We start from the raw sequence: 44,667 nt of genomic DNA, 5'->3' as shown, positions 1-44,667 counted from the left end.
GGAGCAGACGGAGCAACAGGCCCAAGTGTAACTTCAACTGGATTCTCAGCATTCATTCCAAGTGTGAATACTGCTGCTACAGCTCAATTAACTAACTGGAGTGTTGCTAGTCCACATTTCAGTTCACCGGCTTTTGATCCAACACTTGGTAATTTTACAGTACCTGCTACAGGAAGATATACTTTTGAAGCAACAATTAACTATTCAACATCTGCAACATTAACAGCTGATATTGGAGCAGGAATAAATCCTTCTTTTGTAATACGTAGAACTGCTCCTACTACTGCTGACTTAATAAGTGGTTTAGTACCAATTTTAGATGTAAATATACTTGCAGTACTGAACTTAAGAGCAATTCTAGGAGATGGAGCTGTCACGATTACTGGAGATTTAGAATTAACTGCCGGAGATGTGATCGGTCTCTTCTATGAAGCAGACGGATTGACGGTTCAGCTTACTTTAGGTGGAAACAATACAGCTGGTATCACTTGGTCAGTTCACCGTATTTCTTAACGATCACTCTTAGAGATTAGTAGTCCAATATTTAGGTGATGACAGTCCTCATTAATTATTCAATAGTAATCTATTCGAATAAATTAATGAGGATTTTTTTATTAAAAAATTAGTGCTGACCAAATATTTCCATACTGAATACATTAATTATTGCATGGGTATTTAGATAAATGAAAGTAAAAGAAATCATACTTGCTAATGAAGTGAGATACTAAGAAGGTGTTAAATGAATGAAAACTAGCATTATTATTTTAACTTATAATCAGCTAGAGGTATCGAAAAAATGCTTTGAAAGTCTTGCAAAATATACAAAGAAAGATGAAGTAGAAATCATTGTTATTGATAATGGATCGACTGATGGCACACGAGAATATTTAAGAAATAATCCTTCATTTATTACAATCTTTAATGAGAGCAATATGGGGTTTGCGAAAGGTTGTAATCAAGGAATTGAAGTCGCTACAGGTGATAACCTATTATTTTTAAATAATGATACAATCGTTACAGAAAATTGGTTAGATGCAATGCTTACTCTTTTATATAGTAATGATAAAATTGGCATGGTTGGGCCTGTAAGTAATTATGTAAGTGGATTGCAGCGAATTAATGTTGATTATCAAAATGACCAAGAAATCAATGATTTTTCATTAAGATATTGTGCAAGTGTTAAAGGAATGTCTAAGCAAGTATTAAGATTAGTAGGATTTTGTTTATTAGTAAGACGTGAATTAATTGATCGATTAGTAGGATTTGATGAAAGGTTTAAACTAGGTTCATTTGAAGATGATGATATTTGTTTAAGAACTATTTTAGAAGGCTATGAATTGCATATTGCATTAGATTCATTTGTTCATCATTACGGGCACATGACATTCAATGGAAATAGTGATATTAATATAAATCATCTATATGTTGAAAATAGAATGAAATATATCGAAAAGTGGGGAAATAATTTAATCGATATTGGGTATCCAAAGACGGAAATTATTGAAATGGTACCAGGTAATATAAATAATGTTTTAGAAATTGGTTGCTTAGCCGGAGCAACTGGTTTAGAAATTAAAAATCTATACAATTGTGAATTATATGGAACAGAAAGCGATTCAGAATTATCTTCAATTGCATCACAATTTTATAAGAGGGTTGATACAATTAGTATTGATGAAGTTCCCCACAGTTACCCAGAGGCGTATTTTGATTTAATCATAATTGATAATATTGTAAACCAACTTGTTGATCCTTGGAGTTTTATAAAAAAAATAACTAATCTTTTAAAACCATCTGGCTCAATTATTTGTAGAGTTCCAAATGTTTCCCACGGAGAAGTTCTCTTTCAATTATTACAAGGTCAATGGAATTATATACACGCTGGTATTTTGAAAAAAGAAAATATAAGATTTTTCACATCTGCAACAATTAATACACTATTTCCCACTGACCAATTTGAAGTGACGAGGAAAAAGAATGAAAATATAAATGTAGATTTAAATATTATGTTGTTTTTTGAAGAAGTAGTTCATTTAGCTCATAGCTTTGGAATAAATCTTGAACAACTAACTTCAAATCTTGAAATATATGATATGCTCTTGTTAGTAAAGAAAAAATGATGAAAAGGCAGTTGAGAGATCCTCAGCTGCCTTCGTTATTTAATCTATTTGAAAAGTACTCTCTATTTGAAAGAATACTTGGGTGTGTTGGATAAAATTGATAGGCAAATTCATTATGCTCATTTGCAAGGCGTAATTCACCTATTCTGTCATAGCAAACTGCCAGTTGTAAATGTGGCAGCCAAGTGGTACATGATGGGTTGTGATGAATTAAACGATCGTTAACCTTATTTAATGTTGCTTCTTTATACCAATAAATGGCTGAATCAAAATTATTTTTTTCAAAAAATGTATAAGCCAATCTACAACATGTTTCTGGATGAGTATTGCCATATTTAAGCGATTTTAATAACCAAGTAGTTTCTAAGTCTTTTAGATTAAACTCGTGATAACAATTAGCAATATAATGACAAGCAAGGATATTAAGTTCTTCAAATGGCTGATTTAATCTCAAAAATTTTAAAAAATACTTTATTGATTGTTCATGTTGACGATTTGTACTTAACTCTTTTGCATAATAAAATAAATCCATCGTAGAAAGATTAATGTGATTACTTAACATTTGTTCATAAATTTGAATATTTTCTTTTGCATTTTGTGTAAAAGGAAGATCAGTAATAAGGAGATTAGTAGAAAATGATTCTGTATTTGGAGAACTACTATTTGAACTTAATCTTTTAAATAATCTACTAGTTTTTTGCTTGCTTTCTACATTCCAACCGATTTGATAATCAAAATCTACATTATAAACTTCATTGTTTAATGACTGTTTTAGCTTAGAAAAATTTAAACGATCATGATCTAGTAAAACTTCACTATGGTTTAGTAAAAGTATAAAGTCTTTTGTTGCCAAAGATTTTGAAACATTTAATGCTTCTAGTTCATCCACACCATCAAAGGCATGTATATTGTCTGTAAACTGTCTTGCTAGCTCAATCGTTCGATCGTGGGAATTCATATCAACGATGATAATTTCATCAACTATGCTACTAACTGAACGAAGGCATCTTTCAATTGTGGCTTCATTATTTTGTACAACCATGCATAAACTGACTGTGATCAAGCTATCACCCTTTCTTATTATTTTGTATTAAATGATTGATGATCTATTTATGTTGATTTACTAAATAAGTAGTATCCAATTCACTTATTGTGACTTTTAAACAGTAGAGTTTAAGAAATAATGATTAGAGGATGATTTATTGTTCTTTAAAATATGAGCGGAAATACGCTTGGTTGTGTAGAACAGAAGGATTATTCGGAACAAAACTTGCTGCCACATCATTATATTTTCTAGCAGTTAATTGATCTCCTAATCGACTATAACAAAGACATAGCTGTAGATTAGGTAACCAAGTGTAACAAGCCATATTTATAAAAGGGCTATTTTTAGGTACTTCAACTAGCGTAGCAAGTTTATACCATGAAATTGCTCGTGTGTAATCTCCTTGTTGAAGATAAATAAATCCTAATCGACAGCAGTTTTCTCCTCGTGGTCCATCATAAGAAAATGAGCGTAGACAACTGCTAATAGCTTTTTCTAATTCGTTTGTATTTAAATAGCAGTCTGCCAATTTTCCACAGGCTTGAATATTATCCTCATACCAGCCTTTGCCTTCATCAAGAAACAATTCATACCATTTAATTGCCTTTTCGAATAACTGATGATCAACGCATTCATTTGCATAATAGTATTTGTCGCGAGGACTTAATTCTTTTCCGGAAGAAATTGCGTTTTCATAAATTTTTAAATTTCGATCTGAATATTCTTTGTCTTTTTGATGAATAATTGCGGCATCTGATTGGATAATCTCGCCGTAGACCTCTAAATATTCATGAACGAAACCAATCCATTTAAAGTTTCTTTCGCGCTTAACGATTCGACTCCTTACTGAACTAAAGCTAGGATTACCATTTTCATCGAACGCTAGATGATATTTCATTTTGACAGCGTCGACATTTTTAGTTAATGACTTTTTTAATTTAAGTAACTTCTTCGCATTTTCATCAGTGATAATATCATCCGCATCTAGCCACATAATATAATCCTTCGTTGCCTTAGAAAATGCAAAATTTCTTGCAGCTGAGAAATCATTGATCCAAGTAAAATCATATATTGAATTTGTAAATTTTTTAGCAATTTCCTTCGTTTTATCTGTTGAACCAGTATCAATAATGACAATTTCGTCTACTATATTAGATACAGATGATAAACATCTGGAAAGTACAGCTTCTTCGTTTTTAACAATCATACAAAGACTTAAAGTTATTGGTTTTTTTTTCATGAATTCCACCTCAATTTCTATGTTATTAAGGTTGTCAACAATTGGTGCATTTCATAGAGTTTAAAAAAATTCTTGCTTGAATTTCTACATTAGATATGATTAAATAGAAAAAATGAATATTGAAAATTTTTAGATGAAGAGAGTAATCTTATGTTGATCTTATAGAGAGTTGGGGATGGTGGAAGCCTAACAGAGCGAATAAGATGAAGCGCACTTCGGAGAAGCTAGTCTGAATTTATAGTAGGACTTTGCCGGGGAAGACCTCGTTAACAAATTTTAAGCTGGTTCAATATATTTGAACAATTAGAGTGGTACCGCGGATTAGTTAGACCCGTCTCTTATAATAGAGACGGGTTTTTTATATTTTGGAGAGGATTGATCATTATGAATTATGTAAATATGTATAGTGAACAAATTGAAAAAGCTTTAAATGGATCTTTATCTTTAACAGAAATTAATTCACTTATTGAAAAACCGCATTATGCAGATCAAGGTGATTTAGCATTTCCGTGTTTCCAATTAGCAAAAGCATTAAAAAAATCTCCAGTTCTGATTGCAAAAGAAATTGCACTACAGATTAATCATGATTTAATTGAAAAAGTAGAAGCGAACGGCCCGTATGTAAACTGCTTTTTGAATAAAAAGCTAGTTAGTAAGCAAGTAATTGAATTAGTTCTCGGTCAAGGGAAGGATTATGGAAACCAAGTAGTTGGAAAAGACAAAACGGTTGCGATTGATTGTTCCTCACCAAATATTGCAAAGCCATTTTCGATGGGGCACTTGCGTTCAACAATGATTGGTAATTCAATTGCTAAAATAGCTGAAAAAAATGGGTATAAATCAATAAAAATTAATCACCTTGGAGACTGGGGAACACAGTTTGGGAAATTAATTGTTGCTTATAAACTTTGGGGTAATCAAGATGCAGTAAAAGAAAATCCGATCAAGGAACTTCTAAAATTATATGTTAAATTTCATGAAGAAGTTGAAAAAGAGCCCCAACTTGAAGAAGAAGCTAGAAGTTGGTTTAAGCAATTAGAGGAAAAAAATGAAGAAGCCCTACATTTATGGAAGTGGTTTCGTGATGAGTCTCTTAAAGAATTCATGTTAGTTTATGATTTATTAGGAGTTAACTTTGACAGCTTCAACGGAGAAGCATTTTACAATGATAAAATGGAGCGAATTATTGAACTTCTAGAGCAAAAAAACCTTTTAGTGGAATCAGAAGGTGCCGATGTTGTTGAATTAACGGAAAAGGAATTACCGCCGTGCTTAATTAGAAAATCTGATGGAGCTACACTGTATGCAACAAGAGATTTAGCAGCTGCACTTTATCGTAAAGAAACATATGATTTTGATAAAGCGGTGTATGTTGTAGGTGGAGAACAAGCATTGCATTTTGACCAAGTATTTACAGTTTTGAAGAAAATGGGTTACGAATGGGCAAATGAAATGGTACATGTGCCATTCGGTTTAATTCTACAAAATGGTAAAAAAATGTCTACACGAAAAGGGAAAATTGTTCTATTAGAAGAGGTAATTGAGGAAGCGATTAGTTTAGCTAGTCAAAATATTGCAGAAAAAAATCCAACATTAAAAAATAAAGAAGAAGTTGCAAAAATGGTTGGAGTCGGTGCAATCATTTTCCAAGATTTAAAAAATGATCGTATGAATAATATCGAATTTTCATTAGATCAGATGCTAAAATTTGAAGGTGAAACAGGGCCATATGTACAATACTCAATTGCGAGAACAAATTCAATTTTAGAGAAAGCTTCATCACAGGATTTAAATAAACAAGATGGACTAGATGATTCATATAGTTGGGACATCATAAAACAAATCCTTGAGTTCCCTAATAAAGTTACACGTAGTTTTGAACAATTTGAACCATCTGTAATTGCTAAATATACAATAGATTTGGCACAAAGCTTCAATAAATATTATGGAAATACGCATATTTTAACAAATGATGACCAATTAGAGAGTAGATTAGCATTAATTAAAGTTGTTTCGATTGTTTTAGAAGAAGGACTAAGATTATTAGGAATTCGTGCTCCAAAAGAAATGTAAAATAACAGGTATTGAAGAAAAATTGATCTTCAATACCTGTTTTCTTTTTGGATTGATTGCAGAACTAAAAACACAGTCTTTCTAATTTTAATTACATATACATAGTTATGGAATGATTTTGTGTAGTGAAAAAGGATTAAGTCGTCTAAGAAAGTAATCAAAATTTCAAAGTTAGGTTGAAAATGATTATCATTTACATTTATAATGAATTTAAGATAAGAGAATAAGGGGAAAACGTTCAATGTCGATATTAAATTTTATTAAAAATAGAAGAACGATTAGAGATACAAAAAAGGATCCAATTAATATGGAAGAATTTATGGAGCTACTTGGGGCAGCATCTTATGCTCCTTTCCACAGTAAAGAAGAGCCTTGGCAATTTATTATGGTTTCAGAAGAGAAAGAAAAAGAATATTATGCTTCAAAAATTGTAGAAAGTTACGAAAGAATGGAATTAACTGAAACATATACAGTTGAGAAAATAAAAAAATCAACAGAATTCTTTAAAACGTATATCGTTGACACACCTTTGCACTTAATTATAACGACAGATCACTCAGTAAATGAAAAGAAAAATTTAGAAGCGATCGGAGCAACCTGTGCATTTGTACAAAATTTACAATTAGCAGCTTGGGAAAAAAATATTGGAATGGTTTGGCGTACAAACCCTTATATTTTTGATAAACAATTTTACAAAGAGATGGGCATACCAGAAAATCGAAAAATTTTAGGAGCTCTTCATATCGGTTATATCAATTCAATCCCAAAAGGAACAAAGAAAAGAAAACACCCAAGTGAATGGACTTCAAAGCTAAGTCAAAATATTTCACTTTAAAAACAAAAAAAGAGAGATCGAAACAATTTTTTCGTCTCTCTTTTTTGTATTAAATTAAAACACCTTAGTAGTCCAGTTTTCGCCATTCCATACGTCTGTTACTAAACCTTGGTAGAATTCAGGTTCGTGACAGATAATTAAAAGACTTCCTTTGTACTCTTTTAGTGCACGTTTTAGCTCTTCTTTAGCATCTACATCTAAATGGTTAGTAGGCTCATCGAGTACAAGTAAGTTTGTTTCTTGATTAATTAACTTACATAAACGAACTTTCGCCTTTTCTCCACCACTTAAAACTGCAACTTTACTCTCAATATGCTTTGTCGTTAAACCACATTTTGCAAGTGCTGAACGAACTTCATATTGTGTAAATGATGGAAATTCATCCCAAACTTCATCAATACATGTTTTATTATTATCACTTTTTACTTCTTGTTCGAAGTATCCAATGTGAAGGAATTCACCGCGTTCTACTTCACCAGAAATTGGTTTAATATCACCAAGTAAACTACGCATTAACGTCGTTTTACCGATACCGTTCGCACCAACTAAAGCAATTTTCTGTCCACGTTCCATACGTAGATTTAAAGGTTTAGATAGAGGCTCGTCATAACCAATTACTAAATCTTTTGCTTCAAATATTAATTTACCTGAAGTACGAGCTGGTTTGAAGTTGAATTCTGGTTTTGGCTTTTCACGTGCAAGCTCAATTACATCCATTTTATCAAGTTTCTTTTGGCGAGACATAGCCATATTACGTGTAGAAACACGCGCTTTATTACGTGCAACGAAATCTTTTAGTTCAGAGATTTCTTGTTGTTGACGTTTATATGCTGATTCTAATTGTGATTTTTTCATTTCATAAATTCCTTTGAAATTATCATAATCACCAACATAACGATTTAATTCTTGGTTTTCCATATGGTAAATCAAGTTAATAACACTATTTAAAAACGGAATATCATGTGAAATTAAAATAAAAGCATTTTCATACTCTTGTAAATAACGCTTTAACCATTCAATATGCTGCTCATCTAAATAGTTAGTAGGCTCATCGAGTAATAAGATATCTGGTTTTTCTAAAAGAAGTTTTGATAGAAGAACCTTTGAACGTTGACCACCAGAAAGTTCAGTTACATCTCGATCTAGTCCGATCTCATCTAAACCTAAACCACGACCAATTTCCTCAACTTTAGCATCAATGATATAGAAATCATTATTTGTTAAAGTATCTTGAAGAACACCAACATCTTCAAGCATTTTTTCCATTTCTTCTGGAGTTGCATCAGCCATTTTTACATATAATTCATTAATTTCATTTTCCATATCAAACATATATTGGAAAGCACTTTTTAATACGTCACGAATTGTCATACCTGGCTGCAATACAGCATGCTGATCTAAATAACCTACACGTACTTTTTTAGACCATTCAACCTTACCTTCATCAGGCTGTAATTTTCCAGTAACGATATTCATGAAAGTTGATTTACCTTCACCATTTGCACCAATAAGACCGATATGTTCACCTTTTAATAGACGGAAAGATACATCATTAAAAATTGCACGATCACCGAATCCATGGCTTAAGTTTTTAACAGTTAAAATACTCATAGATCGACACCTTTTCTTTATTTTTCATATAATAATGTTCTTATTGAAAGAACGGAATTTAAACAGTCACCATCTAATTATAGTCTGCAACCGGGGATGTGTTCAACATTAAATTAAGGGGGGAAGGGTTAGACCCGAATTAAAATAGTAGACCTTATAAAAAAAAGGAAAAAAAAACATATCCCCCTACTATGCCTATCCCCATATTTTTGTATTTACTGTATAATTCAGAAGTGTAACAGTTAAAAATTGGGTTTTGAAGGCGTATAAATACTTAAATAGCCGTACCCTACTATTTTAGAGGAGGAAATTAAATGTTTGGTAAAGTTGCTGCAGATATGCTTGGTTTAAGTGATGTAGGTAGTGTTATTGAACCGAAAAATTATGACAAAGTTGATTCTGACGATTATGTAATGCATGAAGATAATGAAAAAATTTATTTCTTAATTAAATCAAAATCAGATGAGTATTGCTTTACGAATAAGGCTTTAATTCATTTAGACGGTACAAGTGCAATCAGTAAGAAACGTACACTTCATCGTTATAATTATCACACTCATAAAATCACACATGTTTTACTTGAAACAGCTGGTACAATTGATTTAGATGTTGAAATTAAGTTCAATATGGGTGGTAGAGAGTTTTCGATTGATGTTCATAAAAAACATATTGAACAAGTTAAGGACCTTTATAAAGCATTACTAATGATTGCTGAAATTAGTCATGAAAATGAAAAATCACTTGGATATGCTAAAGAAAGCATCGAAATTGCTTCTACTACATTAGGTCGCGTAACGTCAAATGAAAATAATGTAGTGAACAGTTTTAAAGAAATTAATGAAGCTGCTTTTGAATGGTTAATGAAATCTAGAGAGCAATACAAAGTGAAAGATTTCGGATCAGTTTTTGAGAAATATATTAATAATTAATTATGTAAGAGGTCTCATAAGTTAAATTGCTTATGAGGCTTTTTTTTATATCGGTTAACTTCTTTAGATTAAGGATTTATGAGTAAGGGAAAAAGGAAAAGGACTCATGAGGGGTTCTGACAAAAAATCAATCATAAACAAAGAAAACTCGCAAGGGATAGTATGATCTTGTGAGTTTTCTTTGTTTAAAGATTATATTTAATTAAAACTTCTTCTTTTTGACGATTTAATATAGTGGCATCTGGACAGCGTTTTTTTATTTCTTGTAAAAAACTGTCTTCATCTTTTGGAAGAGATAGTAAAGCATATCCGTATTTTTTATATTCAATTTTTAAACGTTTGAAGGTCCATGCAGGTGATGAAATTGGATTATTGGAGAAATTAATTGTTTTGATTTCACTATATGGAATTGTAATTGTTATGAATCCGAATTTTGATTTGAATTCATTGTCGGTTAATTCATGGTATGTTTTGAATAAAGCGTATACTAGGGTAATTAATATTGGAAATAAAAAGACAAAGGCTACTAAGCTTATGATGATTCCTGTGCGATCGGCTTCAATAAAGCTAACGATGGGAACTGAAAAAATAATGGGTATTAAGCTCAGAATTAGGGCGACTAAAAGAGGATTTTTCTTCACCTTAAATTTCATGGCGATACCTTTACCTATCCTAATATTTGATTTAAATGGTGCTTCATATGGTCAATATAGTCAGTAAATAACCAACTTAGTGTAACAGCCTCTTCATTTTGACTAATATATTGTAGTTTCCATTGGTCTTCTGACATGTTTGATAGCACATTTATGAAACGAGAATTTAAAGCAGTCCATAATGAAAGTATTTCTTCAATGGTATAGCTATTTTGATAATCATTTAGCTCTACCCATGAATTTTGTTTATAAAGCTCAAGAACGAGTTCATCATTAGAAGACAATCGATCTATAAATCTTTTATGATTCATAGTTGCAGAATCGCAAAGATGTCCAAGTATTTCTTTTTTAGACCATTTTGTAAGACTTGGTTTAAAGTCTGTATTTGATAAGGCTCTAATGATTTTTGGTACTGATTGGATTAGACTACTAAATTCGTTTATTAAATTATTCATCTAAGTATTCCTCCTTCGTTTCTACATATTATGGATATGTTTAAACATTTTTCTTTATGAGTCTTTAGACAAGCCATAGGTGAATAGGTTATTAGTAGGACAATCTTGGAGGTGGCTTGATGTTAATCTTTTTACTTTATGTCGGATTGTTAGTTGGTGTGTTAGCAGTTTATAAAGATGCCATTTTGCGGGATGTTAGTAATCTTGGGTTTCAAATGATCGGTTATTATGTACTAGCATCTTTACCTTTTAGGTTATTTTGGTTACCGATCCCTTTTGGATTTTTGATCTGTTTATTTTTATTATCTAAACCGATGCTTCGCTATAAAAAACAAAAACAAGTTGCTAGCTTATTAGGATTCATTGTATTTATAGTAGATGCTGTATTCTAAATGAATGTTTAGAATACAGCTTTTTTGATGTTTTCGTAACTTTTCGTAGGAAGCGAGATGATATCAAGCCTCCGTAACTCTCATTTTTTAGCAATCTTTAATGCTTTCTCAGTATTAGCAAAATGTAATTTCGTTAAATTTCGTAAAGCTTCAAAACCTTTGGATTTAATTAGTTTTGCAGCAGCTTGATCAACTTTTGCTCCAGCGCCTTTTGGTAAAGACATTCCAGCTTGTTCGCTTAATTGATCCATTTGCTGTAGGAAAGCATAGCGGGCTAAAATCGAAGAAACTGCAACTGAGAGATGCAAACCTTCTGCTTTAGTAGCAAATTGAACTTTATCACGAATAACTTCTTTAGTCCCTTTTAAATAGTTGTAATACAGATTTGGAGGAGTAAATTGATCAATTAAGATGGCGTCATATTTTTTATCTCCCAATTTTGAAATCGTATTTCGAATTGCTTGATTATGTAGTAACGCCTTTAGTTTATTCATATTATAGCCTTTTTCTTGCATTGAATTGTATTTCTCATTGTTGAGTACTAATAGGCTGTAAGTTACGACATGAACAATTTTTTTTGCTATGCTGCATATGGCATCGTCAGTTAATTCTTTGGAATCTTTTACGCCTAATTCTTTTAATAATTCGAATTGACTTGGTTCTACAAAAGAAGCTACTACAGTCATTGGACCAAAGTAGTCGCCTGTACCAACTTCATCACTACCGATCACTGCAAGACTTGAAAAGTTTTTTGGTAAAGTTGAATTCGTATTGGTAGGGTTTGCTTTTTTAGTAGTTTGGCTAGCCGATTTTCCTTGCCATTTACTTACTTCGGCATCACTATTGGAGCCTTGAAACATTACTTTACCTGATTTATATGCTGTGATTGTACAGCCATTTGGTTTGGCCATAAATACTCCACCTTGTGGTACTTTTGATTGAAGGCTACTTTGGTAGTGTTCTTTCATCTTTAAGAGAGTATCCTCAGAAACTGTTATTACAGTGTTTGACATAAATTTCTCCTTTAAATGGATATTTTCCAATACTTTTGTTTGTATTGAATTTCATGTTATAGTTAAGGTTAGAATGTTTAAGAGCTGAATGGAGGTATGAAGTTGTCCAATTCTTCATCGAAACAAAAACTAAATGTAACTATTTATGGGCAACATTATGCAATTACTGGTGACGAGTCAACAGATCATATTCGCCATGTTGCCTCAATTGTAGATGATAAAATGAAAGAAATAAATAAAAAAAATCCATTATTAGATACTAATAAATTAGCTGTATTGACAGCATTAAATATTGTAAGTGATTATGTGAAATTAAAAGAAAGAGCTAATATGCTCGAAAAATTATTAGAAAAACAAACGAAAAGTGAGCAGGAAAAGAATGATTGATTTAATTATACTTATTATTTTTATTTTAGGAATTTTTACAGGTTGGAAAAGAGGATTTATTAGCAGCCTTGTTCGATTACTAGGTTTTTTACTATCCTTATACTTAGCTTATCATTATTATGAGCAGACCGCTACTTCGCTAAAGAAAATATTGCCAATTCATATAAGCGGTGGTCAGGTCGTAAATCCAGAGCAGTTTGTCTATGAAATAATCGCTTTTGCTTTGTTATTTATTGGGACAAGACTAGTCATTTCATTTATTGGTTCGTTATTAAATGGAGTTTTCCAATTACCTGTTCTAAAGCAGATGAACTCCTTATTAGGTGGGATTTTTGGTTTTATAGAAGTCTATTTATTTTCGGTTTTGGCTCTTTTTATCGCTTTAATCATACCAATCGATTCACTTCATGTTTTATTACATAAATCAAATATTGCGTATCTTATGGTCCAACATACACCATTTATATCAAATCAACTAATGGAATTATGGAACGGATTTTCTAGTTCTGAAATACTATAATCGAGTTTAGTGAAAAACAATTTTTATGTTAAGTAGGTGACTTAAAATGCACAAAAAAGAGTTAATTAAACTGTTAGAACAAATTGCTACTTATTTAGAACTAAAAGGTGAAAATGCTTTTAAAATATCAGCATTTCGTAAAGCGGCAAATGCATTAGAAACAGATGAAAGAAGTCTTGAACAAATCGACGACTTTACTGCCATAAAAGGAATCGGAAAAGGGACTTCTGCAGTAATTTTAGAATATATTGAAACTGGTAAAAGTACGGTATTGGAGGAACTTCAAGAGTCATTACCTAAAACTTTACTTCCTTTACTTAGACTACCAGGATTAGGTGGAAAAAAAGTAGCTAAGCTATATCAATTATTACAAATTGAGAGCATGGAGCAGTTAAAAGAAGCATGCTTAAATGGTAAGTTACAAGGATTAGCTGGATTCGGTAAAAAGACAGAGAAAAATATTTTAGAATCAATCGAGGAGTTTGGTAAGCAGCCTGAACGCTTGCCATTAGCAGATGTACTACCGATTGCTGATAAAATTGAAGCTTATTTAGCAGAAATGAAGTATGTCGAGAAGTATTCAAGAGCTGGAAGCTTACGACGAGTACGTGAAACGGTTAAAGATTTAGACTTCATTGTTGCGTCTACTAATCCGGAAAGTATTAAAGAACAATTACTTTCGATGCCAGAAATTGTTCGAATAATTGCACAGGGAGATACTAAAGTTTCTCTTGTTTTAAAAGGTGTTGAGTATGAGATTTCAGTTGATTTCCGAATTATTCAACCAAAGGAGTTTGCTACAACTTTGCATCATTTTACTGGTTCAAAGGATCATAATGTAGCTATGCGCCAATTGGCTAAAGAGCGTGATGAAAAAATTAGTGAGTACGGTGTTGAAAATGTTAATACTGGAGAAGTTTTAACTTTTGAAAATGAAGAAGATTTTTATGCCCATTTTAATTTACCTTGTTTTCCACCTGAAATTCGAGAGGATGGGAAGGAAGTTTCAACTTTTACAAACGATTATCCATTAATTCGTTTAGAAGATATGAAATCTGATTTGCATATGCACTCTACTTGGAGTGATGGTGGGTATTCAATCGAAGAAATGGCAGATGCATGTCGTGCTAAAGGATATAAATATATTGTCATCACAGATCATTCTCAATATTTAAAGGTTGCGAATGGTTTAACTCCTGAGCGCTTATGGAAACAAAAAGAAGAAATTCAACGTGTAAACGAAAAATACACTGATTTTACAATTCTACATGGGGTAGAAATGGATATTTTACCTGATGGTTCCCTAGATTATGAAGATGATGTTTTACGTTCACTTGATTTTGTTATCGCATCAATTCATTCCAGCTTTAGTCAAGATGAAGAGACAATCATGATGCGTTTAAAAAATGCAATGAGAAATCCATATGTTAGCATGATTGGACATCCAACAGGGCGAAAAATTGGCAGAAGAGCTGGGTATAAAGTAAATGCTGAAGAATTAATTTCTGTAGCAAAAGAAACAGGTACAATTTTAGAATTAAATGCAAATCCAAATCGGTTAGATTTAAATAAAGAAATGTTAATGATGGCACAGGAAGCTGGTGTCATGCTATCAATTAATACTGATGCACATAATATTGATATGCTAGAGCATATGACGGTTGGGGTTAGTGCGGCCAAGAAGGCTTGGTTAAAAAGAGAAAATATTGTAAATACATTTGAATTACACGAACTTTTAAGTTTGATTGAAAGGAAACGTAATCGAGTGTAAGGAGGTTACGGGGTATGCAACGTACATTAAGAGTTTTAGAGTACGATAAAATAAAAGAACAATTACTTAAACACGCTTCATCTTCACTAGGTAAGGAACGTATTAAAAACCTTTTACCGAGTACTAGTTATGATGAAGTTGTCGAACTACATGAATCAACTGACGAAGCAGTAAAAGTTATTCGACTACGAGGAAATGTACCTCTTGGTGGATTATCAGATATCAGAATGCAAGTAAAAAGGGCAGATATCGGTGGAATGCTATCTCCTTCTGAGCTAATTGCGATTTCAGGTGTTACATATGCTGGTCGTCAAATGATTCGTTTTATTGAAGGCTTAATTGAGAGTGAAGTAGAAATTCCATATTTAGAATCATTAAGTGAACAAATCATCCCTTTACTAGAATTAGATAAAAATATAAAGGCAGCAATTGGTGATAACGGAGAAGTATTAGATGACGCTAGTGTGACGCTTCGAACGATCCGTGGACAAGTTCGAACAGCTGAAGCTCGAATTCGTGAAAAATTAGAGAGTTTAACTAGAGGTGCTAATGCACAAAAAATGTTATCAGATTCAATTGTAACGATTCGTAATGATCGCTTCGTTATTCCAGTAAAACAAGAATATCGACATGTTTATGGTGGGATTGTTCATGATCAATCTTCTTCTGGGCAAACATTATTTATTGAGCCACAAGCTGTTGTTACATTAAACAATAGTTTACAAGAAGCAAAAGTAAAAGAGGAGCAAGAGATCGAGAAAATTTTAATGGCTTTAACAGGTTTAGTAGCGGAAGCTTCAGCGGATTTATTGCAGAATGTTGAAATTTTAGCTGAAATGGATTTCTTATTTGCAAAAGCTAATTACTCACATTCAATTAAGGCAAGTAAACCAATTTTAAATAATGATCGATATTTTAAATTAAAAAAAGCACGTCATCCTCTAATTCCAAGAGATATAGTAGTAGCTAATGATATTGAATTAGGTAAGGATTTTACGACGATTGTCATTACTGGTCCAAATACGGGTGGTAAGACGGTTACTTTAAAAACGATTGGTATTTGTGTTTTAATGGCACAATCTGGTTTACAAATTCCTGCTTTAGACGGTTCAGAAATTTGTGTGTTCGACCAAATTTTCGCCGATATTGGGGATGAGCAATCAATCGAACAGAGCTTAAGTACATTCTCTTCTCATATGGTGAATATTGTAGATATACTAAAACACGTTAATCATAGTAGTCTTGTATTATTTGATGAATTAGGAGCTGGAACTGACCCACAGGAAGGTGCGGCTTTAGCAATCTCAATTTTAGACGAGGTAAGTGAATACGGTGCAAGAGTAGTAGCAACAACGCATTATCCTGAATTAAAAGCATATAGTTACAATCGAGAGCACGTTATGAATGCTAGTGTTGAATTTGATGTAGAAACATTAAGTCCTACTTATCGACTTTTAATTGGTGTTCCAGGTAGAAGTAATGCATTTGAGATTTCTAGAAGACTAGGACTTTCAAATCGTGTAATCGAAAAAGCAAGAAATCATGTAAGTGAAGAAAGTAATGAAGTTGAAAATATGATTGCATCTTTAGAAACGAGTAGAAAAGGTGCCGAAACAGAGTGGAAAGAAGCAGAAGATTTCCGTAAAGAATCGGAGCGTGTTTTCAAAGATTTACAAAAGCAAATGATGGAATTTTATGAGCACCGTGATGAATTATATCGTGGAGCACAGGAAGAAGCGAAAAAGCGTGTCAGAGTAGCACAACAAGAAGCTGAGGAAATTATTAAAGAGCTTAGAGAGTTAAAGAATAGTCAATTAGCTTCGATTAAAGATCATGAATTAATTGAAGCAAGAACCCGTTTGGAAGGGGCAATACCTTATGCTCCAAAGAAAACAATTCCACAGCCAGCTCAAAAGAAACAAAGAAAGCTTCGTGAAGGTGACGAAGTAAAAGTGATTAGCTTTAATCAAAAAGGTACATTACTTGAACAAGTTAGTGAAGGTGAATGGCAAGTTCAGCTCGGGATTATTAAAATGAAAGTTAAAGAAAAAGATATCGAATATGTAAGTTCACCTAAAGAAGTAAAAGAACGAACGGTTACATCTGTAAAAGGTAAGGATTTTCATGTGAATCTTGAACTGGATCTTAGAGGTGAAAGATATGAAGATGCCCTAATTCGTGTTGAAAAATATATCGATGATGCATTATTAGCCGGCTATCCTCGAATTAATATTATTCATGGAAAAGGAACTGGTGCATTAAGACAAGGGGTACAGGAATACTTAAAAAAACATAGAGCAGTTAAATCCTATCGATACGGTGCAGCGTCCGAGGGTGGAATAGGTGTTACTGTTGTCGATTTAAAATAAGGTTATAGGGGTTCTAAGATGGAAAAGTTGGCAAAAATATTATTTGCGGTTTGTGCAGTATTTTTAATTTGGGGCATTTTGTATGTAACAGTTATTAAATAAAGTAAATGAGACTAGCATCATTAGTGTATTTCTATTAATTTATGTAGACGTTAAAGGTCTTACATAACAATAATACTAGAAAACATAACTTGAGTTAGTCTCTTTTTAATTAGAAAGGTGAATTGGCTTGAAGAAAATCATTTTAGCATTAGTCATCTTTGTTATTGTCTTTGTTGGATTTAATGGTTTTCAACATAAACACCAAAAGAAGATAAATGATGTAAGTAAAGATATTATTGTACAAAGAGATGTACGTTACACAAATCTTGCCCAAGTTCCACAAACCTTTGATATATACCGATCTAAAAATTCACACGGTCCATCACCTACGTTAATATTTGTTCATGGTGGATCTTGGAGATATGGAAGTAAAGCGTTAAATAAACGTTGGAGCACGATTTTTAATGAAGTAGTAAAAGATGGATATATAGCAATTAGTATAGACTATACACTGTATTCGAAAGAAAATTACTCGTATAATATACCAGTTAGTGACGTGAAAACAGCAATCGAATTTATTTACAAAAATTCAACTGAATTAGGAATTGATCGTACTAAAATCGGGCTCGCTGGTGCTTCTGCTGGTGGACATTTAGCTTTATTAACTGGTTTGCAGCCCGATATACAAAGCAAAATAAAATATATTATTGCTTGGTATCCAATTACAGACTTAACGACTATGAATCAATCTACTTCTTCAAGAAGTTCAGAAATCGTCGATAAATATATGAATAGTTCTGTTGATCAAATGACAGATGAGTATAATCGGATGAGTCCTATTCAATATGTAGAAAAGACAAAAGTGCCAATCTTTATCGTACATGGCACAGGAGATCAGCTTGTTCCGTTCAGTCAATCTGAGCGATTTGCTAAAAAAAATCCAAAAATGGTTACGTTGATTGCACTTAAAAATGGAAACCATGGATTTACAAATCTTTCGATACAAAAATCCACCAATGATACGATAAATTATTTAAAGGCAAGATTAAAAAAGTAGGGAGGATCAATGAATCAAATTAATAAAATTCAATTTCTAGCTAAAGAGCATTGGAATCTATTGTTACTAGCTGACCCATCAAAAGAAATGGTAGATAAATATATTCAAAAGAGTAATCTATATGAAGTACTAGATGATAATATAATCGTCGGTATATTAGTATTAATGGAGCATTCAAGTGAAGAGATTGAAATTAAAAATATTGCAATTGATCCTGCTTTCCAAGGAAAAGGATTTGGAAAAAATTTAATCCACTTTGGTATGAAAGAAGCTAAAAAACTTGGCTATTCAAAAATTTCGATCTGTACCGGTAACTCAAGTACGCATCAATTAGCCTTATATAAAAATTGCGGATTTCAAATCAGTACTGTTTTTTATGACTTTTTTATTGATCATTATGATGAAGAAATTTGGGAAAATGGCATACAGTGTAAGGATTTAATCAAGCTAGAACAATATTTATAAAACAAGCTACCTAGGAAGTCTTAGGTAGCTTTTTGTTATTTATTATACGGTTTAACATACATCACGTAAGTATTGCGGTCTTGATCAACTTCATTTGAAGTTTGCTCATATATTTGATGATTTATTGTAATATAAGTTGATTGGAGCCAAGAAAGTAGATCTAATTCATCTCCACTCTCATAGAAATGAATTTCATCAAAAGAATCGACATCTCTAATTTCAATGCCTAACGGTCTGTTTAAATGGTAAAAAGGAGTATTTTCCATATCTGATTCAATTACTTCAATTACATATCGATCTTCCTCGATATAAGAGCCTCTATTCTCGTATACGAAACCATTTAAAATAAAGTAATCACAATATCTTCTTGTAAAGATTTGGACCTTTGATAAAAATGGAAAATGATAGATAGGTCGTGTAAATTCCCCATCAATTAATCGATATTCAAGAACAAAAATAGTATCTGTATTAAACATTGTTCAAACTCCTTTAGTCATACTGTATACATTAGTATATAACACAGTTTTGGATAGAAATGTATTTATTTCTAAATTCACTTAGGTGAATTAAAAACATAAAAAATTAATTGGAAAAAGAACAAATTCCTCAGCTGAAAAAAGGGGTACTGGTAGTGGAGATTCGGGAAGTTAGTTTTTAAGATAACGGGAATAAGAGGGATAGCTAATGCTGATTTGTATATACATTAAGAGAGGGATTAGTTTAGTATAGAATAGAATAATACAATACTCGAAAGGAGATCCCAATGTCAAAAACATCATTATTAATGAAAAAAGTTAGTATCGCACTAACGAGTGGATTGGCAGTGAGTACATTAGCTGGCTGTGGTACTCAAAATGCTGATCGACCAGATAAGCCGAACAATGACGATTGTCGTGATTGGGAGTTTGATGATGACGAAGGTGTTTGGGTTTGTGATGATGATACTAGTCATTACTATCATAGCTATTATCATGGCGGAATATTTTATCCAACAAGAAATGCACTTCATCGTAGTAGTTCTTATAAGAGCTATAAATCTTCTAGAAAATATGCAGGGCATACTTCGTCCTCAAGTAAAAGTGGTTTTGGAAAAGGTTCATCTGGAGGATTTGGTGGTTAATAATGGATATTGTGAATTTACAGAATCATAGACGAAAACGAAAAGAAGTATATCAAAAACTTCCGGATTTTTGGGCGGATTTACAAGATTCATATTATGCTTTATTAGACTTTTATCCATTGACTGAAAGTGAAGTTGATGAAGTTCATTCTATTACTGAACAAATTGGAAAAATCTATGATAAGACTGCTCGATTAATGAGACAGTTACCTGATGATATTCTATATATGCTTGGTTATTCAAAGGAAATCGTGCCTTTTTTACGTCATAAAACGATTGAAAGTGAAGGAATCATTAGAAGAATTGACCTTGTTTGTACAGCGGATGGTTGGAAACATTATGAATGCAATAGTGACACGCCAACTTTTATTATGGAAACCCATCATGTTAATGGTTACATTACGGATTATTTTAATTTAAAGAATCCTAATGCTGATAGTGAAATGAAACTTTCTCACGTCATAAATGATGTTGTTAATAAAAGCATAAAAGGATTGGATGAACCAATTATTGTTTTTACAGCACATGGAGATCATGAAGAGGATTGGAAAACAGTTAAATATATTCAATCTCTATATAAGGGGAAGAGTCAATTAATTTCGTTAGAGGATTTACAGATTATTGAAAACGATGGACTTTACACTCCTAAAGGGGAGAAAATACACATTCTTTATCGTCAAACCTATCCAATTGAACACCTAGAGCTTGATCAGTCCACAGATGGAACAAAAATTGGCCTGGCCCTTTTAGAACTTGTTAAAGACGGTAAATTGATTATTTTCAATCCATTATCAGCATTCTTACTACAGTCCAAAGCTGTTCAAGCATTAATTTGGAATTTACATATCGAAAAGTCAGATGTTTTTACTATCGAAGAACATGATGTAATTAAGCAACATTTTCTACCTACATTTTTAGAGCCAGATTTCTTTATTGAACACAATATTCCATATGTAGTAAAACCTGCATTTGGCCGTGAAGGAGATTCAATTAAGATTATTAACGGGGAGCAAAGTCAAACTAGCAAACAAAATAACTATCATGATCAAGTGATGGTATTTCAACAATATTCACCTTTACCTATTAGAAAAGTTATGACTCCTGATGGAATGTTAGATTTGCATGTATTAATTGGTAGTTTTTTAATTAAAGAAGAATACGGTGCAATTGGTGTACGTGCCGGTAATATTATTACTGGAAACGAAAGTTGTTTTTTACCAGTAGGAATCGTTGAAGAACATAATTAATTAGTAAGGAGATGAGAATAAATGGAAAGTATTGTTAGTACGTTGATGTATTTAGGATCGGGACTTATTCTTTTATTTATTGGATTTTTAGCTTTCACTTTTACGACAAAGATGAGTGAACAAAAATTAATTTTAGATGATGGCAATATTGCCGTTGCATTGAAATTAGCGGGAAAATTAGTAGGATTAGCAATTGTTATTATGTCATCTGCAAAGTATTCAGTTAACTATGGTGATTTCATTATATGGAGCTTAATTGGTATTATAGCTCAAATGGTTACTTATTGGATTGCAGAATTTGTATTATTTCCGAAAATATCGTTCGCGAAAAAAGTTGAAGAAGGAAATATTGCAGTAGCTGCTTTATTGTTTACTTTAAGTGTAACAGTAGGTTTATTAATTTCAGGTAGTATTTCATATTAATAAAAAAATGAGAATGCTAGATCAGTATTCTCATTTTTTCATTGTGATCTATAATTGTAAAATAAATTGACAAACAAATTACGATTTTTACCTTTCATTAAAATTCTATTAAATGTATGCTTAATGTATAGGAAAATTTAGGTATTTTTTTACTTAAAACTTCGAAAAGGAGGAAGAGCGTTGACTTTAGAAATAAAACAGCTATCTAAAAATTTTGGAGAAACGATTGCCGTTAACGAATTGTCATTGACTTTGCCTACAGGAAGAGTACTAGGTTTATTAGGTAGAAATGGAGCAGGCAAAACGACCACTATTAAAATGTTATTAGGTCTTCTTACACCTACAAAAGGAGAAATAACCTGGAAAGGGAGCCCTTTTGATTCAGATAAAGTTAAGATAGGGTATTTACCTGAAGAAAGAGGATTATTTACGAAAAGCAAGGTTGTTGATCAGCTTAAATATTTCGGTAAATTAGAAGGTATGTCTAATAAAGAGGTTGATGTTGCTATAACATATTGGCTAGACCGATTAGAAATACCGCATTATCGAAATAAAAAAGCAGGAGAACTTTCAAAAGGTAACCAACAAAAAATTCAACTTATCGTAACTTTATTACATAACCCTGAGTTGATTATTCTAGATGAGCCATTCAGTGGTCTAGATCCAGTTAATGCGGAGTTAATGGCTTCAATTATTACCGAACAAATTCAGAAAGGGAAAACGGTTATATTATCAAGCCACCGTATGGATCAAGTGGAAGCTTTTTGTGAGCATGTTTGTATACTTAAGAACGGTAACGTAGTCGCAGAAGGTAGTTTAAATAGATTAAAAGAGGATTATGGGTATAGAAATTTAATCTTAGAAGATCTAACATCGATTAAACAAATACTCGATTCAAATCATGTCAGTTATGAACAAAAGCAATTAGGAATTTACGTAAAGGTAAAAAGTGATGAGGAAGCTTTTTCGATTTTAAATCGTATTAAGTCAGACTTGGGTTCTATAAAGAAGTTCCAATTATTAGAGCCTACACTAAATGATATCTTTATAGAGAGGGCGAAATAAATGAAGAAGTTTAGTACTGTCTTTTTCTTTCATTTACGTGAAGGTCTTTTGGCAAAAGCAACGTTGATTATGAGTGTTATTTTATTTTTATTAGTCGTTGGAGTATTTGGAGTACAAAAATATTTTGCAGGTACAGAAAAGAGTAATAAGGATGATAAAGATAAAATTGTTTTAATCAATCATTCGAAAAATTATTCGGTAGATATTGCTAGTTTAAACAAAACAATTAAATCCGCAAAAATTGAGCAGAGCGATGGATCAAAAGAAAAAGAATTTAAAAATCAGGTTGAAGATGGATCAAAAGATGGACTGATTATTCTATCAGAAAAGAACAATGTCCCGTCAATTCAATATACATATAAAAAGTTTTCAAATAGTGAAGTGCTCTCAGTAATGAATATGACTTTACAGCAAGATTACTTAAATAAAACTGCCCAAGATTTAAAGCTATCGCCTGAATCAGCAACAAAGTTATTACAAAAAGTAGAAGTAAATGAAAATGTTCTAGAAGATCCGATGGCTACATTTGGAATAGCTTACTTTTTTGGTTTTTTACTATATATGTTTCTATTAATTTATGGAAATTCAATCGCAACTGGAATTGTTGCCGAAAAGTCTTCTAGAGTAATGGAAGTATTACTACCTAAAGTAAGTCCTGTTGTGACTTTATATGGAAGGGTTATTGCAGTATTTTTTGTAGCATGTGCACAACTTGTTGTATTAGGATTAGGTTTTCTATTTGCCAATTTATTAGGCTGGGTGAACTCTGATGCAATATCATTTTTTGGAATGAAAATCGATTTAGAGGCATTAGATACTACAACAATCATTGCATTTGTAGTTTATTTCTTATTAGGTTATTTACTTTATGGATTACTATACGCTGCAATTGGATCAGTAGTTTCAAGAACAGAAGAGCTCCAAATGGTTCTAATGCCAATTACTATTTTAGTTATAGCGGCATTCTTTATTAGTATTAATGCATTAGTAAATCCTGATGGTACATTTGTCCAAATTAGCTCATATATTCCGTTTTTTGCGCCACTTGTAGCATTTTCTAGATTTGTAAGTGGGGAAATGAATTTGGTAGAAATAAGTGCTAGTATATTAATTTTAATCGTTTCAATAATGATTTTAACTCGTGTTGCTAGCCGTATTTATGTTAATGGAGTAATGTATTACAGTGAAAAGGTAAAATGGAAAGATGTAGCTAGATTATTAAAAAGACAATAAAAAAGTAGATCTCAAAAGTCAAATTGCTGACTTTTTGAGATCTATTTTTTTGTTTGTGTTAAGGTATTGGAATAACACTTAAATAGGCAACTAAAGTTATTGATAACTATTTGTATTGGCACTATTTTTCATGAAAATCCCTATTATTAACAGAATGAGTCCAATAACAAATATGATTGGGTACAATACCCACATCAACATCGCTGCCCAGCCATTTCCTTCGATAATAGCGTACGTTATTCCAATGGCAAATGACAAAAATGGCCCAATGGCTACCATATTTGCGATACCCCATATGATGTATTTTCTTTTTTTAGATTGTCCTTTCGTAAAAATGTGAGCAAGAGCTGCACCAATTATGGCGATCAAGATTGCTATAACAATTGCCAAATGAAGTCACTCCCCTATATGCAGTCTAGTTTGTTGACTGATCTTGTGGAATTTTATCAATTAAACAAGTGTATGCATCTTGAATTCTCTTTGTTAATTCTCCGCGCTTTCCTAAACCAATTGAATAAGTTTTTTCATCAATTATAACGGAAGTAACAGGTAAGATATCAGAAACTGATGCTGTTGTAAAAGCTTCATCTGCATTTAAAAGTTCGTCAATTGAGAATGGAATCTCTTTTACTTCGATTCTTTCTTTTTTTGCAATTTCAAGTACTACTTTTCGGGTAATGCCATTTAGAATTAAGTGATTGGCAGGGTGGGTGAATAAAGTAGAGTTTTTTACGATAAATACGTTTGTTGCTGACCCTTCTGTTATGATCCCATCTCTATGCAAAATTGCTTCTTTCGCTCCTTTAGCATATGCCTCGTTTTTTACTAAAACACTACCTAATAGGTTTAAACTTTTTATATCACAGCGGAGCCATCGAATATCATTCGTTAAATAAGCAGTGATTCCTTTTTCCATTTGCTTTAATGGTCGATGATCTTCTCTTACTGTATAAGCAATAAGTTGTGGCTTTAAATTAGCTTCGTCTTGGTAAATATGATTGCGGTTCATTACACCTCTACTAATTTGGATATAAACATATCCATTATCATAATCACAAGTATTCATTAAATAAACTAAATCACTTTCAAGTTTTTTTAAGTGCATTTTAAATGGTATTAATATTTTTTCACAGCTTTCCTTTAAGCGAATTAAATGTGCATCAAGTTCAAAATATGACTTATTGAAAAAACGAATAACCTCATAAACGCCATCTCCAAATTGATAACCTCGATCTAAAATATTTACATTTGCAGATTTTAAATCGACAATACGATTGTTTAAAAGAACTTTTGTTTTCATATAATCCCCACCTTCTGTTATCTTTTTTAGTCTGCTCGATTAAAAGTTTCATCTAGTCTGGACTTTAAAATTATGAACTTTGTAAACATTGCTAATTATGATACATTCAATATATCACAAATTTATTAAATATTTTGTAAAAAGGAGAGAGACAATGAATTTATTAATTTTAGGAGCTAGCGGACTAGTTGGGAAGGCTTTAATAAAAGAATTTTCACCTGATTATGACGTTTATGGGACGTTTAATCAAACAAAATTGAATTTGAAAAATGATCATCAATTACAATGGGATATTAATGATATTGAGAAAATTTTGGTCTGGATTGATCGTATATGCCCAGATGTAATTGTTTCTTGTTTACGTGGTGATTTTAATGTTCAATTTGAGGCACATGCTAGAATAATAGAAAAAATAAAATCAACTTCAATGAAATTTTTATTTTGTTCTACAACAAATGTTTTTGATGGAGAAGTTTCAAAGCATCATGCTGAAAATGATCTACCTGCTGCTGAATCAGATTATGGACAATTTAAAATAAAATGTGAAGAATTAATTATGAATGAGATTGGCGATAACGGGATCGTTTTAAGGTTACCGATGGTTTGGGGAAAACAATCACCAAGATTAAATGAATTAAAGGAGAAAATAGAAAAAGATCAAGAAATTGAAGCATATGACAATATTTTTTTAAATCATGCAATTGACACAGGAATTGCAAAGCAAGTAAGAACAATTATTGAAAATGATTTAAAAGGGATATTCCATCTTGCAACAAACGATATAGACACACAATATTCATTTATTTTTAAACTTGTAAAAAGATTATCAAATAAGGGGAAAGTTAAATCTCTTACGTTAGAAAACTTTGAAGAATACAATTTTGGATTACTGACTAGCCGTACCGATTTATCACCTAATTTTTACTATGATAGCGATGAAGTAATTGACCAATTAGTTCGATAAATACCAATAAAATTAAAAAAACACTAATGATTAAATATTCTTAATATTTTGATTGTATAGCTGAAATTTGTAACATATACTAATTTTAGTACGAACATACTTTTAAAATACTGGTGGTGAATGGTATGGAGGAACCAAGATTAAGGCCTTGGGTGAGTCAGTATCCAAAGCAAATACCAGCTACAATAGACGCACAGTTTGATTTATTACCAACATATTTAAAGCAAACAGCTTCAAAATATCCAGCAAAGAAAGCGCTTAATTTCCTTGGGAAATCGATGACCTTTAATGAAATTTATATTCAGTCATTAAGGTTTGCCAATTTTTTAAGGAATTTAGGAATTAAAAAAGGTGATCGGGTTGCAATTATGCTTCCTAATTGTCCTCAAGCGGTGATCGCTTATTATGGGATACTTTTTGCTGAAGCAATTATCGTCCAAACAAATCCGCTATATACTGAGCGTGAACTTGAATATCAAATGAATGATAGTGGTGCAACCGCTATTATTTGTTTAGATTTATTAATTAATAGAGTATACGAAGTAAAAAAATCTACTAATCTTCAACATATTTTTGTTACTTCCATTAAGGACTATTTACCGTTTTTTAAAAAGCTTTTATATCCTTATTCAAAACAGCCAAAGGCACCTGAAATTCCTAATGATCATTCGATTCATCAATTTAGTTTTATTATGCAAATATCTGCACCAATCGAACAAGATCTTTCAAGTAGCAGTGTAGAAGATGTAGCCATACTTCAATATACAGGAGGAACTACAGGATTTCCTAAAGGTGTAATGCTTACACATAAAAATTTAGCATCGAATACGTTAATGGCGGAAAAATGGTTATATAAAAGTAAGAAGGGTCAAGAAAAGATTTTGACTGTATTACCATTTTTTCACGTATATGGCATGACAACATGTATGAACTTATCAATCATGTGTGCGTATGAAATGATTATTGTTCCAAGATTTGATGCAACCCAAATGCTTAAAGCGATAAATAAATATCGACCTACATTGTTCCCAGGTGCACCAACGATGTATATTGCATTATTAAATCATCCGGAATTAAAGAATTACGATATTTCAAGTATTCATGCTTGCTTAAGTGGTTCTGCAGCATTACCTGTCGAAGTGCAAGAACAATTTGAAAAGGTGACAGGTGGAAAATTAGTAGAGGGATATGGTTTATCAGAAGCTTCTCCAGTTACACATAGTAATTTCTTATGGGATAAGCGAGTAACGGGTAGCATTGGAGTCCCTTGGCCAAGTACAGATGCTAAAATTGTATCACTAGAAACTGACGAGGAATTACCTTATCGTGAAATTGGTGAAGTAATCGTTTCTGGACCACAAGTAATGAAGGGGTATTGGAATCGTCCAGAAGAAACTGCAGGGACATTAAAGGATGGCTGGTTATATACAGGTGATTTAGGTTATATGGATGAAGAAGGTTTCTTTTATATCGTTGACCGTAAGAAAGATATGATCAATGCAGGAGGGTTTAACGTTTACCCTAGAGATATTGAGGAAGTATTATATGAACATGAGGCTATTAAAGAAGCAGTGGTAGTTGGAATTCCTGATTCATATCGTGGAGAAACAGTTAAAGCTTACATTGTATTAAAAGAAGGAAAATCAGTGACTGAGACTGAACTAGATGACTTTTGTCGGAAATATTTAGCAGCTTATAAAGTTCCGAGATTTTATGAATTTAGAAGTGAATTGCCAAAGACAATGATTGGTAAAATTTTAAGAAGAACATTACTTGAAGAAGAAAAACTAAAAAGTATGAAACCGAATGATTCTGATGAAAATTTGATCTAGTAATAGATGGGGGATGATGACATAAGCATCCCTCTTTCTACTTCGAAGTGATATAAAAACTATGTTAAAATAAATTTTAAGATTGATTAGAAAAGAAACCTAATAAAATAGTATGAAAGTACAAAGGTTAAAAATAGTCGGGTTATAAAATCTTTTACAAAGAGATTATCTACATAAAAAAATATTACAGGACAATTGACAATTTTCTGATAAATCTGTATTATAAGAATATGAATGATTATTCATTCACTGTTAGAAGGAGTAAATAAAAATGAAAAGAGATAAACCAAAATATAAACAAATAATTGATGCTGCAGTTGTTGTCATTGCTGAAAATGGTTATCATCAGGCGCAGGTTTCTAAAATTGCAAAACAGGCTGGTGTAGCTGACGGAACAATTTATTTGTATTTTAAAAATAAAGAATCCATCTTAATTTCACTGTTTGAAGAGAAGATGGGAAATTTTACTGAAAAAATTCGTGAAAAAATAGAAGGTAAACCGGACGCGATATCGAAATTATTAATGTTGGTAAAAACTCACTTTTATGAAATGTCTAAAGATTCACATTTAGCAATCGTTATGCAATTAGAAGTAAGACAAACAAATATTGACCTTAGATTAAGAATAAATGAGGTACTGAAAGAGTATTTACATATCATTGATTCCATTTTAAATGAAGGGATCAATAGTGGTTTGTTCGACAAACAATTGGATATTCGAACAGCTAGACAAATGATCTTCGGCACGATTGATGAAGTGATGACACATTGGGTAATGACAGGTCAAAAACAGGACTTAGAGTCAAAAGCCGATAAAGTTCACCAACTATTAATAAGAGGATGCGGGTACCAAAATTAACGTTCTAGTACATTTTGAAAAATAGGGAGGAATAGATGTGAGTTTAATTCAATGTAAAATATCCGATGGTATTGCATTATTAACAATTCAAAATCCACCAGCAAATGCAATGTCTTCGGTTGTTTTTGCTGATTTAGTTAAGCGTTTAGATGAATTGGAAACTAACAATGATGTAAGCGTTTTAGTTGTTCATGGTGAAGGCAGATTTTTCTCTGCAGGTGCAGATATTAAAGAATTTACTTCTTTCAAAAATGCTGAAGATGCAGCAGCTGTTGCAAGAAGAGGTCAATTAGTATTTGATCGCGTTGAAAATTATTCTAAGCCAATCATCGCAGCAATTCACGGAGCTGCACTAGGTGGCGGATTAGAATTTGCAATGAGCTGTCATATTCGAGTAGTTGCAGATAACGCAAAACTTGGTTTACCTGAATTAAACTTAGGAATTATTCCTGGTTTTGCTGGCACACAACGATTACCACGTTATGTAGGTAAAGATAAAGCTTTAGTTATGCTTGCCACTTCTGAACCAATTTCTGGTGTTGAAGCTGGGAAAATTGGATTAGCTACAATTGTAGTGCCAGAAGAAACATTATTAGACGAAGCAAATGCATTAGCAGCTAAAATTGCGAATAAAAGTATGCAATCAATTCAATATATTCTACAACTACTATCTTCTACTAGAACGCCTTCATATCATGAAGCGGTAGAAGAAGAGTCAAAATTATTTGGCGAGATTTTTACAACTGAAAATGCAAAAGAGGGTATTTCAGCATTTTTAGAAAAAAGAAAACCAGTGTTTAATAAATAAGTAGTTTAATATTTTAAAAAAATAGATGTAGTTACATTTCCTGGGAGGGTATAACAATGAACATTTATGTACTATTAAAAAGAACATTTGACACTGAAGAGAAAATTACAATTTCAAATGGTGCAATCCAAGAGGATGGCGCTGAATTTATTATAAATCCATACGATGAGTATGCAGTTGAAGAAGCGATTCAAATTCGTGACGCTCATGGTGGCGAAGTAACTGTTATAACAATTGGTAATGAAGATAGTGAAAAAGAACTTCGTACAGCACTAGCTATGGGTGCTGATAAAGCTGTATTAATTAATGTTGAAGATGATGTTACAAATGCTGACCAATACACTACTTCAAAACTTATTGCTAAATACTTAGAAGATAAAGATCCTTCAATTATTTTAGCAGGTAATGTGGCAATTGATGGAGGTACTGGTCAAGTAGGCCCTCGCGTTGCTGAATTATTAAATATTCCTTACGTGACAACAATTACTAAAATTGACATTAATGGTACGACAGCTACAATCGAACGTGATGTAGAGGGTGATACAGAAATCATCGAAACATCTTTACCATTACTAATCACTGCTCAACAAGGCTTAAATGAACCTAGATATCCATCTTTACCTGGTATTATGAAAGCTAAGAAAAAGCCTTTAGATGAATTAGAATTAGATGATTTAGATTTAGACGAAGATGAAGTTCAAGCGAAAACGAAAACAATTGAAATTTACCTACCTGCGAAGAAAGAAGCGGGCAAAGTATTATCAGGTGAATTAAAAGACCAAGTAAAAGAATTAGTTTCGTTACTACGTTCTGAAGCAAAAGTAATCTAATTTTATTGAATAGTAGAACTTAAATAATAGATTAATATCGTAATAGAAAATTTTGGAGGGAAATAACATGTCACGTAAAGTATTAGTATTAGGCGAAGTTCGTGAAGGATCACTACGTAATGTTTCATTTGAAGCAGTAAGTGCGGCTAAAACAGTTGCTGAGGGCGGAGAAGTAGTTGCTGTATTAGTAGGTAAATCAGTAAGTGCATTAGCTACTGAAATGATTCAATACGGTGCAGACCGTGCAATCGTAGTTGAAGATGAAAAATTAGCTTCATATACTTCAGATGGATATTCTCAAGCACTTTTAGCAGTTATTGACCAAGAAAAACCAGAAGGTCTAGTATTCGGTCATACAGCTTTAGGAAAGGATTTATCTCCGAAACTTGCTGCTCGTATGCAAAGTGGTCTTATTTCAGATGTTACAGCAATCGAAGTAGCTGGTGGAAATATTGTTTTCACTCGTCCGATTTACTCAGGTAAAGCATTCGAGAAAAAAGTAATGGTAGATCCATTTATTTTTGCGACAATCCGTCCAAATAACATTGCATCATTAGAAAAAGACGCTACTCGCACTGGTGATGTAGCAACTGTTTCAGTTGAAATTAAAGACTTACGTTCAATCGTCAAAGATGTTGTGCGTAAAGCAAGTGAAGGTGTAGACCTTTCAGAAGCGAAAGTAGTCGTTGCTGGTGGCCGTGGAGTTAAGAGTGAAGAAGGCTTTAATCCACTAAAAGAATTAGCTTCAGTATTAGGTGCTGCTGTAGGTGCATCTCGTGGTGCATGTGATGCTAATTACTGTGATTACTCATTACAAATTGGTCAAACTGGTAAAGTTGTAACACCTGACTTATATATTGCATGTGGTATTTCCGGAGCGATTCAACATTTAGCTGGTATGTCAAACTCTAAAGTAATCGTTGCAATTAACAAAGATCCAGAAGCTAATATTTTCAAAGTAGCTGACTATGGAATCGTTGGTGACTTATTCGAAGTATTACCTTTATTAACAGAAGAATTTAAAGCTGTATTAGTTAACTCTTAATATAGAAACTATAAATAATCCCACAAGAGCGTAGTATCTTGTGGGTTTTTTGTGTATTTTCAAGTGCACACCACCTAAATGACCTTAAAAAAAATAATGTAAATAAAAAAGAGGGGCTAAAAATATTTAACCACCTCCTTTATGGTTCTTCTATTCGTTTACAAGCCATTGTCATTACATCCTAACAATGACTGATCCACCGCCACTTGTTACAACTTGATTTTGTTTTTGTTCAAGTTGTCTAAGTAATTCATTATTTGCTTCGATTGCTTTTACAAGGTTTGTAATTTGATTTTCAAGATTGATGAACATCTGCATGATTGATTGATGATCGTTTTGTATATGCCCCCCTGCACCGTTTCTAATAGGATGTTGGGGATGATGCGGATGTGAATTCCAAAATGGATGATGCATATTTTTACCTCCAATTTCTAGACCAATGTACTATATAGTACGTCTATATTTTGTAAGAGTTCGCCTATTTTAGTTGACTCAGGAATTTTTGCTACATATATATACGAGAGAGAATCCTTTACGTTTTAATGAATTTTTGTGGAGAATATGGATGCATATATAAGAAGGAATTTGGTTTATGGGATCCATTGAACATTAACAAATAGGTAAATCTTTTTTGAACAACAAAAAAGTAATCCCGCTACAGGATTACTTAAAATTTAAGAAATAGCTTTGTTTAGTTTGCTTTTTTTTGATAATAATTCGTGGCGCATTTCAATTTTTCTTTCGATTTTTTCGATTTCCTCTTTGTTTCGTAATAAAGATTGTCTATTCTCATTAACTAGTTGATTAAACGTTTTACGTAAAGGTTTCCTCATAAATGCCACTCCTATCATGTTAAGTTTTTTGAATATTATTATTATATTCAATAATATATTAACATAAAAATCTGACAATTATCCGAGTGAGATATTACGAATTTGTGACAAAAGTAGCGAATGGAATTGTTACCCATGGACTAGATCAATAATTTATTGAGGTTCAGTCAAGTAATAATTTACCGTTTAAATAGTATTATGAATAAATTTTTTCATATACTTCTACTTCAATACCATCAGCATTCGTTTTATTTTCTACATATATAAACCCTTGTGATTTCCAAAAAGATTTTGCTTGTTGGTTATTAATTAACACACCTAATCGCAAACCGTGGATATTTCTTTTTATGAGTAGCTCTTCAAATAACACAAATGCGTTTGTTCCAAACCCATATCCATGGTAATCATGATGGATCATTAAAAGACCTAGCCAAGGAAAACCATCTTTTGGATTTAGCGCTAAAAAATCAATCAATCCTATATAAGTATCATCTAATTTAATAAAATAAGTTTCTGTTTGGTGTGAGGAAGCAAAATATTCCTTCATTAGTTCTTCTTTTGTCCGTGTTAAACAACCATTCTCCATTAAATTGTAATTTTGATTCGAATTTGTAATTTCTTCAATTACTTCAATTAAGTCTGATGTAATTCTTTCAAATGTTATCATGATTTTAATCCTTTCATTAGTATATCAACCTTTTGTTTGGAAATAGTAAGTTTGAGCAAATAAATAGAAAATGCTAATTCTCATGTGGTATACTTTCTTTAAAATTATAACAAATTATGTCAATCTACATATTTTACTTATGTAGCTTGCGCAGGTAGGAGGAAAAATAAATGGCAATTGTTAATGCAACAAACGCAACGTTCGCAGAAGAAACAAAAGAAGGTGTAGTATTAGTTGATTTTTGGGCAACTTGGTGTGGTCCTTGTAAAATGATTGCTCCTGTATTAGAAGAATTAGCTTCTGAATATGGAGAAAAAGTTAAAATTGTTAAAGTTGATGTTGATGAAAACCAAGAAACAGCAGCTAAATTTGAAGTTATGAGCATTCCATCATTATTCGTTCTTAAAGACGGCGAAGTAGTTGAAAAAACTTTAGGTTTCAAACCTAAAGAAGCTTTAGAAGAATTAATTACTCCACATATTGGTTAATCATAATTTGTAAGAAATGCACTCATAATATGAGTGCATTTTTTTTTTTGCATTTTTAATAAATAGCTAGCGAGAACTCTTATGATAAAACCATCTCCTAAAGCCAAAGAAAGTGTTTTCATTATCATTAGTAAAATAAACAATTAAAGTAATGTTAAAAATTTCTAATATAAATTTGATTGACTATTTTTCTGTCACGTTTTATATTTAATAAGCATTATTATTTAACATACATTAAATATTTACTTGAATTAATTTTTAAAGGGGGTTAAATTTATTGGGTAACAAAAATGAGTACATTGAACGGATTCAGATTGCACTTCAAAATACTATTCATAAAATGCAACCAAAGGTGACAGAAAGTATGAATAGTCATGGTGTAACAGCTACTCAATTTTTTGTTTTAATGTACTTACGAAAAAAAGAAAGCTGCAAAATATCTGAAATAGCAGAGATGATGGGTGTAAAACCAAGTGCGGTATCATTTATGATTGATCGACTAGAACATAATGATTTTGTATATAGAGAACATGATAAAAAGGACCGTAGAGTTGTAAATATTATGTTAACTGAGGAAGGTATAAAAAAATTAGAAACAGTGATACAGGATCGAAAAGCAATTTTTGAAAGTTTCTTGTTTAACCTTTCTGACGACGAGTTATTACAATTTGCAAAGATTACTGAAAAGCTTGCAAATGCTGCAGCAGAGTTATAGAAATTTTTACAAAATACTTTTTTGTATTTCTAATTATAAAAAGAAAAAAGATATGAAAGTGAAGGGAGAAATCTATTTTGACTACAGATACAGTTGTTCAAAAAGATGGCAGTCGTAAACTATTGCTTATTGGTCTAATAATAGCAATGTTTTTCTCTGCATTAGATGGTACGATTGTTGGTACTGCAATGCCTAAAATAGTTGGAGACCTTGGTGGTTTAAGTATGATGACTTGGCTTACAACAGCATACTTATTAACCTCAACTACTGTAGTACCAATCGCAGGTAAATTAGCTGACCTTTTAGGTCGTAGAAGTGTTTATATTGCTGGTTTAGTTATATTTATGGCAGCTTCAGCATTATGTGGTATTGCCCATAACATGACTGAATTAATCATTTACCGTGCTATTCAAGGTATCGGTGGCGGTGTAATGATGCCAATGGCGATGATTGTAATCGGGGATATATTTACAGGTAAAGAACGTGCGAAATTCCAAGGGGTTTTCGGTGGTATTTACGGTTTAGCATCAGTAATTGGTCCACAAATCGGTGGTTGGATTGTTGACTCATTAAACTGGAAATGGGTATTCTACATTAACCTTCCAGTAGGGATTGTCGCAACTATATTTATTGCATTAGGTTTAAAAGGAAGAAAAAATACTGGACCAATCAATTTTGATATCGCTGGTATGGTGACGATGATTGTCGGTGTTGTAAGCTTACTCCTTGCTTTAAGTTTAGGTGGAGTTGAATATGATTGGAACTCTTGGCAAATCATTAGTCTTTTTGTTTTAGCAATAGTGGGGATCGTTAGCTTCGTTATTGTGGAAAATAAAGCGAAAGAGCCAATTCTACCAATGCATTTATTCAAAAATAGAACTTTCGTTACATTAAACTTAGTTGGATTCTTTATGACAATCGCGATGTTTGGTGCAATCATGTTTGTACCATTCTTTATGCAAGGTATTGTAGGTACTAGTGCCACAGAATCAGGTACAATCATGACTCCAATGATGATTACAATGATTATTGCAAGTATTATTGGGGGGCAAGTTGTATTTAAAGTTGGTATTAAACCTCAAATTATGACAGGGATGTTCGTCATCGCATTAGGTCTATATTTATTAACAACTTTAGATATGGATTCAAGTAAAACAATTGCAACAATTTTTATGGGAGTTATGGGTCTAGGTATTGGTTTAGTCATGCCGACAATTACATTAGCTCTTCAAGAAGTTTTTGATAAGAAAGAATTAGGAATTGTTACATCTTCTAGTCAATTCTTCCGTTCAATCGGTGGTACTTTTGGGGCAACTGTTTTAGGTGCTGTTATGAATAGTAAATCGGGAACACTTTTAAATCATGATTTAGTTCCTTATTTAAATAAATTACCAGCACAAGCTGCAACATTAGTAGACAAATTTAAAGATATGATTAATACAAATCCTCAATCAGTCTTTACAATGTTATTTAATGAAGATGCTAAAAAGTTAATTCCTAAACCAATTTTAGAAGGTATGTTACCAATAATAAAAACATCATTAATGGATTCATTACATCAAGTATTCTTCGTCGGATTAGGATTCATAATTGTTGGTGCAATCGTAACATTATTCCTTAAGCCAATTAAATTAACAAATAGAAAAGCTGGAGATAAAGAAGGTAATGAGCAAGTAGAAGTGGAAACTGCGACTTCTTAATTTCTCAAGCTGTAATAATAAAAGTGAAAACCATCCAGAGAATTTTGGATGGTTTTTAGCTTAAAAAGAAGGTTCCCATGAAAAATCTGTGGGACAATCTATTTATTTTTTTAAATAGCGGTTGCGGTTGATACTTTTTCTTTTCTTTTTTTTATTTTACGTTTATTACTCCACAAAATCCAAGATAGGGCTAACCCTGTTCCGGTAAGTATAAAAAGACCGATGCCACTAATTAGACCAATTATGCCGGTATGTAAGCTTTTAGCTGAAAATGCAGAATGCTCAGGTCTTTTTCCAAAATTTTGGAATGGAGTTTGAAAATTAGCATCACTTTGTCCATTTTGAAGAGGATTGTTTTGAACGCTATTTTGAGAGTGTTCTTCTCCATTAAACTGACTACCGGATGGTAACTGATTTTGCATAGGAAATCGTCCCTTTTCTTCTTCACCTTTATTGAAATACAGGATAATTCCTGTAGCCGATTCGATTAATAAGAAAACCGATACAATAACACCAATCCAAAAATGAACTACTCTTACTTTTTTCATCTTATCATTACTCCCTTTTTTTAGATGAAATAAAAGTTACATTAGAAAACTTAATTTTTACTTAATATGATTAAAGTATTTTCAGTTTTCAAATGTGGAGATTATAATATTAAGTGTACAATTGCACGAAAGAGGTGAGAGGAAATGGACAATCACTTAAAAGAAAAATTAGCGCTTCTACCGGATCAGCCTGGTTGCTATTTGATGAAAGATATTCAAGGGACGATCATATACGTAGGAAAAGCTAAAGTCTTAAAAAATAGAGTTAGATCTTATTTCACTGGATCACATGATGGTAAGACCTATCGATTAGTTCAAGAGATAACTGATTTTGAATATATTGTTACGTCTTCAAATATGGAAGCTTTAATTCTTGAGATGAATTTAATTAAGAAATATGATCCGAAATATAACATTATGTTGAAGGATGATAAATCATACCCCTTTATTAAAATAACTGCTGAAAAACATCCTCGCTTATTGATTACGCGAAATGTAAAAAAAGATAAAGGAAAATATTTTGGCCCATTCCCTAATGCTACTGCCGCAAATGAAACAAAAAAATTATTAGACCGTCTATATCCATTACGAAAATGTTCTTCATTACCAGATAAAGTTTGTTTATATTATCATATTGGTCAGTGTCTTGCGCCTTGTGTAAAGGAAGTAACTGATGAGCAAAATCAGGACATAGTAAATGAAATTGCCCGTTTTCTAAACGGTGGTGAAGATCAAATACGAAAAGAGTTAGAGGCAAAAATGCTTGCTGCATCTGAACAATTAGATTTCGAGCGGGCAAAAGAGTATCGAGATCAAATTGTATCAATTGAAACGACTATGGAAAAGCAGAAAATGATGAGTAGTGATTTAATTGATCGAGATGTATTTGGATACGCGGTTGACAAGGGTTGGATGTGTGTTCAAGTATTCTTTGTTCGAAGTGGAAAATTAATTGAAAGAGATGTATCTTATTTTCCTATTTACGATGAACCTGAGGAAGAGTTCTTATCATTTATTGGGCAATTTTATGAAAAACCACATAATATAAAACCAAAAGAAATTTTTGTACCAGATAAAGTGGATACTGAAATTTTAAAAGGTTTATTAAAAATTCCTGTATTCCAACCAAAAAGAGGTCAAAAAAAGGAACTAGTTGTATTAGCAAATAAAAATGCCAAAATTGGACTCGGTGAGAAATTTAAATTAATTGAACGTGATGAGGAAAGAACCGTAAAAGCAATCGAAAAATTAGGAGAGATTTTAAATATTGAAACACCATATCGAATAGAAGCATTTGATAATTCAAATATACAAGGAACAAATCCTGTTTCAGCAATGGTTGTCTTTATAGATGGAAAACCTTCAAAAAAGGATTATCGCAAATATAAAATCAAAACGGTTGTAGGACCAGATGATTATGATTCAATGCGTGAGGTAGTTCGTAGAAGATATTCAAGAGCTCTAAAAGAAAATTTACCTTTACCTAACTTAATAATTGTGGATGGTGGGAAAGGACATCTAGCTGCAGTTGAAGATGTACTTCAAAATGAGTTAGCTTTATTCATTCCAACAGCCGGTCTTGTAAAAGATGAAAAACACCGCACTTCAGAGTTATTAATAGGACAACCACCTCAAATTGTCCAACTTGGTAGACAAAGCCAAGAGTTCTTTTTATTACAAAGAATTCAAGATGAGGTACACAGATTTGCGATTGAATTCTATCGTCAGCTTCATAGTAAATCAATGGTTCAATCTGCTTTAGATGGCATAGCGGGTGTTGGTGGAACAAGAAAGAAAGCCCTTCTTAAACATTTTGGATCAGTTAAAAAAATAAAAGAGGCATCAATCGATGAGTTAATTGCTGCTAAAATGCCAAAAAATGTTGCAGAAGAAATTTTTCAGCATTTCCATAAAGAGTGATACCAATAAATTTATCTTGACACTATTTTCAAAATAATTTATATTTTAGTTAAAATTAAATGATTTTCTCTCGTAATAGAGGTGCAAAACTTAAGAGTATGCTGTCATAGACGTGTGGCGTTGTGATGGACAGTTGAAAGGGAGTTTTGCCGAAATAAAATGAATCCACAATTCATTTTGTTGGGACTGCATTTAAGAAATGTAGTACTGTCGCATAATAATTATGCGGGGAGCTATTGAAGAGATGTTGATGATTTGTCTATTTTATTTGTAAATTAGGCGCGTGAACATTGCTTCACGCGCTTTTTTGTATTCTTTTTTAAGTAAAAAGTGAGGATGAGGAAAAATGGGAATTATTGTCCAGAAATTCGGTGGTACTTCAGTAGGCTCAATTGAACGAATTCAGCATGTTGCAAAAACAGTAACTAAATCATATAAAGAAGGAAACCAAGTAGTTACAGTCGTATCTGCTATGGGACATCATACAGACGAACTAGTTAGTTTAGCAGCTCAAATAAGTCCACAAAACAGTAAACGTGAATTAGATATGTTACTGACAACAGGCGAACAAGTTTCAATTTCATTATTAGCAATGGCAATTCAAGCACTAGGTTTTAAAGCTATTTCTCTTACTGGTTGGCAAGCTGGAATTCAAACTGAATCTGTCCATGGGAATGCGCGTATAGAAACAATTGATACAAAACGAATTCAACAATTACTTAATGAAGGATATATCGTCATTGTTGCTGGTTTCCAAGGATTAAGTGAAAGCAATGACATTACAACATTAGGCCGAGGTGGCTCAGATACTACAGCGGTAGCATTGGCTGCTGCTTTAAATGCAGAACGTTGTGATATTTACACGGACGTATTAGGGGTTTACACTACGGATCCAAGAGTTGAACCAAAAGCATCTAAATTAAGCCATGTCTCTTATGATGAAATGCTAGAGCTTGCAGCGTTAGGAGCTGCAGTTTTACATCCTAGAGCGGTAGAATTCGCAAAAAATTATCATTTAATTATTCAAGTTCGTTCAAGTCAACACGATGAAATCGGTACATTTATTGGGGAGGAAACAGAAATGGAACAACAATCAGTCGTAAGAGGAATCGCATTCGAATCGAATGTAACAAGGATGACTTTAAATGGTTTGAATAACCATGTAGATTTATTGCCTAAAATCTTTACTTTACTAGCAAGTGAAGGAATCGATGTAGATATTATCATCCAAAGCGTAACATCAGATAACTTAGTAAATCTTTCATTTTCGATCAAATCTGAAAATATGATGGAAGCAATAACAGTTTTAGAATCAAAGAAAGAGTTTTTAGGTTACCGCTCATTTGATTTTGAAAGTGAACTAGCTAAAGTATCAATTGTCGGCAGTGGAATGGTTTCAAATCCAGGTGTTGCTGCGAAAATGTTTAAATTTTTAGCAGAAAGTAAAATCCCTGTAAAAATGGTAAGTACTTCTGAAATTAAAGTATCAACAGTAATACCAAAATCAAATTTACAAGAAGCAGTTCATGCTCTTCATAACGGCTATCAACTAGATCGAATTAATGAAGCAGTAGTAGTAGAAAACTAAATAGAAAAAATAAACCCTTTTAGGCGTATACTTTCTTATTTATATAGGCTTGAAATATTGAGTTAATCAATATTGATCACGTCCATTTACCTAAGCTTATATAGTATAGAGATCGCGCTTTAAAGGGTTTTTTATTCGTTAAGCGAATAAATTATATAAAGATTCTGTAAATTTAAAATAAGTAAGGAGAACGGCTAAATGGTGAATAAATGAAGGAGGTATTAATAATGAGGCATAGTTTACTTGCGTTCAGATTTGGAGAAATTGTGCTACAGTTTGTTCTATTAATACTCGCCATTTTGTTTTTTGTTTCTATTTGTTTAATCTTATTAAATTCTATTATCAAAGGAGTTAAGAGAAACAAAAATTTTGAGAGAATTAGAAGACAGGATCAAAGTAATGAAAGGAAAGAGCAGGGGTAGGACGTTGAACTTTTCTTAAAGTATTTGAACTTATATTTCAATTTTTTATGAAAAAATCATCCTAATGAAACACCACAAGGAATAAAAATTTCCTTGTGGTGTTTTCATTTTATTTTCTTGTAATAGGATCCTTTAAATCCCATTTTACTTGGAATTTTACTTTATCGCCTCTTTTACTTTGCTCTTCATATGTTTCAGCAATTACATCGATTTGCTGTTGAATTTGCATCGCTAAAAATCCAGCTTCTAATTGGTAAGATACGTTCTTTTTTTGTTGATTTCTATATGTAATTAATTCAGAAGATAATGTTAAATGAACTTCTTGCTTCTTTTCTTCTTCAACAGTAAGAGTACCCCAACCAGCTTGGTCAAAAAATTCAATGATTTCTTCAAAAGTTGCTAATGGATATTTTCTGGCAAGCATTTTACCCGCCCAATATAAAATATCATTTTGCTCTTTTCCTAATAAATCACTCAATAGATCGTTTCGTATAAGCTCATAGCCAAAACCAGAAATATTTCCCGGAATATTTAAATTTTCAATGCCGTTCGTCATGGTCGGATAACTCTCCCTTTCCTAAAAAACATGTTTTTATTATATACAATATTTACTAGTAAAAACAACAATTCGACAATTGTAGATTACAAGGATTACCAATCTAATTGAGAAGTTTTTTCAGTAAATAAAAATGTACGCGTTTTCTTGACCTGCTATATTATCAGGAGTAAAATGGGTTGTAGATAAATGTCATAAAAATTTCGACTTTTTATGCGTATTACTAAATTATTCTATTTTTTTAGAATAATAGAGGAATCAAATTTTCATGTGCACAAACTAAAGGGGGCAGGGGTTTACATGAGCAACAAGAATGGAAGGGAGTTTTTCTTTAGAAAACTTCATTCATTGCTAGGCGTTATTCCGGTTGGAATCTTTTTAACACAGCACTTAGTTGTCAATCATTTTGCAACAAATGGAGCAACATCGTTCAACAAAGCTGCTGATTTTATGGCGAATTTACCATTCCGCTATTTTTTAGAAATTTTTATTATTCTCTTACCAATTTTATACCATGCAATATACGGACTATACATTGCGTTCACTGGAACTAGCAATGTTAAAAATTATGGGTACTTACGTAACTGGTTATATTTATTCCAACGTATTTCTGGTGTAATTACTTTAATTTTTATTACTTGGCACGTATGGCAAACACGTATCGCTGCTCAACTAGGAGCAACGGTTGATTATAATATGATGGCTGATATTTTTAGTTCGAAATTTATGTTAGTTTTCTATATAGTAGGTGTTATTTCAACAATTTTCCACTTTGCTAATGGATTATGGTCATTCTTCGTTTCTTGGGGAATTACTGTAACACCTAGATCACAACGTATTTCAACATATGTTACATTAGGTGTTTTCGTAGTATTATCAATCGTTGGATTACGTGCTATCTTTGCATTCATTGATCCACAACTAGCGAATTTGTAAGGAGAGAGAGTCATGAGTGGGAAAATAATTATCGTCGGTGGCGGATTAGCTGGTCTTATGGCAACAATTAAAGCCGCTGAAGCTGGCACAAAAGTAGATTTATTTTCATTAGTTCCCGTAAAACGATCACATTCAGTATGTGCTCAAGGTGGAATTAATGGTGCGGTTAATACAAAAGGTGAAGGTGACTCTCCTTGGGAGCACTTTGATGATACAATTTATGGTGGAGATTTCTTAGCAAACCAACCACCTGTAAAGGCAATGGCAGAAGCAGCACCGGGCATCATTCATATGATGGACCGTATGGGTGTAATGTTCAACCGTACGCCTGAAGGACTATTAGACTTCCGTCGTTTCGGTGGAACGCAACATCACCGTACAGCATTTGCTGGTGCTACGACTGGACAACAATTATTATATGCATTAGATGAGCAAGTTCGTCGTTACGAATCTGAAGGTCTTGTTCAAAAGTATGAAGGCTGGGAATTTTTAAGAGTTGTAGTTGATGATGAAGGAGTTTGTCGTGGAATCGTTGGACAAAACTTAACTTCAATGGAAATCGTAAGTTTCCCTGCGGATGCTGTAATTATGGCATCTGGTGGCCCTGGTATTATCTTTGGTAAAACGACAAACTCAATTATCAACACTGGTTCAGCTGCTGCAGCTGTATATCGTCAAGGTGCCGTTTATTCAAATGGTGAATTTATTCAAATCCATCCAACTGCGATTCCTGGAGATGATAAAAACCGTTTAATGAGTGAAAGTGCTCGTGGTGAAGGTGGACGAGTATGGACGTATAAAGACGGAAAACCATGGTATTTCTTAGAAGAAAAATATCCTGCATATGGAAACCTTGTACCAAGGGATATTGCTACACGTGAGATTTTCTCTGTATGTGTTGACCACAAACTTGGTATCAATGGTGAAAACATGGTTTATTTAGATCTTTCACATAAAGATCCACATGAACTTGATGTAAAACTAGGTGGAATCATCGAGATTTATGAAAAATTCACAGGTGATGATCCGAAAAAAGTTCCAATGAAGATCTTCCCAGCAGTTCACTACTCAATGGGTGGATTATGGGTTGACTATGACCAAATGACTACAATTCCTGGTTTATTTGCAGCTGGTGAGTGCGATTACTCAATGCACGGAGCTAACCGTTTAGGAGCTAACTCATTACTTTCTGCTATTTACGGTGGAATGGTTGCTGGACCAAATGCTGTACGATACGTAAATGGTTTAGCTAAATCTTCAGATGATGTGGCTTCTACTGTATTTGAATCAAATGCTAATGAAGAAAAAGAAAAAATGAATCGTATTTATAAAATGGACGGTAAAGAAAATGCATACCTTCTTCATAAAGAGCTTGGAGAGTGGATGACAGACAACGTTACTGTAGTTCGATTCAATGATCGCTTATTAAAAACTGATGAAAAAATTCAAGAACTTTATGAGCGTTATCAAAACATTAATATTAATGATACAGCTAAATGGAGTAACCAAGGTGCTTCATTTACTCGTCAACTTGAAAACATGCTCCACTTATCACGTGTGATCACATTAGGTGCATATAACCGTAATGAGAGCCGTGGAGCTCACTATAAACCTGAATTCCCAGAGCGTAATGATGAGGAGTTCTTAAAAACTACAATGGCTAAATTTGATGAAAAATCTAATTCACCATTATTCCATTACGAAGATGTTGATACGTCATTAATTCAACCAAGAAAACGAGATTATTCTAAGAAGAAGGAGGACAAAGCAAATGCATAATGGAACAATGACTGCTGAAAAGACAATTACTGTAATTGTTAAACGTCAAGATTCACCGAACACTGCGCCATATGAAGAAACATTTACTGTCCCTTATCGTCCGAATATGAACGTAATCTCGGCTTTAATGGAAATTCGTAAAAATCCTGTTAATTCAAATGGAAAAGAAACGACTGCAATTTCTTGGGACATGAACTGTCTTGAAGAAGTTTGTGGGGCATGTTCTATGATTATCAACGGTAAACCAAGACAATCATGTTCTGCGCTTATTGATAAATTGGAACAACCAATTCGTCTTGAGCCAATGAGTACATTCCCTGTAGTACGTGACTTACAAGTTGATCGTAGTCGTATGTTCGATTCTTTAAAACGAGTTAAAGCGTGGATTCCAATTGATGGAACGCATGACTTAGGTCCTGGACCAAGAATGCCTGAAAGAAAACGTCAATGGGCTTACGAATTATCAAAATGTATGACTTGTGGTGTATGTTTAGAAGCTTGTCCAAACGTTAATAGTAAATCTAACTTTATTGGACCAGCTCCGCTTTCACAAGTACGTTTATTTAATGCTCATCCAACTGGAGAAATGAATAAGGAAGAACGTCTACATGCAATTATGGGAGACGGTGGACTATCAAACTGTGGTAACTCACAAAACTGCGTACAATCTTGTCCAAAAGGTATTCCTTTAACTACTTCAATTGCAGCGTTAAACCGTGCAACAACAATTCAATCTTTCAAAGACTTCTTTGGAAGCGACGAAATATAATAAACAAAAAAGCATGTCCTTTTTAAAATGTACCCTATAGAGT

The 44,667-nt window shown here is 32.5% G+C and carries 44 protein-coding genes, 1 pseudogene, 1 riboswitch and 1 other annotated feature; of the genes and pseudogenes, 31 read left to right on the top strand and 14 right to left on the bottom strand.

Annotated elements, in window-relative coordinates:
* Together CN925_RS21435 and CN925_RS20205 are read left to right on the top strand one after the other, a co-directional pair.
* Positions 1 to 513, top strand: a pseudogene (locus CN925_RS21435) (collagen-like protein); the annotation flags it as partial.
* A 230-nt stretch (positions 514 to 743) separates the two neighbouring features.
* The gene (locus CN925_RS20205; RefSeq protein ID WP_098848599.1) at positions 744 to 2,120 is read left to right on the top strand and encodes a glycosyltransferase; all 1,377 of its coding nucleotides are present in this window, start codon (positions 744 to 746) and stop codon (positions 2,118 to 2,120) included.
* Between the two features lie 22 nt (positions 2,121 to 2,142).
* Here CN925_RS20205 and CN925_RS20200 read toward each other — a convergent pair whose 3' ends face one another.
* Together CN925_RS20200 and CN925_RS20195 are read right to left on the bottom strand one after the other, a co-directional pair.
* Entirely contained in the window at positions 2,143 to 3,183 is a 1,041-nt protein-coding gene (locus CN925_RS20200; protein WP_142339260.1) for a glycosyltransferase, read from the bottom strand.
* Positions 3,184 to 3,319: 136 nt separating this feature from the next.
* Positions 3,320 to 4,405, bottom strand: coding sequence for a tetratricopeptide repeat-containing glycosyltransferase family 2 protein (locus CN925_RS20195; protein WP_286138554.1), 1,086 nt, complete (start codon positions 4,403 to 4,405; stop codon positions 3,320 to 3,322).
* Between the two features lie 121 nt (positions 4,406 to 4,526).
* Positions 4,527 to 4,747: a binding site (T-box leader), on the top strand.
* A 42-nt stretch (positions 4,748 to 4,789) separates the two neighbouring features.
* On the opposite strand from CN925_RS20195, the gene argS reads away from it, so the two are divergent.
* Together argS and CN925_RS20185 are read left to right on the top strand one after the other, a co-directional pair.
* Positions 4,790 to 6,478: an arginine--tRNA ligase gene (gene argS / locus CN925_RS20190; RefSeq protein WP_098848597.1), complete on the top strand. Its 1,689-nt coding sequence runs from the start codon at positions 4,790 to 4,792 to the stop codon at positions 6,476 to 6,478.
* A 241-nt stretch (positions 6,479 to 6,719) separates the two neighbouring features.
* Entirely contained in the window at positions 6,720 to 7,313 is a 594-nt protein-coding gene (locus CN925_RS20185; protein WP_098848596.1) for a nitroreductase family protein, read from the top strand.
* A 54-nt stretch (positions 7,314 to 7,367) separates the two neighbouring features.
* Here the strand turns inward: CN925_RS20185 and CN925_RS20180 are convergent, their stop codons facing one another.
* The gene (locus CN925_RS20180; protein WP_098848595.1) at positions 7,368 to 8,924 is read right to left on the bottom strand and encodes an ABC-F family ATP-binding cassette domain-containing protein; all 1,557 of its coding nucleotides are present in this window, start codon (positions 8,922 to 8,924) and stop codon (positions 7,368 to 7,370) included.
* Between the two features lie 314 nt (positions 8,925 to 9,238).
* On the opposite strand from CN925_RS20180, the gene CN925_RS20175 reads away from it, so the two are divergent.
* A complete protein-coding gene (locus tag CN925_RS20175) occupies positions 9,239 to 9,853 on the top strand; it encodes a PH domain-containing protein (RefSeq protein ID WP_098848594.1) in 615 nt (204 codons plus the stop codon).
* 185 nt (positions 9,854 to 10,038) lie between these two features.
* Here the strand turns inward: CN925_RS20175 and CN925_RS20170 are convergent, their stop codons facing one another.
* Complete coding sequence (locus tag CN925_RS20170) at positions 10,039 to 10,506, bottom strand: PH domain-containing protein (protein ID WP_098848593.1); 468 nt, start codon at positions 10,504 to 10,506, stop codon at positions 10,039 to 10,041.
* Positions 10,507 to 10,520: 14 nt separating this feature from the next.
* On the bottom strand, positions 10,521 to 10,961 hold the full coding sequence (locus CN925_RS20165; protein WP_098848592.1) for a DinB family protein: 441 nt from the start codon (positions 10,959 to 10,961) through the stop codon (positions 10,521 to 10,523).
* Between the two features lie 119 nt (positions 10,962 to 11,080).
* Here CN925_RS20165 and CN925_RS20160 point away from each other — a divergent pair, with 119 nt between their 5' ends.
* Entirely contained in the window at positions 11,081 to 11,353 is a 273-nt protein-coding gene (locus tag CN925_RS20160) for a hypothetical protein (protein ID WP_098848591.1), read from the top strand.
* Positions 11,354 to 11,433: 80 nt separating this feature from the next.
* On the opposite strand, the gene rnhC is transcribed toward CN925_RS20160, so the two are convergent.
* Positions 11,434 to 12,366, bottom strand: coding sequence for a ribonuclease HIII (gene rnhC, locus CN925_RS20155; protein ID WP_098848590.1), 933 nt, complete (start codon positions 12,364 to 12,366; stop codon positions 11,434 to 11,436).
* A gap of 96 nt (positions 12,367 to 12,462) precedes the next feature.
* Between rnhC and zapA the strand changes: the two genes are divergently transcribed.
* The 6 genes from zapA (at position 12,463) to CN925_RS20125 (ending at position 18,977) form a co-directional block, all read left to right on the top strand.
* Positions 12,463 to 12,753, top strand: a complete 291-nt coding sequence (gene zapA, locus CN925_RS20150) for a cell division protein ZapA (protein WP_098848589.1) — start codon at positions 12,463 to 12,465, stop codon at positions 12,751 to 12,753.
* A complete protein-coding gene (locus CN925_RS20145; RefSeq protein WP_098848588.1) occupies positions 12,746 to 13,273 on the top strand; it encodes a CvpA family protein in 528 nt (175 codons plus the stop codon). The genes zapA and CN925_RS20145 overlap by 8 nt, the downstream gene beginning before the upstream one ends.
* 46 nt (positions 13,274 to 13,319) lie before the next feature.
* Entirely contained in the window at positions 13,320 to 15,044 is a 1,725-nt protein-coding gene (gene polX, locus CN925_RS20140) for a DNA polymerase/3'-5' exonuclease PolX (RefSeq protein ID WP_098848587.1), read from the top strand.
* Positions 15,045 to 15,058: 14 nt separating this feature from the next.
* On the top strand, positions 15,059 to 17,413 hold the full coding sequence (locus tag CN925_RS20135) for an endonuclease MutS2 (protein WP_098848586.1): 2,355 nt from the start codon (positions 15,059 to 15,061) through the stop codon (positions 17,411 to 17,413).
* 229 nt (positions 17,414 to 17,642) lie between these two features.
* Positions 17,643 to 18,512 (top strand): alpha/beta hydrolase, encoded by an 870-nt coding sequence (locus CN925_RS20130; RefSeq protein ID WP_180233031.1) that lies wholly within the window; start codon positions 17,643 to 17,645, stop codon positions 18,510 to 18,512.
* A gap of 9 nt (positions 18,513 to 18,521) precedes the next feature.
* Positions 18,522 to 18,977: a GNAT family N-acetyltransferase gene (locus CN925_RS20125; protein WP_098848584.1), complete on the top strand. Its 456-nt coding sequence runs from the start codon at positions 18,522 to 18,524 to the stop codon at positions 18,975 to 18,977.
* Between the two features lie 35 nt (positions 18,978 to 19,012).
* Here CN925_RS20125 and CN925_RS20120 read toward each other — a convergent pair whose 3' ends face one another.
* Complete coding sequence (locus tag CN925_RS20120) at positions 19,013 to 19,453, bottom strand: hypothetical protein (RefSeq protein ID WP_098848583.1); 441 nt, start codon at positions 19,451 to 19,453, stop codon at positions 19,013 to 19,015.
* A 287-nt stretch (positions 19,454 to 19,740) separates the two neighbouring features.
* Between CN925_RS20120 and CN925_RS20115 the strand changes: the two genes are divergently transcribed.
* The 5 genes from CN925_RS20115 (at position 19,741) to CN925_RS20095 (ending at position 24,065) form a co-directional block, all read left to right on the top strand.
* Positions 19,741 to 20,097, top strand: a complete 357-nt coding sequence (locus CN925_RS20115; RefSeq protein ID WP_098848582.1) for a hypothetical protein — start codon at positions 19,741 to 19,743, stop codon at positions 20,095 to 20,097.
* Positions 20,098 to 20,099: 2 nt separating this feature from the next.
* Positions 20,100 to 21,344 carry a glutathionylspermidine synthase family protein gene (locus CN925_RS20110; protein ID WP_098848581.1) on the top strand — a complete coding sequence of 415 codons (1,245 nt, stop codon included), beginning with the start codon at positions 20,100 to 20,102 and terminating at the stop codon, positions 21,342 to 21,344.
* Positions 21,345 to 21,365: 21 nt separating this feature from the next.
* Positions 21,366 to 21,767: a DUF350 domain-containing protein gene (locus tag CN925_RS20105; protein WP_098848580.1), complete on the top strand. Its 402-nt coding sequence runs from the start codon at positions 21,366 to 21,368 to the stop codon at positions 21,765 to 21,767.
* 180 nt (positions 21,768 to 21,947) lie between these two features.
* A complete protein-coding gene (locus tag CN925_RS20100; RefSeq protein WP_098848579.1) occupies positions 21,948 to 22,832 on the top strand; it encodes an ABC transporter ATP-binding protein in 885 nt (294 codons plus the stop codon).
* Positions 22,833 to 24,065: an ABC transporter permease gene (locus CN925_RS20095; RefSeq protein ID WP_098848578.1), complete on the top strand. Its 1,233-nt coding sequence runs from the start codon at positions 22,833 to 22,835 to the stop codon at positions 24,063 to 24,065. It begins immediately after the preceding gene.
* A gap of 96 nt (positions 24,066 to 24,161) precedes the next feature.
* Here CN925_RS20095 and CN925_RS20090 read toward each other — a convergent pair whose 3' ends face one another.
* The gene (locus CN925_RS20090) at positions 24,162 to 24,455 is read right to left on the bottom strand and encodes a hypothetical protein (protein WP_098848577.1); all 294 of its coding nucleotides are present in this window, start codon (positions 24,453 to 24,455) and stop codon (positions 24,162 to 24,164) included.
* A 25-nt stretch (positions 24,456 to 24,480) separates the two neighbouring features.
* The gene (gene dat, locus CN925_RS20085) at positions 24,481 to 25,365 is read right to left on the bottom strand and encodes a D-amino-acid transaminase (protein ID WP_098848576.1); all 885 of its coding nucleotides are present in this window, start codon (positions 25,363 to 25,365) and stop codon (positions 24,481 to 24,483) included.
* A 154-nt stretch (positions 25,366 to 25,519) separates the two neighbouring features.
* Between dat and CN925_RS20080 the strand changes: the two genes are divergently transcribed.
* From CN925_RS20080 to CN925_RS20055, 6 genes are all read left to right on the top strand, one after another.
* A complete protein-coding gene (locus CN925_RS20080; protein WP_180233030.1) occupies positions 25,520 to 26,329 on the top strand; it encodes a sugar nucleotide-binding protein in 810 nt (269 codons plus the stop codon).
* 125 nt (positions 26,330 to 26,454) lie between these two features.
* Positions 26,455 to 28,161: an AMP-binding protein gene (locus CN925_RS20075; protein WP_098848574.1), complete on the top strand. Its 1,707-nt coding sequence runs from the start codon at positions 26,455 to 26,457 to the stop codon at positions 28,159 to 28,161.
* Positions 28,162 to 28,432: 271 nt separating this feature from the next.
* On the top strand, positions 28,433 to 29,020 hold the full coding sequence (locus CN925_RS20070) for a fatty acid metabolism transcriptional regulator FadR (RefSeq protein WP_056472373.1): 588 nt from the start codon (positions 28,433 to 28,435) through the stop codon (positions 29,018 to 29,020).
* Positions 29,021 to 29,057: 37 nt separating this feature from the next.
* Entirely contained in the window at positions 29,058 to 29,828 is a 771-nt protein-coding gene (locus CN925_RS20065) for an enoyl-CoA hydratase (RefSeq protein WP_286138547.1), read from the top strand.
* Between the two features lie 56 nt (positions 29,829 to 29,884).
* Positions 29,885 to 30,658, top strand: coding sequence for an electron transfer flavoprotein subunit beta/FixA family protein (locus tag CN925_RS20060; protein ID WP_098848573.1), 774 nt, complete (start codon positions 29,885 to 29,887; stop codon positions 30,656 to 30,658).
* Between the two features lie 67 nt (positions 30,659 to 30,725).
* Positions 30,726 to 31,703 (top strand): electron transfer flavoprotein subunit alpha/FixB family protein, encoded by a 978-nt coding sequence (locus CN925_RS20055; RefSeq protein WP_098848572.1) that lies wholly within the window; start codon positions 30,726 to 30,728, stop codon positions 31,701 to 31,703.
* Between the two features lie 174 nt (positions 31,704 to 31,877).
* On the opposite strand, the gene CN925_RS20050 is transcribed toward CN925_RS20055, so the two are convergent.
* From CN925_RS20050 to CN925_RS20040, 3 genes are all read right to left on the bottom strand, one after another.
* Positions 31,878 to 32,117 carry a hypothetical protein gene (locus CN925_RS20050; protein WP_098848571.1) on the bottom strand — a complete coding sequence of 80 codons (240 nt, stop codon included), beginning with the start codon at positions 32,115 to 32,117 and terminating at the stop codon, positions 31,878 to 31,880.
* 260 nt (positions 32,118 to 32,377) lie between these two features.
* A complete protein-coding gene (locus tag CN925_RS20045) occupies positions 32,378 to 32,536 on the bottom strand; it encodes an FbpB family small basic protein (protein WP_098848570.1) in 159 nt (52 codons plus the stop codon).
* Between the two features lie 196 nt (positions 32,537 to 32,732).
* On the bottom strand, positions 32,733 to 33,203 hold the full coding sequence (locus CN925_RS20040; RefSeq protein WP_098848569.1) for a GNAT family N-acetyltransferase: 471 nt from the start codon (positions 33,201 to 33,203) through the stop codon (positions 32,733 to 32,735).
* 170 nt (positions 33,204 to 33,373) lie between these two features.
* Here CN925_RS20040 and trxA point away from each other — a divergent pair, with 170 nt between their 5' ends.
* From trxA to CN925_RS20025, 3 genes are all read left to right on the top strand, one after another.
* A complete protein-coding gene (trxA, locus tag CN925_RS20035) occupies positions 33,374 to 33,691 on the top strand; it encodes a thioredoxin (protein WP_056472391.1) in 318 nt (105 codons plus the stop codon).
* A gap of 277 nt (positions 33,692 to 33,968) precedes the next feature.
* Positions 33,969 to 34,406, top strand: coding sequence for a MarR family winged helix-turn-helix transcriptional regulator (locus tag CN925_RS20030; protein WP_098848568.1), 438 nt, complete (start codon positions 33,969 to 33,971; stop codon positions 34,404 to 34,406).
* 77 nt (positions 34,407 to 34,483) lie between these two features.
* On the top strand, positions 34,484 to 36,106 hold the full coding sequence (locus CN925_RS20025; RefSeq protein WP_098848567.1) for an MDR family MFS transporter: 1,623 nt from the start codon (positions 34,484 to 34,486) through the stop codon (positions 36,104 to 36,106).
* Positions 36,107 to 36,216: 110 nt separating this feature from the next.
* Here CN925_RS20025 and CN925_RS20020 read toward each other — a convergent pair whose 3' ends face one another.
* Entirely contained in the window at positions 36,217 to 36,654 is a 438-nt protein-coding gene (locus CN925_RS20020; protein ID WP_098848566.1) for a PepSY domain-containing protein, read from the bottom strand.
* Positions 36,655 to 36,798: 144 nt separating this feature from the next.
* Here CN925_RS20020 and uvrC point away from each other — a divergent pair, with 144 nt between their 5' ends.
* Entirely contained in the window at positions 36,799 to 38,574 is a 1,776-nt protein-coding gene (gene uvrC, locus CN925_RS20015) for an excinuclease ABC subunit UvrC (protein WP_098848565.1), read from the top strand.
* Between the two features lie 68 nt (positions 38,575 to 38,642).
* Positions 38,643 to 38,818, top strand: a riboswitch (Lysine riboswitch).
* Positions 38,819 to 38,920: 102 nt separating this feature from the next.
* Positions 38,921 to 40,162: an aspartate kinase gene (locus CN925_RS20010; protein ID WP_098848564.1), complete on the top strand. Its 1,242-nt coding sequence runs from the start codon at positions 38,921 to 38,923 to the stop codon at positions 40,160 to 40,162.
* A 531-nt stretch (positions 40,163 to 40,693) separates the two neighbouring features.
* On the opposite strand, the gene CN925_RS20000 is transcribed toward CN925_RS20010, so the two are convergent.
* Positions 40,694 to 41,140 (bottom strand): YslB family protein, encoded by a 447-nt coding sequence (locus CN925_RS20000; protein ID WP_098848562.1) that lies wholly within the window; start codon positions 41,138 to 41,140, stop codon positions 40,694 to 40,696.
* A 300-nt stretch (positions 41,141 to 41,440) separates the two neighbouring features.
* On the opposite strand from CN925_RS20000, the gene CN925_RS19995 reads away from it, so the two are divergent.
* From CN925_RS19995 to sdhB, 3 genes are read left to right on the top strand one after another with little or no spacing between them, the layout of a single operon-like run.
* A complete protein-coding gene (locus CN925_RS19995; RefSeq protein ID WP_098848561.1) occupies positions 41,441 to 42,076 on the top strand; it encodes a succinate dehydrogenase cytochrome b558 subunit in 636 nt (211 codons plus the stop codon).
* Positions 42,077 to 42,088: 12 nt separating this feature from the next.
* The gene (gene sdhA / locus CN925_RS19990; protein ID WP_098848560.1) at positions 42,089 to 43,855 is read left to right on the top strand and encodes a succinate dehydrogenase flavoprotein subunit; all 1,767 of its coding nucleotides are present in this window, start codon (positions 42,089 to 42,091) and stop codon (positions 43,853 to 43,855) included.
* A gap of 7 nt (positions 43,856 to 43,862) precedes the next feature.
* Entirely contained in the window at positions 43,863 to 44,624 is a 762-nt protein-coding gene (gene sdhB / locus CN925_RS19985) for a succinate dehydrogenase iron-sulfur subunit (RefSeq protein ID WP_098848600.1), read from the top strand.
* The last annotated feature ends 43 nt before the right edge of the window (positions 44,625 to 44,667 follow it).

The organism is Bacillus sp. AFS055030 (genome assembly GCF_002574545.1).
Classification (GTDB): Bacteria; Bacillota; Bacilli; order Bacillales; family Bacillaceae_G; genus Gottfriedia.
The sequence above is the reverse complement of the archived record's forward strand: the minus strand, read 5'-3'. Positions and strand labels throughout refer to the sequence as shown.

Coding starts and splice junctions, on each gene's coding strand:
- CN925_RS20205 (WP_098848599.1), top strand. CDS start 744: ATGAAAACTAGCATTATTATTTTAACTTATAATCAGCTAGAGGTATCG.
- CN925_RS20195 (WP_286138554.1), bottom strand. CDS start 4,405: ATGAAAAAAAAACCAATAACTTTAAGTCTTTGTATGATTGTTAAAAAC.
- argS (WP_098848597.1), top strand. CDS start 4,790: ATGAATTATGTAAATATGTATAGTGAACAAATTGAAAAAGCTTTAAAT.
- CN925_RS20185 (WP_098848596.1), top strand. CDS start 6,720: ATGTCGATATTAAATTTTATTAAAAATAGAAGAACGATTAGAGATACA.
- CN925_RS20180 (WP_098848595.1), bottom strand. CDS start 8,924: ATGAGTATTTTAACTGTTAAAAACTTAAGCCATGGATTCGGTGATCGT.
- CN925_RS20175 (WP_098848594.1), top strand. CDS start 9,239: ATGTTTGGTAAAGTTGCTGCAGATATGCTTGGTTTAAGTGATGTAGGT.
- CN925_RS20170 (WP_098848593.1), bottom strand. CDS start 10,506: ATGAAATTTAAGGTGAAGAAAAATCCTCTTTTAGTCGCCCTAATTCTG.
- CN925_RS20165 (WP_098848592.1), bottom strand. CDS start 10,961: ATGAATAATTTAATAAACGAATTTAGTAGTCTAATCCAATCAGTACCA.
- CN925_RS20160 (WP_098848591.1), top strand. CDS start 11,081: ATGTTAATCTTTTTACTTTATGTCGGATTGTTAGTTGGTGTGTTAGCA.
- rnhC (WP_098848590.1), bottom strand. CDS start 12,366: ATGTCAAACACTGTAATAACAGTTTCTGAGGATACTCTCTTAAAGATG.
- zapA (WP_098848589.1), top strand. CDS start 12,463: ATGAAGTTGTCCAATTCTTCATCGAAACAAAAACTAAATGTAACTATT.
- CN925_RS20145 (WP_098848588.1), top strand. CDS start 12,746: ATGATTGATTTAATTATACTTATTATTTTTATTTTAGGAATTTTTACA.
- polX (WP_098848587.1), top strand. CDS start 13,320: ATGCACAAAAAAGAGTTAATTAAACTGTTAGAACAAATTGCTACTTAT.
- CN925_RS20135 (WP_098848586.1), top strand. CDS start 15,059: ATGCAACGTACATTAAGAGTTTTAGAGTACGATAAAATAAAAGAACAA.
- CN925_RS20125 (WP_098848584.1), top strand. CDS start 18,522: ATGAATCAAATTAATAAAATTCAATTTCTAGCTAAAGAGCATTGGAAT.
- CN925_RS20120 (WP_098848583.1), bottom strand. CDS start 19,453: ATGTTTAATACAGATACTATTTTTGTTCTTGAATATCGATTAATTGAT.
- CN925_RS20115 (WP_098848582.1), top strand. CDS start 19,741: ATGTCAAAAACATCATTATTAATGAAAAAAGTTAGTATCGCACTAACG.
- CN925_RS20110 (WP_098848581.1), top strand. CDS start 20,100: ATGGATATTGTGAATTTACAGAATCATAGACGAAAACGAAAAGAAGTA.
- CN925_RS20105 (WP_098848580.1), top strand. CDS start 21,366: ATGGAAAGTATTGTTAGTACGTTGATGTATTTAGGATCGGGACTTATT.
- CN925_RS20095 (WP_098848578.1), top strand. CDS start 22,833: ATGAAGAAGTTTAGTACTGTCTTTTTCTTTCATTTACGTGAAGGTCTT.
- dat (WP_098848576.1), bottom strand. CDS start 25,365: ATGAAAACAAAAGTTCTTTTAAACAATCGTATTGTCGATTTAAAATCT.
- CN925_RS20080 (WP_180233030.1), top strand. CDS start 25,520: ATGAATTTATTAATTTTAGGAGCTAGCGGACTAGTTGGGAAGGCTTTA.
- CN925_RS20075 (WP_098848574.1), top strand. CDS start 26,455: ATGGAGGAACCAAGATTAAGGCCTTGGGTGAGTCAGTATCCAAAGCAA.
- CN925_RS20070 (WP_056472373.1), top strand. CDS start 28,433: ATGAAAAGAGATAAACCAAAATATAAACAAATAATTGATGCTGCAGTT.
- CN925_RS20060 (WP_098848573.1), top strand. CDS start 29,885: ATGAACATTTATGTACTATTAAAAAGAACATTTGACACTGAAGAGAAA.
- CN925_RS20055 (WP_098848572.1), top strand. CDS start 30,726: ATGTCACGTAAAGTATTAGTATTAGGCGAAGTTCGTGAAGGATCACTA.
- CN925_RS20050 (WP_098848571.1), bottom strand. CDS start 32,117: ATGCATCATCCATTTTGGAATTCACATCCGCATCATCCCCAACATCCT.
- CN925_RS20045 (WP_098848570.1), bottom strand. CDS start 32,536: ATGAGGAAACCTTTACGTAAAACGTTTAATCAACTAGTTAATGAGAAT.
- CN925_RS20040 (WP_098848569.1), bottom strand. CDS start 33,203: ATGATAACATTTGAAAGAATTACATCAGACTTAATTGAAGTAATTGAA.
- trxA (WP_056472391.1), top strand. CDS start 33,374: ATGGCAATTGTTAATGCAACAAACGCAACGTTCGCAGAAGAAACAAAA.
- CN925_RS20020 (WP_098848566.1), bottom strand. CDS start 36,654: ATGAAAAAAGTAAGAGTAGTTCATTTTTGGATTGGTGTTATTGTATCG.
- uvrC (WP_098848565.1), top strand. CDS start 36,799: ATGGACAATCACTTAAAAGAAAAATTAGCGCTTCTACCGGATCAGCCT.
- CN925_RS20010 (WP_098848564.1), top strand. CDS start 38,921: ATGGGAATTATTGTCCAGAAATTCGGTGGTACTTCAGTAGGCTCAATT.
- CN925_RS20000 (WP_098848562.1), bottom strand. CDS start 41,140: ATGACGAACGGCATTGAAAATTTAAATATTCCGGGAAATATTTCTGGT.
- CN925_RS19995 (WP_098848561.1), top strand. CDS start 41,441: ATGAGCAACAAGAATGGAAGGGAGTTTTTCTTTAGAAAACTTCATTCA.
- sdhA (WP_098848560.1), top strand. CDS start 42,089: ATGAGTGGGAAAATAATTATCGTCGGTGGCGGATTAGCTGGTCTTATG.
- sdhB (WP_098848600.1), top strand. CDS start 43,863: ATGACTGCTGAAAAGACAATTACTGTAATTGTTAAACGTCAAGATTCA.